Origin of the sequence: Pseudomonas sp. UBA6276 (assembly GCF_002438365.1) — a bacterium.
Classification (GTDB): Bacteria; Pseudomonadota; Gammaproteobacteria; order Pseudomonadales; family Pseudomonadaceae; genus Aquipseudomonas; species Aquipseudomonas coleopterorum.
The window spans coordinates 1-42,771 of sequence record NZ_DJUS01000022.1 but is presented as its reverse complement, the minus strand read 5'-3'; the positions used below and the strand labels follow the sequence as shown (position 1 = coordinate 42,771).

The 42,771-nt window shown below is 61.9% G+C and carries 39 protein-coding genes and 2 pseudogenes; 24 read left to right on the top strand and 17 right to left on the bottom strand.

The window, feature by feature from the left end:
• Window positions 1-54 precede the first annotated feature (54 nt).
• Entirely contained in the window at window positions 55-1,254 is a 1,200-nt protein-coding gene (tyrS, locus tag B2V21_RS03245) for a tyrosine--tRNA ligase (protein WP_286916014.1), read from the bottom strand.
• Between the two features lie 210 nt (window positions 1,255-1,464).
• Between tyrS and B2V21_RS03240 the strand changes: the two genes are divergently transcribed.
• Entirely contained in the window at window positions 1,465-2,928 is a 1,464-nt protein-coding gene (locus B2V21_RS03240; RefSeq protein ID WP_286916012.1) for a peptidoglycan DD-metalloendopeptidase family protein, read from the top strand.
• A gap of 3 nt (window positions 2,929-2,931) precedes the next feature.
• Window positions 2,932-4,023 (top strand): anhydro-N-acetylmuramic acid kinase, encoded by a 1,092-nt coding sequence (locus tag B2V21_RS03235; RefSeq protein ID WP_286916011.1) that lies wholly within the window; start codon window positions 2,932-2,934, stop codon window positions 4,021-4,023.
• 61 nt (window positions 4,024-4,084) lie between these two features.
• Here the strand turns inward: B2V21_RS03235 and erpA are convergent, their stop codons facing one another.
• Together erpA and argC are read right to left on the bottom strand one after the other, a co-directional pair.
• A complete protein-coding gene (gene erpA, locus B2V21_RS03230) occupies window positions 4,085-4,435 on the bottom strand; it encodes an iron-sulfur cluster insertion protein ErpA (RefSeq protein WP_043192502.1) in 351 nt (116 codons plus the stop codon).
• 141 nt (window positions 4,436-4,576) lie between these two features.
• Window positions 4,577-5,611, bottom strand: a complete 1,035-nt coding sequence (gene argC / locus B2V21_RS03225) for an N-acetyl-gamma-glutamyl-phosphate reductase (RefSeq protein ID WP_122743236.1) — start codon at window positions 5,609-5,611, stop codon at window positions 4,577-4,579.
• 134 nt (window positions 5,612-5,745) lie between these two features.
• Between argC and hemJ the strand changes: the two genes are divergently transcribed.
• The 4 genes from hemJ (at window position 5,746) to coq7 (ending at window position 8,136) form a co-directional block, all read left to right on the top strand.
• Window positions 5,746-6,171 carry a protoporphyrinogen oxidase HemJ gene (hemJ, locus tag B2V21_RS03220; protein ID WP_049862385.1) on the top strand — a complete coding sequence of 142 codons (426 nt, stop codon included), beginning with the start codon at window positions 5,746-5,748 and terminating at the stop codon, window positions 6,169-6,171.
• Window positions 6,172-6,267: 96 nt separating this feature from the next.
• Window positions 6,268-7,041 (top strand): SDR family NAD(P)-dependent oxidoreductase, encoded by a 774-nt coding sequence (locus B2V21_RS03215; RefSeq protein ID WP_282348118.1) that lies wholly within the window; start codon window positions 6,268-6,270, stop codon window positions 7,039-7,041.
• Between the two features lie 69 nt (window positions 7,042-7,110).
• The gene (locus B2V21_RS03210; protein ID WP_286916010.1) at window positions 7,111-7,449 is read left to right on the top strand and encodes a histidine triad nucleotide-binding protein; all 339 of its coding nucleotides are present in this window, start codon (window positions 7,111-7,113) and stop codon (window positions 7,447-7,449) included.
• A gap of 39 nt (window positions 7,450-7,488) precedes the next feature.
• Window positions 7,489-8,136 (top strand): 2-polyprenyl-3-methyl-6-methoxy-1,4-benzoquinone monooxygenase, encoded by a 648-nt coding sequence (coq7, locus tag B2V21_RS03205; RefSeq protein ID WP_056845328.1) that lies wholly within the window; start codon window positions 7,489-7,491, stop codon window positions 8,134-8,136.
• Between the two features lie 60 nt (window positions 8,137-8,196).
• On the opposite strand, the gene B2V21_RS03200 is transcribed toward coq7, so the two are convergent.
• A complete protein-coding gene (locus tag B2V21_RS03200; protein ID WP_090360707.1) occupies window positions 8,197-8,619 on the bottom strand; it encodes an OsmC family protein in 423 nt (140 codons plus the stop codon).
• 200 nt (window positions 8,620-8,819) lie between these two features.
• On the opposite strand from B2V21_RS03200, the gene crp reads away from it, so the two are divergent.
• The gene (gene crp, locus B2V21_RS03195; RefSeq protein WP_286916009.1) at window positions 8,820-9,458 is read left to right on the top strand and encodes a cAMP-activated global transcriptional regulator CRP; all 639 of its coding nucleotides are present in this window, start codon (window positions 8,820-8,822) and stop codon (window positions 9,456-9,458) included.
• A gap of 10 nt (window positions 9,459-9,468) precedes the next feature.
• Here the strand turns inward: crp and B2V21_RS03190 are convergent, their stop codons facing one another.
• The 7 genes from B2V21_RS03190 to rpe form a co-directional block, all read right to left on the bottom strand.
• Window positions 9,469-10,158, bottom strand: a complete 690-nt coding sequence (locus B2V21_RS03190; RefSeq protein WP_286916008.1) for a lipoate--protein ligase family protein — start codon at window positions 10,156-10,158, stop codon at window positions 9,469-9,471.
• Window positions 10,159-10,203: 45 nt separating this feature from the next.
• Entirely contained in the window at window positions 10,204-11,004 is an 801-nt protein-coding gene (gene trpC, locus B2V21_RS03185) for an indole-3-glycerol phosphate synthase TrpC (protein ID WP_286916007.1), read from the bottom strand.
• Entirely contained in the window at window positions 11,001-12,050 is a 1,050-nt protein-coding gene (gene trpD, locus B2V21_RS03180; protein ID WP_286916006.1) for an anthranilate phosphoribosyltransferase, read from the bottom strand. Before trpD ends, trpC begins: the two co-directional genes overlap by 4 nt.
• Before the next feature lie 9 nt (window positions 12,051-12,059).
• The gene (locus B2V21_RS03175) at window positions 12,060-12,659 is read right to left on the bottom strand and encodes an aminodeoxychorismate/anthranilate synthase component II (RefSeq protein ID WP_286916005.1); all 600 of its coding nucleotides are present in this window, start codon (window positions 12,657-12,659) and stop codon (window positions 12,060-12,062) included.
• A gap of 77 nt (window positions 12,660-12,736) precedes the next feature.
• Window positions 12,737-14,215: an anthranilate synthase component I gene (trpE, locus tag B2V21_RS03170; RefSeq protein ID WP_286916004.1), complete on the bottom strand. Its 1,479-nt coding sequence runs from the start codon at window positions 14,213-14,215 to the stop codon at window positions 12,737-12,739.
• 59 nt (window positions 14,216-14,274) lie between these two features.
• The gene (locus B2V21_RS03165) at window positions 14,275-15,093 is read right to left on the bottom strand and encodes a phosphoglycolate phosphatase (RefSeq protein ID WP_192066835.1); all 819 of its coding nucleotides are present in this window, start codon (window positions 15,091-15,093) and stop codon (window positions 14,275-14,277) included.
• Window positions 15,090-15,764, bottom strand: a complete 675-nt coding sequence (gene rpe, locus B2V21_RS03160; RefSeq protein WP_049862401.1) for a ribulose-phosphate 3-epimerase — start codon at window positions 15,762-15,764, stop codon at window positions 15,090-15,092. Before rpe ends, B2V21_RS03165 begins: the two co-directional genes overlap by 4 nt.
• A gap of 214 nt (window positions 15,765-15,978) precedes the next feature.
• Between rpe and B2V21_RS03155 the strand changes: the two genes are divergently transcribed.
• Complete coding sequence (locus tag B2V21_RS03155) at window positions 15,979-16,923, top strand: alpha/beta hydrolase family protein (RefSeq protein WP_286916003.1); 945 nt, start codon at window positions 15,979-15,981, stop codon at window positions 16,921-16,923.
• A gap of 31 nt (window positions 16,924-16,954) precedes the next feature.
• On the opposite strand, the gene B2V21_RS03150 is transcribed toward B2V21_RS03155, so the two are convergent.
• Genes B2V21_RS03150 through B2V21_RS03140 form a run of 3 tightly spaced genes read right to left on the bottom strand, consistent with a single transcriptional unit; the run spans window position 16,955 to window position 19,393 of the window.
• Window positions 16,955-17,722: a DnaJ domain-containing protein gene (locus tag B2V21_RS03150; RefSeq protein ID WP_286916002.1), complete on the bottom strand. Its 768-nt coding sequence runs from the start codon at window positions 17,720-17,722 to the stop codon at window positions 16,955-16,957.
• A 1-nt stretch (window position 17,723) separates the two neighbouring features.
• The gene (murU, locus tag B2V21_RS03145) at window positions 17,724-18,383 is read right to left on the bottom strand and encodes an N-acetylmuramate alpha-1-phosphate uridylyltransferase MurU (RefSeq protein ID WP_286916001.1); all 660 of its coding nucleotides are present in this window, start codon (window positions 18,381-18,383) and stop codon (window positions 17,724-17,726) included.
• Entirely contained in the window at window positions 18,380-19,393 is a 1,014-nt protein-coding gene (locus tag B2V21_RS03140) for an aminoglycoside phosphotransferase family protein (RefSeq protein ID WP_049862405.1), read from the bottom strand. Before B2V21_RS03140 ends, murU begins: the two co-directional genes overlap by 4 nt.
• A 130-nt stretch (window positions 19,394-19,523) precedes the next feature.
• Here B2V21_RS03140 and B2V21_RS03135 point away from each other — a divergent pair, with 130 nt between their 5' ends.
• The 11 genes and pseudogenes from B2V21_RS03135 (at window position 19,524) to B2V21_RS03085 (ending at window position 33,496) form a co-directional block, all read left to right on the top strand.
• Window positions 19,524-22,283: an LPS-assembly protein LptD gene (locus B2V21_RS03135; protein WP_286916000.1), complete on the top strand. Its 2,760-nt coding sequence runs from the start codon at window positions 19,524-19,526 to the stop codon at window positions 22,281-22,283.
• On the top strand, window positions 22,258-23,586 hold the full coding sequence (gene surA / locus B2V21_RS03130) for a peptidylprolyl isomerase SurA (protein WP_177327982.1): 1,329 nt from the start codon (window positions 22,258-22,260) through the stop codon (window positions 23,584-23,586). Before B2V21_RS03135 ends, surA begins: the two co-directional genes overlap by 26 nt.
• Window positions 23,583-24,569, top strand: coding sequence for a 4-hydroxythreonine-4-phosphate dehydrogenase PdxA (gene pdxA / locus B2V21_RS03125; RefSeq protein ID WP_282348103.1), 987 nt, complete (start codon window positions 23,583-23,585; stop codon window positions 24,567-24,569). Before surA ends, pdxA begins: the two co-directional genes overlap by 4 nt.
• Window positions 24,569-25,375, top strand: a complete 807-nt coding sequence (gene rsmA, locus B2V21_RS03120) for a 16S rRNA (adenine(1518)-N(6)/adenine(1519)-N(6))-dimethyltransferase RsmA (protein ID WP_056845315.1) — start codon at window positions 24,569-24,571, stop codon at window positions 25,373-25,375. The genes pdxA and rsmA overlap by 1 nt, the downstream gene beginning before the upstream one ends.
• 106 nt (window positions 25,376-25,481) lie before the next feature.
• A complete protein-coding gene (gene apaG / locus B2V21_RS03115) occupies window positions 25,482-25,862 on the top strand; it encodes a Co2+/Mg2+ efflux protein ApaG (RefSeq protein ID WP_049862410.1) in 381 nt (126 codons plus the stop codon).
• On the top strand, window positions 25,862-26,743 hold the full coding sequence (locus B2V21_RS03110; protein WP_286915999.1) for a symmetrical bis(5'-nucleosyl)-tetraphosphatase: 882 nt from the start codon (window positions 25,862-25,864) through the stop codon (window positions 26,741-26,743). The genes apaG and B2V21_RS03110 overlap by 1 nt, the downstream gene beginning before the upstream one ends.
• 28 nt (window positions 26,744-26,771) lie before the next feature.
• Window positions 26,772-27,092 carry a thiosulfate sulfurtransferase GlpE gene (glpE, locus tag B2V21_RS03105; RefSeq protein WP_286915998.1) on the top strand — a complete coding sequence of 107 codons (321 nt, stop codon included), beginning with the start codon at window positions 26,772-26,774 and terminating at the stop codon, window positions 27,090-27,092.
• 210 nt (window positions 27,093-27,302) lie between these two features.
• Window positions 27,303-29,268 (top strand): annotated as a pseudogene (locus B2V21_RS03100) (PrkA family serine protein kinase).
• A gap of 104 nt (window positions 29,269-29,372) precedes the next feature.
• Window positions 29,373-30,647, top strand: coding sequence for a YeaH/YhbH family protein (locus B2V21_RS03095; protein WP_043192463.1), 1,275 nt, complete (start codon window positions 29,373-29,375; stop codon window positions 30,645-30,647).
• A complete protein-coding gene (locus tag B2V21_RS03090; protein ID WP_056845313.1) occupies window positions 30,644-32,206 on the top strand; it encodes a SpoVR family protein in 1,563 nt (520 codons plus the stop codon). Before B2V21_RS03095 ends, B2V21_RS03090 begins: the two co-directional genes overlap by 4 nt.
• 66 nt (window positions 32,207-32,272) lie before the next feature.
• On the top strand, window positions 32,273-33,496 hold the full coding sequence (locus B2V21_RS03085; RefSeq protein ID WP_286915997.1) for a multifunctional CCA addition/repair protein: 1,224 nt from the start codon (window positions 32,273-32,275) through the stop codon (window positions 33,494-33,496).
• 179 nt (window positions 33,497-33,675) lie between these two features.
• Here B2V21_RS03085 and folK read toward each other — a convergent pair whose 3' ends face one another.
• On the bottom strand, window positions 33,676-34,191 hold the full coding sequence (folK, locus tag B2V21_RS03080) for a 2-amino-4-hydroxy-6-hydroxymethyldihydropteridine diphosphokinase (RefSeq protein WP_090360746.1): 516 nt from the start codon (window positions 34,189-34,191) through the stop codon (window positions 33,676-33,678).
• Complete coding sequence (gene folB / locus B2V21_RS03075; protein WP_134723522.1) at window positions 34,182-34,535, bottom strand: dihydroneopterin aldolase; 354 nt, start codon at window positions 34,533-34,535, stop codon at window positions 34,182-34,184. The genes folK and folB overlap by 10 nt, the downstream gene beginning before the upstream one ends.
• A gap of 74 nt (window positions 34,536-34,609) precedes the next feature.
• On the opposite strand from folB, the gene plsY reads away from it, so the two are divergent.
• Window positions 34,610-35,179, top strand: coding sequence for a glycerol-3-phosphate 1-O-acyltransferase PlsY (plsY, locus tag B2V21_RS03070; RefSeq protein ID WP_286915996.1), 570 nt, complete (start codon window positions 34,610-34,612; stop codon window positions 35,177-35,179).
• A gap of 18 nt (window positions 35,180-35,197) precedes the next feature.
• On the opposite strand, the gene tsaD is transcribed toward plsY, so the two are convergent.
• Window positions 35,198-36,223, bottom strand: a complete 1,026-nt coding sequence (tsaD, locus tag B2V21_RS03065) for a tRNA (adenosine(37)-N6)-threonylcarbamoyltransferase complex transferase subunit TsaD (protein ID WP_049862420.1) — start codon at window positions 36,221-36,223, stop codon at window positions 35,198-35,200.
• 195 nt (window positions 36,224-36,418) lie between these two features.
• Here tsaD and rpsU point away from each other — a divergent pair, with 195 nt between their 5' ends.
• From rpsU to B2V21_RS03045, 4 genes and pseudogenes are all read left to right on the top strand, one after another.
• Window positions 36,419-36,634 (top strand): 30S ribosomal protein S21, encoded by a 216-nt coding sequence (gene rpsU, locus B2V21_RS03060; RefSeq protein WP_002551877.1) that lies wholly within the window; start codon window positions 36,419-36,421, stop codon window positions 36,632-36,634.
• A gap of 307 nt (window positions 36,635-36,941) precedes the next feature.
• Window positions 36,942-38,900 carry a DNA primase gene (gene dnaG, locus B2V21_RS03055; RefSeq protein WP_286915995.1) on the top strand — a complete coding sequence of 653 codons (1,959 nt, stop codon included), beginning with the start codon at window positions 36,942-36,944 and terminating at the stop codon, window positions 38,898-38,900.
• A 67-nt stretch (window positions 38,901-38,967) separates the two neighbouring features.
• Window positions 38,968-40,812 carry an RNA polymerase sigma factor RpoD gene (gene rpoD, locus B2V21_RS03050; protein WP_049862422.1) on the top strand — a complete coding sequence of 615 codons (1,845 nt, stop codon included), beginning with the start codon at window positions 38,968-38,970 and terminating at the stop codon, window positions 40,810-40,812.
• Between the two features lie 367 nt (window positions 40,813-41,179).
• Window positions 41,180-42,771 (top strand): annotated as a pseudogene (locus B2V21_RS03045) (PAS domain S-box protein); the annotation flags it as partial.

Below are 42,771 nucleotides of genomic sequence, written 5' to 3'. Positions count from 1 at the left end.
GAAGTGGGGCGAATTATAGACACTTCGAATTCGCCGTCAAGCCCTTGTTTTGAATTATTCGATTTTTAGCGTAATGCGGGCGAAAGCCTTCTTGCCGGCCTGTACGACATGAGTTGCGCCCAGCGGGAAGATGAATGCGCGGTCTACCACAGCACCGTCGACGCGGACACTTCCGGCATTGAGAAGATCGCGGGCGCCTGCGGCATTCTTGACCAGCCCTGCTTTATTAAGGATAGCCGCTATAGGCATGTCTTCAGCGGCTGCGACATCCACTTCCGGCAAATCTTCTGGCAGCTCACCATCCTTCATGCGGTTGCCCGCTGCCTTATGGGCGCTCTGTGCCGCGTCCTCGCCATGGAAGCGCGCAACGATCTCTTCGGCCAGCTTGATCTTGATGTCACGCGGATTGGCACCGGCTTCCACATCCGCCTTGAGAGCGTCGATCTCATCCATGCTGCGGAAGCTGAGCAGCTCGAAGTAACGCCACATCAGTGCATCGGGAATGGACACCAGCTTGCTGTACATGATGCCGGGCGCTTCCTGAATGCCCACGTAGTTGCCCAGCGACTTGGACATCTTCTTGACACCGTCCAGACCTTCCAGCAACGGCAAGGTGACGATGCACTGGGCATCCTGACCATAAGAGCGCTGCAGCTCACGCCCCATCAACAGGTTGAATTTCTGGTCGGTACCGCCCAGCTCGACGTCTGCCCGCAGGGCAACGGAGTCATAACCCTGGACTAGAGGATAGAGGAACTCGTGAATCGCGATCGGCTGGTTGCTGGTGTAGCGCTTGTCGAAATCATCGCGCTCGAGCATACGGGCCACGGTGTACTGCGAAGCCAGGCGAATGAAGTCAGCTGGGCTGAGGACGTCCATCCAGGTGGAGTTGAACGCCACTTCTGTTTTGGCAGGATCCAGGATCTTGAACACCTGGGCCTTGTAGGTCTCGGCATTCTCCAGCACCTGCTCACGCGTCAGCGGTGGACGTGTGGCGCTCTTGCCACTGGGGTCACCGATGGAGCCGGTGAAGTCACCTATAAGGAAGATGACCTGGTGACCCAGCTCCTGGAACTGCCGCAGCTTGTTGATCAGCACGGTGTGGCCCAGGTGCAGATCCGGCGCGGTGGGATCGAAGCCTGCCTTGATACGCAGGGGCTGACCGCGCTTGAGCTTCTCGACCAGTTCGGATTCGACCAGCACCTCTTCAGTGCCGCGCTTGATCAGCGCCAGCTGCTCTTCAACAGACTTCATATAAGGTCCTACAACGCTCGGATTCAAAAGGCTCAACGATACAAGATCACGGGTCAAATACAAGGCGCGGGCACAGATGTGGCTCATTGGCGCCAAGCAAACGTCTGCGAGCTTGCTTTGGAGGGGTTTTGGTTATATTTTATACAGTTATTTCATCTTCATCATGTCATTCATCTCATCTTTCCATCTTTAAAAGTCAAAAAATCACCTATGACCAAGCAACCGCCTAAAGCGCCGCCGCTTTATCCGAAGAGCCACCTCGTGGCTGCCAGCGGCCTGGCCGCCCTCCTCAGCCTTGCCTTGCTGGTGTTTCCTTCCAGCGATGTAGAAGCAAAACGCACGAACATGAGCCTGGAAATGCCGGCTCCCGTCGAACAGCTCAAGGACGCCGAACAAGACACCCCGGTTGCCCCGATCGCCGAACAGGCAGCCCCTGCACCCTTCGCCCAGATTGAAACGCCTGCCTCGACCGACACCGAGCACGCTGCACAGCCATCCGAGCATCAAGCCCCCCACGTTGCTGCAACCAAGGAAGCACCCGCTGCCAAGGAAGTCGCTGCCGCGAAGAAAGAGCCGGGACATCGTCAGGTGGTGGTTGCCAAGGGCGACACGCTTTCCACGCTGTTCGAGAAGGTCGGTTTGCCGGCGTCGACCGTGGCCGACGTCATGGGCAGTGACAAGAAGGCCAAACAGTTCACTCAGCTCAAGCGTGGACAACTGCTGGAATTCGAACTGTCGCCGGAAGGCGAATTGCTCAGCCTGCACAGCAAGGTCAGCGACCTGGACACCATCCGGCTGACCAAGGCTGGCACGGGTTTCGCCTTCGAGCGTGAAACCAGCAAGCCGGTGACTCGTGAAGCGTATGCCCATGGCGTGATCAAGAACTCGCTGTCGCAGTCAGCGGCGCGTGCCGGGCTGTCTCATAGCCAGACCATGGATATGGCCAGCATCTTCGGATATGACGTGGACTTTGCTCAGGATATTCGCCAGGGCGATGAGTTCGACATCATCTACGAGCAGCGTGTACTCAACGGTAAGGTAATCGGTACCGGCGGCATTCTCGCTGCGCGCTTCACCAACCGCGGCAAAACCTATACCGCAGTGCGCTATACCAACAAGCAGGGCAACAGCAATTACTACACCGCCGATGGCAACAGCATGCGCAAGGCGTTCATCCGTACCCCGGTGGACTTTGCCCGCATCAGCTCGCGTTTCTCGATGGGCCGCAAGCATCCGATTCTGAACAAGATCCGTGCGCACAAGGGCGTTGACTATGCTGCGCCGCGCGGTACGCCGATCAAGGCGGCCGGTGACGGCAAGATCACCTTGGCCGGTCGTCGTGGCGGCTATGGCAACACCGTGATCATTCAGCACGGCAACAGCTACACCACGCTGTACGGACACATGCAGGGCTTCGCCAAAGGCATCAAGACCGGTGGCAGCGTCAAGCAAGGCCAGGTGATCGGTTACATCGGTACCACCGGTCTGTCGACAGGCCCGCATCTGCATTACGAGTTCCAGGTAAACGGCGTGCACGTCGATCCTCTGGGCCAGAAGCTGCCGATGGCTGACCCAATCGCCAAGTCCGAGAAACAGCGCTTCAACCAGCTGAGCCAGCCGCTGATGGCGAAGATGGACGTAGAGCGCAGCACCCTGCTGGCGAGCAAGCGCTGAGCCATGGCGTACTACCTTGGGGTCATGTCCGGCACCAGTCTCGATGGGCTGGACATCGCCCTGATCGAGCAGGATCAATCCACTCGGCTCGTGGCAACACACTACGTGCCCATGCCCGAGGCATTACGCAGCCAGCTACTGGAACTGTGCGCCAGCGGGCCGGATGAAATCGCTCGAGCTGCCGTCGCCGAAAACCAATGGGTAGCACTGGCAGCCGATGGCATCTCTGCCTTGCTGGCCTCACAGCATCTTGCACCTGCCGACATCCGAGCGATCGGTAGCCACGGACAGACCGTGAGGCACGAGCCAGCTCGGGGCTTCACCGTACAGATCGGCAATCCGGCGTTGTTGGCGGAGCTGACGCAGATCACCGTCGTGGGCGATTTTCGCCGACGCGATGTGGCCGCCGGCGGTCAGGGTGCACCCTTGGTTCCGGCCTTCCACGAAGCGCTGTTCGGTGCCGAAGGTGAGGCGCGTGCGGTGCTCAATGTGGGTGGCTTCAGCAATCTCAGTCTGATCGGCGGCAATCAGCCAGTAAGCGGTTTCGACTGCGGACCTGGCAACGTGCTGATGGATGCCTGGATTCAGCTCAAGCGTGGCCAGGACTATGATCGAGCAGGCGCTTGGGCAGCGACCGGTACGCTGCAACCGCATTTGCTGAGTGCTCTGCTAAGCGATCCATTCTTCGCTGGCAGCGGCCCGAAAAGCACGGGGCGCGAGGTGTTCAACCTGAGCTGGCTGCAACGGCACCTGGACAGCCTTCCTGCGTTCGATGACGCCGACGTTCAAGCAACGCTTCTCGAGCTGACCGCGCAAAGCATCGTGCAGTCGCTGCGTGTCGCCCAGCCGAGCACTCATGCACTGCTGGTGTGCGGTGGCGGCGCTCACAATCAGGCCCTGATGGCGCGACTGCAAGCCTTGCTGTCGGGGACTCGGGTCGAGAGCACGGCAGCGGCGGGTGTCGATCCGGATTGGGTCGAAGCCATGGCTTTTGCCTGGCTGGCTGATTGCTGCCTGCAAGGCATTGCGGCCAACCGGCCTAGTGTGACCGGCGCGCGAGGCCTGCGCGTGTTGGGCGCCATCTACCCGGCCTGAAGCTGGATACCTGAAACGCAAAACGCCGTGCAATTGCACGGCGTTTTTCATGGGCGCTGGATCAGATCGAGAAGGACTGACCGCAACCGCAGGTGGTGCTGGCGTTGGGGTTGTTGATCACGAATCGCGAACCTTCCAAGCCTTCCTGGTAATCGACCTGTGCGCCGGCCAGGTATTGAAAGCTCATGGGATCGACCACGAGACTGACGCCTTCGCGCTCGACGATGGTGTCGTCTTCGGCGACGTCTTCATCGAAGGTGAAGCCATACTGGAAGCCCGAGCAGCCGCCGCCGGTGACGAAGACGCGCAGCTTGAGGCGATCGTTACCCTCTTCATCGACCAGGGTCTTGACCTTGATGGCAGCCCCTTGGGTGAATTGCAAAGCCATGGGGGTAAAGGATTCGACGCTCATGTAGAAGTTCTCCCGGCGTACGCCGTCATAATGCTCAATGGCGGCATTATCCTCTTCTCCTACGAAAATGGTCAAGAATTAGCCAGTGGCTAAAGCAAAGAGGCCCGCAATGCGGGCCTCTGGGCGATGCTGCGGAAATGGTCAGGGCAGCATGCCGGCGTGGGACAGACCGAAGCGTTCGTCCAGACCGAACAGGATGTTCATGTTCTGCACGGCTTGGCCCGACGCGCCTTTGACCAGGTTGTCGATGACCGAAAGCACGACCACCAGGTCGCCACCCTGGGGGCGGTGCACGGCGATGCGGCAGACGTTGGCGCCGCGCACGCTGCGGGTTTCGGGGTGGCTGCCGGCCGGCATGACGTCGACGAAGGGTTCATCGGCGTAGCGCGCTTCATACAGGGCCTGCAGATCGACCGACTTGTCGACCACCGTGGCATACAGTGTGGAGTGGATGCCGCGGATCATGGGCGTGAGGTGGGGGACGAAGGTCAGACCCACCTCGCCACCGGCGGCGCGACGCAGGCCTTGGGTGATTTCGGGAAGGTGACGGTGGCCCTTGACCGCATAGGCCTTCATGCTTTCGCCAGCTTCGCAGAACAGTGAACCAACGCTGGCGCCGCGACCCGCGCCACTGACGCCCGACTTGCAGTCGGCGATCAGACGCGTGTTGTCGGCCAGTCCAGCCTCGAGCAGCGGCAGGAAGCCCAGCTGGGTGGCCGTCGGATAGCAGCCTGGCACGGCGATCAGGCGCGCCTGGCGGATCTGCTCGCGGTTGACCTCGGGCAAGCCATAGACGGCATCGGCCAGCAGCTCGGGCGCACCGTGCGGCTGACCGTACCACTTGGCCCATTCATCGGCATCCTGCAGGCGGAAGTCGGCGGACAGGTCGATGACCTTGGTACCCGCCGCCAGCAGCTCGCCGGCCAGGGCGTGGGCGACACCGTGGGGCGTGGCGAAGAACACTACGTCGCAGGCACCCAGGGTCTTGATGTCCGGGACGCTGAACGCCAGGCCGTCGTAGTGACCGCGCAGGTTGGGGTACAGGTCGGCAACCGGCAGGCCAGCCTCGGATCGGGAGGTGATGACCTCTACCTGCGCCTGCGGATGCTGCGCCAGCAGACGTAGCAGTTCGACTCCGGTGTAACCCGTGCCGCCGACGATACCGACCTTGACCATACACTGCCCTCTTCACGATGCGACTGGAAAGCCTTCGATGATAGGGGCCTGGGGCTTGAGTCACAACCGTTGAGATGACGCGAACGCCGACAGACTCTACTATCGACGCTACCGTGAACCTGAGAAGACCAAAAATGCTTTATCTATGGATCAAGGCTCTGCATATCGTCAGCGTTGTCTGCTGGTTTGCCGGGTTGTTCTACCTGCCTCGTCTGTTCGTCTACCACGCACAGAGCGAGGACACCGTCAGCCGCGAACGCTTTGCCGTCATGGAGCGCAAGCTTTACCGCGGCATCATGACCCCGGCGATGATCGCCACGTTCATCTTCGGTATCTGGCTGATTGCGCTCTCGCCGGGCTGGATGAGCCAGGGATGGATGCATGCGAAGCTGACCCTGGTCATATTGCTGACCGGCTATCATCACGTGTGCGGTGCGCAGATGAAGCGCTTCGCACGGGGCGAGAACAAACGCAGCCATGTGTACTACCGCTGGTTCAACGAAATTCCAGTGCTGATCCTGCTGGCCGTTGTGATCCTGGTGGTGGTCAAGCCGTTCTGAGGTCACGCACAAGCTGTGAGCCCAAACGGGAACGCGCGCGGTAGAATGTCCATATGAAACCGCGCCAGCTCGCCTGGCGGGGGTATGGAGAATTCGATGACCCGTTATGCCATGATCACAGGCGCGTCGGCAGGCTTGGGCCTGGCCATGGCCGAAGCCCTGGCCAGGCGTGGGCGCAGCCTGCTTCTGGTAGCGCGCCAGCGTGACCAGCTTGAAATCATTGCCGCTGAACTGACGCAGCGCTTTGGTGTGGAAGTATTGTTCCGTGCCTGCGACCTGGGCGAACCCCTGCGGCTGTCGGGGTTTCTGTTGGAGCTTGAAGAAAGCGAACGCCAGATCGACCTGTTGGTGAACTGCGCGGCCGTACGCTCCTATGGGCACTTTCTGGCTCAGGACTGGAGCCAGGAACAGGATCTGATCGAACTGAACGTTCTAGCCCTCACCCGCCTCTGTCACGCCTTGGGCAATGCCATGGCCGTGCAGGGTGGTGGGCAGATCCTGAATGTCGCCTCACTGGCCGCCTTTCAGCCCGGCCCATGGATGAGCAGCTATGCGGCGAGCAAGGCCTATGTGCTGCATTTTTCCGAAGGGCTGCGCGAGGAACTCAAGCAGACCGGGGTGAAGGTTTCGGTGCTGTGTCCTGGACCGGTACGCTCCAGCCAGCGGCGCATTCCGCGCCTGGCGAACAGCTCGCAGGTGCTGGACCCCGAGCAGGTAGCGCTGCAGACGGTGCGAGCGCTGGCCCGCAATCGCGCGGTGATCGTGCCCGGGCAGCGCAATGCCTGGCTGGCCAGGGCTCCGCGCCTGGGCTCACGGTGGCTGACGCGCATCGTGAGTGGATGGATCAACAAGGCTTTCGCCCCCCATTGAAGCCGGCAAGGCTGGGCGCTGGGCACAAGCCTCAGTACACTGAACCTTCGACTGCCATGGAGATGCATTGTGGATACTTTGTTTACCAAGATCATCAACCGGGAGATTCCGGCCAAGATCATCTACGAGGATGACCAGGTACTGGCCTTCCACGATATCGCGCCACAGGCCCCGGTGCATTTTCTGGTCATCCCGAAAAAACCCATCCGCACGCTCTACGACTTGACCGAAGACGACAAGGGCCTGGCTGGACATATCCTGTTCACCGCCCAGCGGCTGGCCAAGGAGCTGGGTTGCGAAGAGGGCTTTCGGGTGGTCATGAACTGCAACGAACTGGGCGGTCAGACCGTCTACCACATACACATGCATGTACTGGGACAGCGCCAGATGAACTGGCCACCCGGTTGAGCGGCATTCATGCAGGCCAGGTTTTCAACGGAGGTGCCCATGGCTACCCAGCGTCACTACTCGCCCATTGATCGTTTGCTGCTGCAGGCCGATACGGCCATGCGCACGCTGTTACCGTTCAGCGGACATCCATCGCGACCCTCGCCGGCGCTCGTCCAGCCCGAGGTGACGATGGACAAGCAGCAGAGTCGGCACGTGGCCGGCCTGATGCGCATCAATCATACCGGTGAGGTCTGCGCTCAGGCGCTGTATCAAGGCCAGGCCCTGACCGCGAAGCTGCCCCAGGTGCGCAAGGCCATGGAGCATGCGGCCGAAGAGGAAGTGGACCACCTGGCGTGGTGCGAGCAGCGCATTCGGCAACTGGGCAGCCACACCAGTGTGCTCAATCCGTTGTTCTACGGCATGTCGTTCGGTATCGGCGCGGTAGCAGGCGTCATCAGTGACCGGGTGAGCCTGGGTTTCGTGGCAGCGACCGAGCATCAGGTGGTCAAGCATCTGGATGAGCACTTGCTGCAACTGCCCGCCGAAGACGTCAAGTCGCGGGCGATCCTGGCGCAGATGCGCAGTGATGAGCAAGCCCATGCCGAATCGGCGCTCGACGCAGGCGGGGCCAGGTTTCCGGCGCCGTTGCGCTTTGGCATGAGCCTGTTGGCCAAGGTCATGACCAAGAGCACCTACCGGATTTGATTGTTTGCGGCAGATAGAACAGGGGCGCTCGATGAGCGCCCTTTTCATTTGTTCTTGAAGTCAGCCCAGTTCGACGATTTCGTAGTCATGGGTGATGTCCACGCCGGCGCGACCCAGCATGATGGATGCCGAGCAATACTTCTCTGCCGACAGCTCCACTGCACGCTTGACCTGAGCTTCTTTCAGGCCGCGGCCCTTGACCACGAAGTGCAGGTGGATCTTGGTGAAGACTTTCGGGTCTTCGCTAGCGCGTTCGGCTTCCAGAAAGGCTTCGCAGCTTTCGATGGGCTGGCGCGATTTCTTGAGGATGCTGACCACGTCATAGTTGCTGCAGCCGCCCAGGCCCAGCAGCAGCATTTCCATGGGGCGCACGCCGAGGTTGCGGCCGCCGCTCTCGGGAGGTCCGTCCATGACCACGACATGGCCGCTACCCGACTCGCCCAGAAACATGGCCTCGCCGGCCCACTGAATACGCGCCTTCATCTTTCCGGACTCCCGTGTTCATAAAGCGGGTGAGCTTAACACAGCGCACCTGTAACAATTCGCGAGGTCGAAACGGTCAAATCCCACGTTCTGCAGTCAAATGCCGTGTGACCACACTATGTGTCTGATAAGCTGACGCCAATGTACTGGCGTATTGCCGTGATTCATGCAAGATCGATTGCCCTTTCCGGAACCAAGCCATGACTGCTGCCGCGCACAAGATCAAGAACCTCGAAAAGCTGCTCGCGCAAGGTCAGCGCCATCGATTTGCCGCGAAGACCACGCTGATCACGGCCGGTGCACGGGATGACACCCTTTCGTTGATTCTCAAGGGCTCGGCAACGGTGATGATCGAGGCCGAGGAAGGCCGGGAGTTGGTGATTGCCTACCTCAATGCCGGAGACTTCTTCGGTGAGCTGGGTCTTTTTCAGTCACCCCATGGCGCACAGGCACACGATGCCTGGGTACGTGCCAGGACCGAATGCGAAGTGGTGCAGATCAGCTACACCGCGTTTCGCGAATTGGCTCAGCAGGAGCCGGACATGCTCTATGCAGTGGGTGGGCAAATGGCGCAACGTCTGCGCGACACCACGCGCAAGGTGGGCGACCTGGCGTTCTTTGATGTGACTGGGCGGGTAGCTCGTTGCTTGCTGGATCTGTGCAAGCAGCCCGACGCGATGACCCACCCCGACGGCATGCAGATCAAGATCACGCGTCAGGAAATCGGCCGCATCGTGGGCTGTTCACGGGAGATGGTCGGACGGGTTCTCAAGGACCTGGAAGAGCGCAGCGTGGTCCACGTGAAGGGCAAGACCATGGTGGTGTACGGCACCCGCTGACCCGTCAGGCTCAGGCCAGTGCTGTTAGCATTTGGGTATAGGCCACTTGCAGCTCGTCGATCAAATCCGGTGCAGGATGACGCTCGTGCAGTGCTATATGGCTGGAGGCCTTGACGCGCTGCTCCAGCCCACACTGCTGATTGAACAGATTGACGGCGGCCGCCATCGATTCGCGCTCGTCCTCCATCAACATCGCCCCGTGAACCAATACCACCGGACGCGTGCCGCTCAGGCCCTGGCGCCAGCGCTGTGCCGTGCCCACCCATTTGCGGCCGTCGAGATTGACGTTGAAGCGGCCATCGCAGAAGGCGCCTTCTATTTCGCCCAGTGACGCGCTGCCACCCAGGCGCTCGAGGGCATCGAGCAAGGGCTGGCACAGGCGGCGGTAGGCCGTTTCGATACGGTGTTGGTCGCCTTCCTGCTGCGGGGCCACATACACCAGCGCGACGTTGATCGTCGAGGGCGACTGTGGCACCGGTTCGCCGCCGGTCTCGCGCAGCAGCACGGGCCAGCCGCTGGCAGCCGATGCGAGGCTGGCCTGCTCGAAGCCATCGAGGCGGCTCATGCGTCGCGGCATCACCAAGGTGCGATCGGTCGGGCACCAGAACAGCAGGCCCCAAGCCTGCTCGCCCTTGCAGACGCTGCCGAGCAGATCCTGCTCGGCACGCAACCCCTGTTCCGTAGGCAAATGCTCAAGCATGAGGGGTGATACTCGTGTGAGGTGAAGGTCAGGAAGACCGTTGACTCAGGGGAAAAACAGTCGCTGCAGCTCAAGGCCTGGATCTTCGGCCCGCATGAACGCTTCGCCGACCAGGAACGAGTAGACCTCGTTGATTTCCATTAGCTGGACATCGGCGCGGTTGAAGATGCCGCTCTCGGTGATCACCAGGCGATCGCGCGGGATACGCGGCAGCAGATCGAGCGTGGTTTCCAGGCTGACGTCGAAGGTGTGCAGGTTGCGGTTGTTGACGCCGACCAGCGGGGTGTCCAGGGTTTTCAGTGCGCGCTCCAACTCATCGCCGTCGTGGACTTCGACCAGCACGTCGAGGCCAACGCCCTTTGCCACTGCGGCCAGCTCGGCCATTTGCGCATCCTGCAGCGCCGAGACGATCAACAGGATGCAGTCCGCCCCCAATGCGCGCGCTTCGACCACCTGATAGGGGTCGATCATGAAGTCCTTGCGGATCACCGGCAGCTGGCAGGCAGCGCGCGCCTGTTGCAGGTACAGGTCGGCCCCCTGGAAAAAGTCGATGTCGGTCAGTACCGACAGGCAGGTAGCGCCGCCTTTCTCGTAGCTGGCAGCGATGTCGGCGGGTACGAAGTGCTCGCGGATGACACCTTTGCTGGGCGAGGCTTTCTTGACCTCGGCAATGACCGCTGGCTTCTTCGAAGCGGCCTGGGCGATCAAGGCCTGGGCAAAACCACGCGGCGCATCGGCTGCGGCGGCAAGGCGCTCGAGTTCGGCCAGGCCGACTCGTTCGCGACGCTCGGCCACTTCCTGCGCCTTGCGCGCCAGTATGTTCTCTAACACCGTAGGCACGCTCATGCTTCGTTCTCCTGCTTGAATACAGCGGTAAAGGCACCCAGCTCCTCGAGCTTTTCGCGGGCCAGGCCGGTGTGCAAGGCATCGTGCGCCATGGCCACGCCCTCTTGCAGGCTGCTCGCCACATCGGCGGCGTACAACGCTGCGCCGGCATTGAGGACGATCATTTCGGCGGCTTTCTCGCCATGTTCGGTCTTGCGTCGACCCAGCGCATCGCGGATCAATTCGAGCGAAGCCGCCGGGCTGTCGACCACCAACCCGTGCAAGCTCTGGCTCTTGATGCCCAGGTCTTCGGGCTCGACCCAGTATTCGGTGACTTCGCCATCCTTGAGCTCGGCGACGAAGGTTGGCGCGGCCAGGCTGAACTCGTCCAGACCGTCGCGCGAATGCACCACCAGTACGTGTTTGCTGCTCAGGCGCGCCAGCACTTCGGCCAGCGGTCGGCACAGGGCCTGGGTGAACACACCGACCACCTGATGCTTGACGCCTGCCGGATTGGTCAAGGGCCCGAGCATGTTGAACAGGGTCCGCAGGCCCAGATCGCGGCGCGGGATGGCGGCGTGTTTCATGGCGCTGTGATGAGCCTGGGCGAACATGAAGCCGATGCCGACGCTGTCGATGCAGCGGGCGACCTGAGTGGCGTCCAGGTTGAGGTAGACGCCGGCAGCTTCGAGCAGGTCAGCGCTGCCGCTCTTGCCCGAGACCGCACGGTTGCCATGCTTGGCCACCGTGCAACCGGCCGCCGCGACGACCAGTGCCGAGGCAGTGGACACGTTGAAGATGTTGGCGCCATCGCCACCGGTGCCGACGATGTCGACCACCTTGTCCAAGGTCCGCAGTTCGACCTTGCTCGCCAGCTCGCGCATCGCCGACACGGCGCCGACGATCTCGTCGATGGTCTCGCTTTTCATGCGCATGCCCATCATGAAGGCGCCGATCTGCGCTTCGCTGCATTGGCCGGTCATGATGTCGAGCATCACCGTGCGCATTTCCTCGGTGCTGAGGTCCAGCTGGCTGACGATACGGGTCAGCGCGCTTTTGATATCCATGGGTATTCCTTAGCCCTGGCGGCTGCCGCCGGTCTGCTTGAGAAAGTTGGCGAACAGCTCGTGGCCTTGCTCGGTCAGGATCGATTCGGGGTGGAACTGCACACCCTCGACATTCAAGGTCTTGTGCCGCAGGCCCATGATCTCGTCCACCGTGCCGTCTTCGTGTGTGGTCCAGGCCGTCAGCTCCAGGCACTCGGGCAGGGTCTGCGCCTTGACTACCAGGGAGTGATAGCGGGTGACGGTCAATGGGTGGCTGAGACCTTCGAATACACCCAGGTCGGTGTGGGTGATCGGGCTGGTCTTGCCGTGCATGACCAGCCGAGCGCGCACCACGTCACCGCCGAAGGCCTGGCCGATCGACTGATGGCCTAGGCAGACACCCAGGATGGGCAGCTTGCCGGCGAAGTGGCGAATGACGTCAAGAGACACACCGGCTTCGTTGGGCGTGCAGGGTCCGGGCGAAACGACGATGCGCTCCGGGGCCAGGGCCTCGATTTCGGCGATGGTCAGTTCATCGTTGCGGATGACCTTGACGTCAGCGCCAAGCTCGCCCAGGTACTGGACGACGTTGTAGGTAAAGGAGTCGTAATTGTCGATCATGAGCAACATGGTGCTTAACCTCTCGAATCTGCTGACGGGTCACCGGTTGTCTGGAACCGGTGAACACTGGCTTGCCGGGTCCGGTATCAGTCTGGCGATTGCTCGGCCAGGGCCACGGCCTTGAACATGGCGCGACGCTTGTTCAGCGTTTCTTCCCATTCCAGGGCAGGCACCGAGTCGGCCACGATGCCGCCGCCAGCCTGTACGTGCAGTTCACCGTTCTTGATGACCGCGGTACGGATGGCGATCGCGGTATCCATGTTGCCGTTCCAGGCGAAGTAGCCGACCGCACCGCCGTAGACACCGCGCTTGACCGGTTCCAGCTCGTCGATGATTTCCATGGCGCGGATCTTCGGGGCACCGGACAGGGTGCCAGCCGGCAGGATGGCGCGCAGGGCATCCATGGCGGTCAGGCCCTGCTTGAGGTGGCCGGTCACGTTGGACACGATGTGCATCACGTTGGAGTAACGCTCGATGACCATCTTCTCGGTCAGCTTCACCGAGCCAACTTCCGATACCCGGCCCACGTCGTTGCGGCCCAGGTCGATCAGCATCAAGTGCTCGGCGATTTCCTTGTCATCCGACAGCAGGTCGACTTCCAGCGCATGATCGGCTTCTTCGGTCGCGCCGCGCGGGCGGGTTCCGGCAATCGGCCGTACCGTGATCAGGTCGTCCTCGACCCGCACCAGCACTTCGGGCGAGCTGCCGACTACGTGGAAATCGCCGAAATTGAAGAAGTACATGTACGGCGTTGGGTTGAAGCAGCGCAACGCGCGGTACAGATCGATCGGCGCGGCCTTGAAGTCGATGGACATGCGCTGCGAAGGGACCACCTGCATGACGTCGCCTGCCAGGATGTATTCCTTGATGATGTCGACGGCGCCTTCGTAGTCGGACTGGGTGAAACTGGAACGAAACACCGGGTCGGCAGCTTGCGGACGATTGAAGTCCAGCCCGCGGCGCGGCGCGATGGGCTGGCGCAGGCGGTCCATCAAGGCTTCGAGCTGGTCGCGGGCCTGCTCGTAGGCATCGGCCTGCGCAGGATCGGCCAGGACGATGGCGTGCATCTTGCCAGCCAGGTTGTCGAACACCACCACGGCATCGGAGACCATCAACAGGATATCCGGAACGCCCAGCGGATCCGGGTTCGGGCACTGGCCCAAACGCTTCTCGACGTAACGCACGCAGTCATAGCCGAAATAGCCCACCAGGCCACCGTTGAAGCGTGGCAGGCCAGCGATGGTCGGCACGTTGTAGCGGGCCTTGAAGGTCTCGACGAAGGCCAGCGGGTCTTCGACATCGCAGGCTTCGATCTCGACGCCGTCGCAGGTCACGCTGGCATGGTAGCCGTGAACACGCAGGACGGTGCGGCACGGCAGGCCGATGATCGAGTAGCGGCCCCATTTCTCGCCGCCCTGTACCGATTCCAGCAGATAGGAATTGGGCTGGTCGGCCAGTTTCAGGTAGATGGACAGGGGTGTATCGAAGTCGGCCAGAGTTTCGTGGGCCATCGGGATACGGTTGTAGCCTTCGGCGGCCAGGCGCAGGAATTCTTCGCGGGTCATGATTCAGCCTCGTGATGGAGGGGTCGAACGGTCTGTGGGCAAACGCTGGAACGGGAAAGTCAGGCGCGCCAACGCCAGCGGGCCAGGGCCTTGATGACTTTCATCCAGAGTTTGCGAGTGACCACCACGATGGAATCTCTATGAGCGGGGGAGTTGCCGTGGGCCAACGTTATCCCAGTGGCCGGATCGAAGCAACCAGGCATCAGTGCGCGCAGATCGTCGATCACCAGTGCCGGTGATTCCTCGGCGATCGGTCGGCCATGGTTGTAACCGTAGCTGAGCGCGATACAGTTCACGCCCGCAGCCTTGGCGGCTTGCACGTCACTGCGCGAATCGCCGATGAACAAGGCGTGCTGCGCCTTGACCTTGGCCATTTTCATGACGAACAACAGGGCTGCCGGATCGGGCTTCTGCTGGGGTAGCGTATCGCCGCCGATGATCCACTTGAAATAGCGTCCAAGGCCCATCTGGTCCAGCAGGGGCGCGACGAAGCGTTCCGGCTTGTTGGTGATCAGGGCCATCTTCACGCGTTTCTTGTGCAGCCACTTGAGGGTTTCGTGAACCCCTGGGTAGACCTGGGTCAAGGCATGGCTTGCGGCATAGGCCGCTGAAAACAGCTCGAGGGCGTGTTCGGTTTCCGCCTCGTCGATGTGCTGGTGATCGATGCCGCCTGCCAGCGCACGGCGAACCAGCACGCGGGCACCGTTGCCGATCCATTCGCGCACGGCTTCGATCCCGGCCGGCTCACGGCCCAGCTGGGCCAACATGGTATCGACGGCGGCGGCCAGATCAGGCACCGAGTCCACCAGGGTGCCGTCCAGGTCGAACATCACCAAGCGCGGCAGACTGCCGGGAAACAGCCGCTCTAGGGCGCTCATGAGCGGGCCAGCGTCAGTTCCGTGCGCATTTGCTCGATCACATGGCGGTAGTCGGGCGCGTTGAAGATGGCCGAGCCGGCGACGAAGGTGTCGGCACCGGCTGCGGCGATCTCGCGAATGTTGTTCACGTTGACGCCGCCGTCGATTTCCAGGCGGATTTCGCGCCCGCTGGCGTCGATCAGAGCGCGTGCTTCACGCAGCTTGTTCAGGGTGCCGGGAATGAACTTCTGGCCGCCGAAACCGGGGTTGACGCTCATCAACAGGATCATGTCGACCTTGTCCATGACGTATTCGAGCAGGTTCAGCGGGGTTGCCGGATTGAAGACCAGACCGGCCTTGCAACCACCTTCGCGGATCAACTGCAGCGAGCGGTCGATGTGCTGAGTCGCTTCGGGGTGGAAGGTGATGTAACTGGCACCCGCCTCGATGAAGTCACCGATGATACGGTCGACCGGGCTGACCATCAGATGGACATCGATGGGCGCACTGATGCCGTACTTGCGCAGCGCCGCACAGACCATCGGGCCGATGGTGAGGTTGGGGACGTAGTGGTTGTCCATCACGTCGAAGTGGACGATATCGGCGCCCGCGGCGAGTACGTTATCGACTTCCTCGCCCAGGCGGGCGAAATCCGCAGAGAGGATGGACGGGGCAATTGCGAAGGGCTGCATGGCGCACCTATTCAGGCTGGAATCACGGTGGCGCGCATTGTAGCTCAGGTGCGATGGGCGGGCGAATCGCGCTGGAACGCATTGCAGAACCGGGGGCGGAGCGAAGGGGGAACATTCGCTGTGAACGACCTTTGCGTGGATGGCACTAAGCTATAGGCTTGGAATTTCAACCGGTGTCGAACACAAGAATCATTGATCTGGACGGAAAGTACCGATGAAAGCTGTTCACATCAGAGCGGTCTGCCTGGCATTGCTCGTTCCGCTGCACGGCTTTGCGCTGGCCGAGGACGCCGCACCGGCGAAGGATGCGGCAGATGTTCGTCAACCTTTGCCTGAGCGCAGCGTCGAGGATGCCCAGGCACTGGAACGTCAACTGCCTGCCAGCGAGCAGCAACAGTTGCAGGCCGGCAGCGACGAGTTCCTGTCGCTGTGGCGTCCAGCCAATACTGCCGATGCGCAGGGTACGGTCATCATCGTGCCAGGTGCCGGGGAAACCGCGGACTGGCCGCAGGGCGTGGGGCCGTTGCGGCGCAAGTTGCCGGACGCGGCGTTCAACAGCCTGAGCCTCAGCCTGCCGGACCTGGTCAGCCAGATGCCTTCGGCTAGGCCAGCCGAGAAGCCGCCATTGCCGGTGACTACCGAAACCCAGGCGACGCCGCCGGACGCCGGCGCCGGGGTGGAAAAGGCCACAGCGCAGGATGCCGAAGCGGCCAGCCCCGAGGTGCAGTTGCAAGACCCGATGAAGGTGGACGCCGAGCGCATCTTTGCGCGCATCGAAGCAGGCATCGCTTTCGCCCAGCAACACAACTCGCGCAGCATCGTATTGGTAGGTCATGGCAGCGGTGCCTACTGGGCGACCCGCTACATGGCCGAACGGCAACCTGCACACGTACAGCGACTGGTGTTGGTGGACACGCGCACGCCGGACAATGCACCCCAGCAGATCGACGAGTTGGCCGCACTGCTCAAGGTGCCGACCACGGACATCTTCTACAGCGATCGTCAGGCGGCGGCTGCTGCTGCGCAACTGCGTCTGCAAGCCAGCAAGCGCAACAAGGGCGCGGTGTATTCCCAGGTTTCGCTCAAATCGCTGCCGGACAGGGATGCACAGGCCGAGCAGTTGTTCCGGCGGGTCAAGGGTGCCTTGAGCGCGCAGTAGACGATTGCGCGCTCGCCAGCGGACCGGCCCATCAACGCAGATCGCGGCGCTCGCGGATCAGGCTGTAGGCGTTGTGCAGCTCACGGGTGCGGTCGGTCGCCTCGCGAATCTGCGCCGGGGTTGCGCCACTGCCGACCAGCTTGTCGGGGTGATGTCGGCTCAAGAGGCGCCGGTAGGCGCGCTTGATCTGATCCGGCTCGGTGGTCGAGGACACTCCCAGCAAACGCATCGCTTCTTCGTAGGCACCGCCACGCTTGGTCACCGGTCTGTGGCGCGGCTCGTAGTCCTGCCCCAGCCCCTGCACGCGCGCCGACGACCAGCCCAGCCACTTGCCCCAGGTGACCACCAGCTCGCGTTCGGCGGTTCCGGCGCGACCATCGGCCCAGACCATCCGCCAGCAGGCACGCAGCATGCCTTCGGCGGAATTGGGTTGATGCTTGAGGCGCAGCAGGTGCCCGCGCAACTGATCACCCCCCGCCTTGCCCCGATTGAATGCACCGATCGCGCGGCGACGTGCCTGCTCGTTGAGGTTCAAAGAGCGCATTTCCAGGCGCGCCTGCTGGATATGCGCCGCGAGCACTTGGCCTTCAGCCTTGGCCACCCGGCCCAGCAGGACGAACAACAGCTCTTCGTCGCGCAGCACCGACTTGCCCTTGAGCCGATCCAGCAATTCCCCCCAGGTCTGTAACCTGAGATGGCGATCCAGCGCTTGACCAAGCACCAGGCCCAGCAGCGCGCCTGGAATGTCGGCAATGGCATAACCTGCCGCTGCGCCGGCTACCGTTGTGGGCCACAGCATATCAACCCCGCTCGGCCAAGAGCCGATCCAGGTCGCTCAGCCGCTGCGGCGTGCCGACGTCGATCCACTGACCCCGGTAGTGCTCGCCGGTCACCTGCCCCACGTCCATCGCACGGCGCAACAATGGCGCGAGCTTGAACGCGGTTTCGCCATGGCCGTCGAACAGCTCGGGGTCGAGCACGGCGATGCCGCTGTAGGTCAACCCGGGCTGGTCGCGCACCTGGCCTTCGAGCAGGGTGAAGTCACCCTGCGGATGCTGGGCCGGGTTGTCGACCAGTACCAGATGAGCCTGGCCCGCCAATGGGCCGCGCAATTGGCTGAAATCGTAGTCAGTCCAGATGTCGCCATTGACCACCAGAAACGGTGCATCACCCAGCAGCGGTAACGCCTGACGAATGCCGCCGCCGGTTTCCAGCGGTTCGGTCTCGCGCGAATACTCGATGGCCACACCATAACGAGCGCCGTCGCTCAGGTAGTCTTCGATCTGCTGGCCCAGCCAGGCGTGATTGATCACCACGTCGCTGAAGCCCGCCTTGGCCAACGCGAGCAGGTGGTATTCGATCAACCGTTTGCCACCAACGCTCAGCAACGGCTTGGGCGTGGTCAGGGTCAGCGGGCGCATGCGCTCGCCCTTGCCTGCCGCCAGGATCATGGCTTTCATGAGGACACTCCAAGGCTTTTGAACAGTTGACCCAGTTCAGCCAGCTCGGGACGCCGCGCCAGTACCGTTTCTATATAAGAGAAGAAACGCGGTACGTCGGCCAGGTAACGGGGTTTGCCGTCACGATGGCAGATACGGGCGAAAATGCCGATCACTTTAAGATGGCGCTGCACGCCCATCAGGTCGCTGGCACGGCAGAACTCGGCAAAGTCCAGCTGCACCGGTATGCCCTGCTCGCCTGCCTGCTCCCAGTAGCGCTGCAGCCATGCCTGCACACGCTCCTCTGGCCAACTGAGAAACGCATCTTTGAACAGGCAGGTGATGTCGTAGGTAACCGGACCATAGACCGCATCCTGAAAGTCCAGCACGCCTGGATTAGGCTCGCTGACCATGAGATTGCGCGGCATGAAGTCGCGATGCACCAGTACCTTGGGCTGCGCCAGGGCGCTGTCGATCAGGCGCGTGCTCACGCGTTGCCAGGCCGCCAGTTGCTCGGCGTCCAGCTGTTTGCCCAAGGCCTTGCCAACGTACCATTCCGGAAACAGTTCGAGCTCGCGTCGCAGCAGTGCCACGTCGTAGCTGGGCAGGTCGCCGCTGGCCGGTAGTTTCTGCAGCGCCAGCAAGGCATCGATGGCGTCGGCGAACAGCGCTTCGGCGTTGTCCGCATCGATCACGTCCAGGTAGGTCTGGTGGCCAAGATCGCTCAACAGCAGGAAGCCACGCTCTAGGTCCTGGGCATGAATCTGCGGCACATTGAGGCCGGCACTCGCCAGCAATTCGTCGATTTTCACGAACGGTGCGCAGTTTTCCTGGGGCGGTGGCGCGTCCATGACGATAAAACTGCGACCCTGGCCCTGCCAGCGGAAGTACCGACGAAAACTGGCATCGCTACTGGCCGCAGTCAACGTGGCCGGGGGTACGGCGCCCCATTCACGAGCCTGGAAGAGTTTCTCCAGTTGCTCGTCGAGCCATGTTTTGAGGTGTTGCAGGCGTACATCTTGATCAGGCATTGCAAGGGTCTCCGACGGCGCTAGCCGTCAAGCGGGTCATGCTTTATTATCCAGCATCTTTTTCAGACCATCGAGAGGCGTGCGGCCCCCCCGCGGGCAAGATGGCACGCAGGAAGCCCGGACTAATAAGATGGCATTGAAATCCCCCGCGTTTCGTAAAAAATTTCCGTTGCTGGTCACTGGCGGTTTGCTGGTGATGCAACCCATGGCCACCCAGTTCGTCTTTGCTGCAGAGCAATTCGACTGCCAAGTCTCCGCTGCCGGTGCCTGGGACTGCAACCCCAAGGCCTCGGCTGCGCAGTTGCCGCCACGCCCCGTGCACGACGGCGCGGCGGTGGCAGGCAGTGGCGGCGGCTCTTCGCGTGAAGAGAAGACCGTCGGCCCGGTGGCCGTCACCCAGAGCAAGGGCCGTGGCCTGACCTCGCGCAGCGCCGACTACAGCCACCTGGACTGGGTACCGCGCAGCAAGCTGACTGCCGCGCAACTGGCCGAAACCGGGCCGTACTGCTCCGGTGCGTACATCGAACCCGTGCGTCCCGGCATGAGCGACAACACGCCCAAGAGCGAGTCACCGACCTTCATCGGCGCCAAGGCTTCGCGCTACCAGACCGAAGAGCAGATCGCTTCGCTGGCCGGTGACGTGGTGATGCGCCAGGGCAGCATGCAGATCGAGGCCGACGAGGCCAGCCTGCATCAGGCCGAGAACCGTGGTGAGCTCAACGGCAACGTCAAGCTGCGCGACAACGGCGCGCTGGTCGTGGGCGACCACGCCCAGGTCCAGCTCGACACCGGCGAGGCCCAGGTCGACAACGCCGAATACGTGCTGCACAAGTCGCGCATCCGCGGCAGTGCGCTGTACGCCAAGCGTGCCGAAAACGCGATCATCCGCCTCAAGGACGGTACCTATACCACCTGTGAGCCGGACAGCAACGCCTGGCAGCTCAAGGGCAACAACATCACGCTGAACCCGGCCACCGGTTTCGGCACCGCGACCAACGTCACCCTTCGGGTAAAGGATATTCCGGTGCTGTACACGCCGTATATCTACTTCCCGATCGATGACCGTCGCCAGTCCGGCTTCCTCCCGCCGTCCTTCGCCACCGACAGCGACAGCGGCTTCACCCTCGTCACGCCGTACTACTTCAACCTGGCGCCCAACTACGACGCCACGTTGTATCCGCGCTACATGGCCAAGCGCGGCGTGATGATGGAAGGCGAGTTCCGCTACCTGACCAAGACCAGCGAAGGCCAGTTCGGCGGTGCGTACCTCAACGACGAGAACGACGATCGCCGCCTGCAGTCCGACTACGACAAGACCCGCTGGATGGTCAACTGGCAGCACAAAGGCGGCCTGGATTCGCGTCTGACCACCGAAGTCGACTACACCGACATCAGCGATCCCTACTACTTCCAGGACCTGCAGTCCGACCAGATCGGCGTCGAGCGCCACGACTGGATCAACCAGCAGGGTGCCCTGACCTATCGTGGCGATACCTACACCGCACGCTTGAACGTTCAGGCGTACAAGCTGGCGACCGTGGCGGACATCACTCCGTACAACCGCATGCCGCAGATCACCTTCAACGGTGCACTGCCTTACCATCCGGGTGGTCTGGACTTCACGTACAACAGCGAGATCGTTCGTTTCGAGCGTGATCTGCGCACCGGTACGTTCATCAACGAAGATGGTTTCAGTGATCGCCGTATCGACAACAACGTCTCCGGCCTGGCCCGCGCCAACGGCAACCGCCTGAACCTGGAACCTGGTGTGGCCCTCCCGCTGAACTGGAACTGGGGCTTCGTGCGTCCGTCGCTCAAGTACATGTACACCCAGTACGACCTGGATCTGGACAGCCGCGGCAAGAACACCCTGCTGGCCGACGAGCGTTTCAGCAGCTCGCAGAACCGTGGCGTACCGATCGCCAGCATCGACAGCGGCCTGTACTTCGATCGCGACACGCAGATGTTCGGTACCAACTTCCGCCAGACCCTGGAGCCGCGCCTGTTCTACCTCTATGTACCTGAGGAAGACCAGACCGACATTCCCGTGTTCGACACGTCGGAAACTACCTTCAGCTACGGTTCGTTGTTCCGTGAAAACCGCTTCACCGGTACCGACCGCGTGGGCGACGAGAACAAGCTCTCGCTGGGCGTGACCAGCCGCTGGATCGAAGACAACGGTTTCGAGCGTCAGCGTGTCAGCGTCGGTCAGGCCCTGTATTTCCGGGATCGCGAAGTGCAACTGCCGGGCGTCGACTTCAAGACCCGCGACGATGCACAGGCCAACGTTTCGCCGTACGCCCTGGAATACGAATACCGCTTCAACCGCGACTGGCGCTTCAGCTCGGATTTCAACTGGGATCCAGACAGCCGCAGCACTCGTTCGGGCAGCGCGATGTTCCACTACCAGCCTGAAGACAACCCCAACAAGGTGGTCAACCTGGGCTATCGCTACCGCGACGACACCGTGCACTACGATTCGGCGACCGGTCGCTGGACCTTCGGTGGCGACTACGGTCAGCCGGGCGATCCGAACTACGTGAAGGACTACTACAAGATCCAGCAGCATGACTTCTCGGTCATGTGGCCGATCGTGCCGCAGTGGAGCGTCATCAGCCGCTGGCAGTTCGACTACAACCGCAACCGCACGCTGGAAGCCTTCGGTGGTTTCGAATACGACAACTGCTGCTGGAAGATGCGTCTGATCAACCGTTACTGGGTTGACTACGACGAATACAGCCAGGCCGCCCCGCAGAACGAAAAAGGCGACCATGGCATCTTCCTGCAAATCGTGCTGAAGGGCCTCGGTGGCGTGGTAGGCAATAAGGTTGAGGGTTTCCTCGACAAGGGCATTCAAGGTTATCGTGAACGTGAAGACCAAGCTATGTGATCTGCTGCGCCCAGTCGTGCTGGGCGCCATGCTGCTGGGCACCACGGCGCACGCCGCGGTGCAACAGCTGGACCGTGTCGTGGCCATCGTCGACAACGACGTGGTCATGCAAAGTCAGCTCGACCAGCGCGTCAAGGAAGTGCAGCAAACCATCGCCAAGCGTGGCGGCAGTGGTGGCGTGCCTCCCGCCAGCGTCCTGCAACAGCAGGTGCTGGAACGCCTGATCGTCGAGAATCTGCAACTGCAGATCGGCGAGCGTTCCGGCATTCGCATCACCGACGAAGAACTCAACGGTGCCATCGCCACCATCGCCCAGCGCAACAACATGTCGACCGCGCAGTTCCGCGCCGCATTGGCGCATGACGGCCTGTCGTATGACGATGCGCGCGAGCAGGTGAAGCGCGAGATGATCATCAGCCGCGTGCGTCAGCGTCGCGTGGCCGAGCGCATCCAGGTGTCGGAGCAGGAAGTGAAGAACTTCCTCGCTTCGGACCTGGGCAAGATGCAGCTGTCCGAGGAACTGCACCTGGCCAACATCCAGATCCAGGTTCCGGAAAGCGCCAGTTCGGCGGCCATCCAGGCAGCGGCCAGCAAGGCCGAAGACATCTATCGCCAACTCAAGCAGGGTGCCGACTTCAACAAGCTGGCCATTGCCAGCTCGTCGAGCGAAAACGCCCTCGAAGGCGGCGACATGGGCTGGCGCAAGCCGGCGCAGTTGCCACCACCTTTCGATCGCATGCTGAGCACCATGCCGGTTGGTGATGTCACGCAACCAGTGCGCACGCCTGTGGGTTTCATCATCCTCAAGGTGCTGGACAAGCGCGGCGGCGGCGTCCAGACCGTCGACGAAGTGCACGTACGCCACATTCTGCTGAAGCCGAGCGAGATTCGCAGTCCGGCGCAAACCGAAGAGCTGGCGCGCAAACTGTACGAGCGCATCGAGAACGGCGAAGACTTCGCCACCCTGGCGAAGAATTTCTCGGAAGATCCAGGCTCGGCACTCAACGGTGGCGACCTGAATTGGGTCAACCCACAGTCGCTGGTACCCGAGTTCCGCGAAACCATGGCCTCGACGCCAGTGGAATCGGTCTCGCGTCCATTCCAGACGCAGTTCGGCTGGCACGTTCTGCAGGTACTCGGCCGCCGCGCGACCGACAACACCGAGCAGGCCCGCGATCAGCAGGCAATGAACGTGTTGCGTAACCGCAAATACGACGAAGAGCTGCAGACCTGGATGCGCCAGATCCGCGACGAAGCCTACGTTGAAATCAAGCTGCCTGGCGCCGACCAGGCTGCACAGTGACACCCAAGCGTTTCGCGTTGACGCCCGGCGAGCCGGCGGGCATAGGTCCTGACCTGTGCCTGCTGCTCGCCGCGCAATCCCAGCCTCATCCCCTGATAGCCATCACCAGTCGTGACCTGCTCGCCGAGCGGGCCGCGCAACTGGGGCTGGCCGTCAGTCTGCTGGCAGTCGATGCCGACGCCCTCCCCGACCATCCTGCGCCCGCTGGCAGCCTGTACGTATGGGATACACCGCTGGGCGCGCCTGTGCGTACAGGTGAGCTGGATACAGCCAATGCCGCGTTCGTGCTGCAGACCCTGACCCGTGCGGCCCAAGGCTGTCTCGACGGTCTGTTCGCAGGCATGATCACCGCGCCGGTGCACAAGGGTGTCATCAACGACGGTGGCATCGCGTTTTCCGGGCATACCGAATTCCTCGCTGACCTCACCGCGACCGAACAGGTAGTGATGATGCTGGCCACCGGCGATCTGCGCGTGGCGCTGGTGACCACTCACCTGCCGCTGCGCGACGTAGCCGACGCAATCACCGCCGAACGCCTGGAGCGGGTCACGCGCATTCTGCATGCCGACCTGCAGGGCAAATTCGGCCTGGCTCGCCCGCGCATCCTGGTCTGCGGCCTCAACCCGCACGCCGGCGAGGGCGGCCACCTGGGTCGCGAAGAAATAGACATCATCGAGCCCACCCTGGAGCGTCTACGCACCGAGGGCATGGATCTGCGCGGGCCGCTGCCTGCCGATACGCTCTTCACTCCCAAATACCTGCAGCATTGCGACGCGGTGCTGGCGATGTATCACGACCAAGGCCTGCCCGTACTCAAGTACAAGGGCTTTGGCGCGGCGGTCAACGTCACCCTGGGGCTGCCGATCATCCGCACCTCCGTGGACCATGGCACCGCCCTCGACCTGGCCGGGACCGGCAAGGTCGATACCGGCAGCCTGCGCGTCGCCCTCGACACCGCCTATCGAATGGCCGAGACATTTTAATGACCGAGCAATACCAACACCGGGCGCGCAAGCGCTTTGGTCAGAACTTTCTTCATGACGCCGGCGTTATCGACCGTATCCTTCGCTCGATCCATGCCAAGCCCGGTGAACACCTGCTGGAAATCGGACCGGGCCAGGGCGCGCTGACCGAAGGCCTGCTGGGCAGCGGCGCGCAACTGGACGTCGTGGAACTGGACAAGGACCTGGTGCCCATTCTCAATCAGCAGTTCGCAGGCCGTGACAACTTCCGTCTGCACCAGGGCGACGCGTTGAAGTTCGACTTCACCAGTCTGGGTGCCGAGCCCGCTACCCTGCGCGTAGTCGGCAACCTGCCGTACAACATTTCCACACCGCTGATCTTCCATCTGCTGCACAACGCCCATCTGATTCGCGACATGCATTTCATGCTGCAGAAGGAAGTGGTCGAGCGCATGGCTGCAGGGCCTGGCGGTGGCGACTGGGGTCGTCTGTCGATCATGGTTCAGTACCACTGCCGCGTCGAACACCTGTTCAACGTCGGACCCGGTGCGTTCAATCCACCGCCCAAGGTCGATTCGGCCATCGTGCGACTGGTGCCTCATACCACCCTGCCCCACCCGGCCAAGGATCACCGCCTGCTCGAGCGTGTCGTCCGCGAAGCGTTCAACCAGCGCCGCAAGACCTTGCGCAATACCCTCAAGGCGTTGCTGCCCAATGAGGCGATCGAAGCGGCAGGCGTCGACGGCAGCCTGCGGCCCGAGCAGCTCGACCTGGCGGCTTTCGTACGCCTGGCCGATCAATTGGCCGAACGAAGCGACGCGCTCTGACCTCTAACGTGGACCACTCGTTGGTCCACAGGCCCTCTATTTGACCTAGACTGACCTGAACCGGCCGACGCCGGCTACATTCGCTCTCGCTTTCAAGGCCTTTTGCATGTCCGATCCTCGCTATCAGATCGACGTCAGCGTCGTGACCCGTTTCCTGCCCGAACAGTCCCAACCCGAGCAGCATCGTTTTGCTTTCGCCTATACCGTGACTGTGCTCAACAACGGACAACTGCCCGCTCGCTTGCTATCACGACACTGGGTGATCACCGATGGCGATGGCAAGGTCGAAGAAGTCCGTGGTCCGGGCGTGATCGGCCAGCAACCACTTATTGCTGCAGGCGCGAGTCATACCTACTCAAGCGGTACGGTCATGGCCACCACCGTGGGCAACATGCAGGGCAGTTATCAGATGCAAGCTGAGGACGGCAAGCAGTTCGAAGCCGTAATCGCGCCGTTTCGCCTCGCCGTGCCGGGAGCTCTGCACTGATGGCGGTGTACGCAGTCGGTGACTTGCAAGGCTGTCTGGAACCCCTCAAGTGCTTGCTGCAACGGGTCGCCTTCGACCCGACGAAAGACACCTTGTGGCTAGTGGGTGACCTGGTCAATCGCGGACCGAGCTCGCTGGAAACCCTGCGCTATCTGTATGCCATACGCGAGTCGGTGGTCTGCGTGCTGGGCAACCATGACCTGCACCTGCTGGCGGTAGCTCACGACGCCGAACGACTCAAGCGCGGCGATACTCTGCGCGAGATCCTCGAAGCGCCAGACGGCCCGCAACTACTCGACTGGCTGCGCCACCAGAAGCTGCTGCACTACGATGAGCAACGCAATACCGTGCTGGTTCATGCTGGGATTCCGCCCCAGTGGTCGCTGCGCAAGGCCCTGCGTCTGGCCGCCGAAGTCGAAACGGCCCTGCGTGACGACAACCTGTTTCAGCCCTATCTGGATGGCATGTACGGTAACGAGCCGAACAAGTGGGACAAGGAACTGCAGGGCGCCGCTCGTCTGCGTGTGATCACCAATTACTTCACCCGCATGCGCTTCTGCACCGCTGACGGCAAGCTCGACCTCAAGGGCAAGGAAGGCGCCGACACCGCGTTGCCCGGTTACGCGCCCTGGTTCGCGCACAAGGAGCGCAAGACCCGCGACCTCAAGATCATCTTCGGCCATTGGGCGGCCCTGGAAGGTCGCTGTGACGCGCCGGGCGTGATCGCGCTCGACACCGGTTGCGTATGGGGCGGCGCGATGACCCTGCTCGACGTCGACAGTGGCGTGCGCCTGTCATGCCAATGCACCGACCAAGGCGGGGCAATTACACCCGAACCGATGCCTGCGGCCGATTTCCCTCCCCCCAGCGACAAACGCTAGAATGGATGCCCAGCCCAGGAGCCTGCCCATGACCGAATTCCAACGCATCCCTCCGCAACAAGCCCACAGCCTGCGCGAACAGGGCGCCGTGGTGGTCGACATCCGCGATCTCCAGACCTTCGCGGCCAGCCACATCACTGACTCCACGCACCTGGACAACCACTCGCTGCACGATTTCATCAAGGCGGCCGACCTGGACAAACCGCTGGTCGTGGTCTGCTACCACGGCAACTCCAGCCAGAGCGCCGCCGCCTATCTGGTCAGCCAAGGGTTCTCCGACGTCTACAGTCTGGATGGTGGCTTCGAGTTGTGGCGCACTACCTTTCCGGGCGAAACCAGCCAGGCCTGAATCCTCGGCGGCGGGCAAGGCGCGACGAATTTTTTTTCGTGCGCCGACGCCGCGCCCCACGGGCCTTCCCGGCATCGGCGCAAAGCCTTGCCGACACTTAATTGCGCATCCGCCCTTGAAGTCCCCGATTACCAACTATCCTTTAGCTCAGGCCATCCATAACAGGGGAGAGCCGGTACACCGGCGCGCGGGTCAATCGGTAAAGACTACATGGGTGTTCTGGGGGGTATACGGCCACCAAGGGGTTCAGGTGACCGCCAGCATCAACTGAGTGATCCGACGTCGGCTCCACGTATCGAGCGAGGTGACGTCATGAGTATTTTTAGCCACTTCCAACAACGCTTCGAATCCACACGCCAGGAAGAGCTCTCATTACAGGAGTACCTCGAGCTGTGCAAAAAGGACCGTAGCACCTACGCCTCCGCCGCCGAGCGGATACTGATGGCGATCGGGGAGCCCGAATTGCTCGATACGTCGACCAATTCCAGGCTGTCGCGCATCTTTTCCAACAAGGTGATCCGCCGCTACCCCGCCTTCGAAGACTTCCATGGCATGGAGGAATGCATCGACCAGATCGTGTCGTACTTCCGCCATGCCGCGCAGGGTCTGGAAGAAAAGAAACAGATCCTGTACCTGCTCGGACCGGTCGGTGGCGGCAAGTCGTCGCTGGCCGAGAAGCTCAAACAGTTGATCGAGAAGGTGCCGTTCTACGCCATCAAGGGCTCACCGGTGTTCGAGTCGCCCCTGGGGCTGTTCAATGCCACCGAGGACGGCGCGATCCTGGAGGAAGACTTCGGCATTCCGCAGCGCTACCTGAGCACCATCATGTCGCCTTGGGCGACCAAGCGCCTGGCTGAATTCGGCGGCGACATCAGCCAGTTCCGCGTGGTCAAGCTCTACCCTTCCATCCTCAACCAGATCGCCGTGGCCAAGACCGAGCCGGGGGACGAGAACAACCAGGACATTTCCGCGCTGGTGGGCAAGGTGGACATCCGCAAGCTGGAGGAATACCCGCAGAACGACGCCGACGCCTACAGCTACTCCGGTGCCCTGTGCCGCGCCAACCAGGGGCTGATGGAGTTCGTCGAGATGTTCAAGGCACCGATCAAGGTGCTCCATCCGTTGCTGACCGCCACTCAGGAAGGCAACTACAACAGCACCGAGGGCCTGGGCGCGATCCCCTACTCCGGCATCCTGCTGGCGCACTCCAACGAATCGGAATGGCACAGCTTCCGCAACAACAAGAACAACGAAGCGTTCATCGACCGGATCTACATCGTCAAGGTGCCGTACTGCCTGCGGGTGAGCGACGAGATCAAGATCTACGACAAGCTGCTGTTCAACAGTTCGCTGTCCAAGGCTCATTGCGCGCCCGACACCCTGAAGATGCTCGCCCAGTTCACCACCCTGTCGCGGCTCAAGGAGCCGGACAACTCCAACATCTACTCGAAGATGCGCGTATACGACGGCGAAAACCTCAAGGACACCGATCCCAAGGCCAAGTCGATCCAGGAGTACCGCGACACAGCAGGTGTGGACGAAGGGATGAATGGTCTGTCGACGCGCTTCGCGTTCAAGATCCTGTCCAAGGTGTTCAACTTCGATCCACACGAAATCGCCGCCAACCCGGTGCACCTGCTCTACGTGCTGGAGCAGCAGATCGAGCAGGAGCAGTTCCCTGCCGAGGTGCGCGAGCGCTACCTGCGCTTCCTCAAGGAATACCTGGCGCCACGCTACATCGAGTTCATCGGCAAGGAGATCCAGACCGCGTACCTGGAGTCCTACAGCGAGTACGGCCAGAACATCTTCGACCGCTACGTGCTGTACGCCGATTTCTGGATTCAGGATCAGGAATACCGCGATCCGGAAACCGGGGAAATCCTCAACCGTGTGGCTCTCAACGAAGAACTGGAGAAAATCGAGAAGCCGGCCGGCATCAGCAATCCGAAGGATTTCCGCAACGAGANNCTACGAGAAGCTGCGCGTGGTGATCGAGAAGAAGATGTTCTCTAACACCGAGGATCTGCTTCCGGTCATCAGCTTCAACGCCAAGGCCAGCAAGGAGGACCAGCAGAAGCACAACGACTTCGTCACTCGCATGGTCGAGCGCGGCTATACCGACAAGCAGGTACGCCTGCTGTCCGAGTGGTATCTGCGGGTCAGGAAGTCGCAGTGATCGCGCGGTAAGCTTCAGGCAGCGAAGGGCCCGGACGGACATGAGCGTCCGGGCGCCTCGCCGCTCTCGACTTGTGGCTTGCAGCCAGGCTGCCCGGAGGCCTAATGAGCTATGTGATCGACCGACGCCTCAATGGCAAGAACAAGAGCACGGTGAACCGCCAGCGATTTCTGCGGCGTTACCGTGACCACATCAAGAAGGCTGTGGAAGAAGCGGTCGGCCGCCGCTCCATCACCGACATGGAACACGGCGAGCAGATCAGCATTCCCGGTCGCGACATCGACGAGCCGGTGCTGCATCACGGCCGTGGTGGCAAGCAGACCGTTGTGCACCCCGGCAACAAGGAGTTCACGGCCGGTGAACACATCGCTCGCCCCCAAGGCGGTGGCGGTGGCGGCAAAGGGCCTGGAAAGGCGGGCAACTCCGGCGAGGGCATGGACGAGTTCGTGTTCCAGATCACCCAGGAAGAGTTCCTCGAATTCATGTTCGAAGACCTTGAACTGCCCAACCTGGTCAAGCGCAACCTCAGTGGTACCGACACCTACAAGACGGTGCGCGCCGGGATCAGCAACGAGGGCAACCCCTCACGCATCAACATCATCCGCACCCTGCGTTCCGCCCACGCGCGGCGCATCGCGCTCTCGGGCAGCAGCCGCGCCAAGCTCAAGGCGGCCAAGCTCGAACTCGAACGCCTGAAGATCGAAGAGCCAGACAACTTTGGTGACATCCAGGCCCTGATGGGGGAAATCGAAAAGCTCAGCGCCCGCATCCATCGAGTGCCCTTCCTCGACACCTTCGACGTGAAGTACAACCTGCTGGTCAAACACCCCAACCCAAGCTCCAAGGCGGTGATGTTCTGCCTGATGGACGTGTCCGGCTCAATGACTCAGGCGACCAAGGACATCGCCAAGCGGTTCTTCATCCTGCTGTACCTGTTCCTCAAACGTAACTACGACAAGATCGAGGTGGTGTTCATTCGTCATCACACCAGCGCCCGCGAAGTCGACGAAGAAGAATTCTTCTACTCTCGCGAGACTGGCGGCACCATCGTTTCCAGCGCGTTGAAACTGATGCAGGAAATCATGGCGGCGCGCTACCCGACCAACGAATGGAACATCTACGCCGCCCAGGCCTCGGACGGTGACAACTGGAACGACGACTCGCCCATCTGTCGGGAAATCCTCACCAAGCAGATCATGCCGTTCGTGCAGTACTACACCTATGTAGAGATCACGCCGCGCGAACATCAGGCGCTGTGGTACGAATACGAGCGCATCAGCGAGTCGTTCGCCGATACGTTCGCCCAGCAACAGCTGGTGTCGGCCGGGGATATCTATCCGGTCTTCCGTGAACTCTTCCAGCGCAGGTTAGCGACATGACCGCCAGAGAGCAGAAGCGTCAACCCATCTCCACGGGCTCGGAATGGACGTTCGAGCTCATCCAGACCTATGACCGGGAAATCAGCCGCATCGCCGAGCGCTATGCGCTGGACACCTACCCCAACCAGATCGAGGTGATCACGGCCGAGCAGATGATGGATGCGTATGCTTCGGTCGGCATGCCGCTGGGCTATCACCACTGGTCCTACGGCAAACACTTTCTCAGTACCGAGAAGTCCTACACGCGCGGTCAGATGGGGCTGGCCTACGAGATTGTCATCAACTCCGATCCGTGCATCGCCTACCTGATGGAAGAGAACACCATCTGCATGCAGGCGCTGGTGGTGGCGCATGCCTGCTATGGGCACAACAGTTTCTTCAAGGGTAACTACCTGTTCCGCACCTGGACCGACGCCAGTTCGATCATCGATTACCTGGTGTTTGCCAAGTCCTACATCATGAAGTGCGAGGAACGCCATGGGATCGATGCCGTGGAAGACCTGCTCGATTCCTGCCACGCCCTGATGAACTACGGCGTCGACCGTTACAAGCGTCCGTATCCGATTTCCGCCGAGGAGGAGCGCCGCCGCCAGGCCGATCGCGAGGAACACCTGCAACGCCAGATCAACGATCTATGGCGCACCATCCCTAAGGGCGCCGACAAGAACCGCGAGGAGGACAACGCCCGGTTCCCGGCCGAACCGCAGGAGAACATCCTGTACTTCATCGAGAAACACGCGCCGCTGCTCGAGCCGTGGCAACGCGAGATCGTCAGGATCGTGCGCAAGATCGCGCAGTACTTCTACCCCCAGCGCCAGACCCAAGTGATGAACGAAGGCTGGGCGACGTTCTGGCACTACACCCTGATGAACGACCTCTACGACGAGGGTCTGGTCACCGATGGTTTCATGATGGAGTTTCTGCAGTCGCACACCAGTGTAGTGTTCCAGCCGGGTTTCGACAGCCCCTACTACAACGGTATCAACCCCTATGCGCTGGGTTTTGCCATGTACCGGGACATACGGCGCATGTGCGAGCACCCGGACGACGAGGACCGCCGCTGGTTTCCCGAAATTGCTGGCAGTGACTGGCTGTCGACGATCAAGTTCGCCATGAGCAGCTTCAAGGACGAGAGTTTCATCCTGCAGTACCTGTCGCCCAAGGTCATTCGTGACCTGAAGCTGTTCAGCATCATGGACGACGACCAGCGCGACGAACTGCTGGTGCCCGCGATCCACGACGAGAACGGCTACCGCACGATCCGTGAGACCCTGGCGGCGCAATACAACCTGGGCAACCGCGAGCCCAACGTGCAGATCTGGAGCATCGATCGACGCGGTGACCGCTCATTGACCCTGCGTCATCAGCAACACGACCGCAAGCCTCTGGGCGAATCCACCGAGGAAGTGCTTAAGCACCTGCACCGTTTGTGGGGCTTCGACATCCATCTGGAGACGCTGCAGGGCGATCAACTGGTCAAGACGCACCACGTGCCGCCGCGCAACGAGCACACGGACGGCAGCCATGGGCGGGCGGACCTCAACGTCGTGCACCTCTGAGGCCGGTGCACTCGGCTAACCTTCGATGGCTTGGTGTTATCCTTCGCGGCCATCGGAGGTGTTGCAATGAAGATCTATGAAGTAGGCGGCGCGGTACGCGATCGCCTTCTGGGTATACCTGTCACCGACATCGATCGCGTGGTCGTGGGTGCCAGCGCCGAACGAATGCTCGCTGACGGGTACCGGCCGGTCGGCAGCGATTTCCCGGTGTTTCTGCATCCGCAGACCGGCGAAGAATATGCCCTGGCGCGTACCGAGCGCAAAAGCGGCCGCGGCTACGGTGGTTTCGTGTTCCATGCCAGCCCGGACGTCACCCTTGAAGAGGACCTGTCGCGGCGCGACCTGACCATCAATGCCATGGCCGAGGACGACGAAGGTCGGATCATCGACCCCTACGGTGGCCAGCAAGATCTGTATGACCGCCTGCTCAAGCACGTCTCCCCCGCCTTCATCGAAGATCCCCTGCGCGTATTGCGGGTTGCACGCTTCGCTGCCCGCTATGCCGGACTGGGTTTTCAAGTGGCCGAACCGACCTTGCAATTGATGCGTCAACTGAGTGAATCGGGCGAGTTGCAGGCCCTGACGGCCGAACGCAGTTGGAAGGAAATTTCCCGGGCGCTGTTGGAAGCGCATCCACAAGTGTTCATTCAGGTGCTGCGCGACTGCGGAGCGCTGGAACAATTGCTCCCCGAAGTGGACGCGTTGTTCGGCGTACCGCAGCCGCCTGCTCATCATCCGGAGATCGACACCGGGGTGCATACCTTGAGCGTGCTGGAACAGGCGGCGCGGCATGACCAGCCGCTGACCGTGCGCTGGGCGTGTCTGTTGCACGATCTGGGCAAGGGCACCACGCGACCCAGCGAGTGGCCGCGGCATATCGCTCACGAGCAGCGCGGCGTGAAGTTGATCAAGGCGGTCAACGAGCGCTTCAAGGTGCCCAAGGATTGCCAGGAGCTGGCGGTGCTGGTCGGTGAATACCATACCCATGGGCATCGAGCTCTGGAACTCAAACCGTCGACCTTGCTGGAGCTGTTGCAGAATTTCGACGTGTACCGCCGTCCCCAGCGCTTCGAGGAGTTTATCATGGCGTGCGAAATGGACGCGCGTGGACGGTTGGGGTTCGAGGGGCGAGAGTACCCTCAGGCAGATTATCTGCGCGGTGCGGCTGCGGCGGCGCGGGGGGTGGCGGTACAGCCGCTGGTTGCTCAAGGGTTCAAGGGGCAGGCGCTGGGTGAGGCGTTGAAACGGGCACGGTTGGAGGTGTTGAAGGGGTATAAGGCGGGCGTTTGAATGGGGATGGTTGAGGGTGGCTTTGCGGGCCTCTTCGCGGGCAGAGACCCGCTCCCACAGGGACGTGTGATCACCTGAAGCTCCCATGGGAAGTGTGACCACCTGGGGAGGCCGCTCCCATAGGGAAGTGAGATCACCTGTGAGAGCGGGTCTCTGCCCGCGAAGAAGGCGCGAGCGATCTAGAGCGTGGCGGGGGTCAACTGCTGTCCGCGCCATTCGAAGGGGACAGGCGCCAATACCTGGTCGATACTCGCCTCGCGCCACAACCGGCCAAGACTCACACCTGTACCCGGATGCACCAACTCTGGCGCAATCAGCGCCAATGGCCACAGGACGAACGCGTTTTTCAGAATTTCGGCACGCGGCAATATCAGCCCATCGAAGTTGCCGACCAAGTCGGCGTACAACAATACGTCGATATCCAGCGGCAGCCCCTTGCGGTCCGGGGCGTAGCGGCCATTGTCGGCCTCGATGAATTTCAGCCGGCGGTCCAGCTCCGCCAAAGGCAGATCGGTCAGCGCGGTGACCACCAGGTTGAAGAACGGGCCGCTCTTGATACCCACCGGCTGGCTTTCGAATACGGCCGAGCAGCGCAGGTCCACGAGGAAGGCGGCCAACGCGTCGAGCCCGGCGCACAGATGGCGCTGGCGATCAACGTTGCTGCCCAGGCCCAGATAGATTCGATTCAGCGACATCCGCGCTCGATCTCCACGCCCACACCCTGCGCCGCCGCGACGGCACCCGGCTTGGTGACTTTGAGCCGCAGCCAGGGAATGCCGAATTCGCTCATCAGCAATTGGGCAAGGCGCTCGGCGAAGGTCTCGACCAGCTCGAAGCGCGCCTGGGCGGCAAAGGCCTGGATGCGCTGCGAGACGGTCGCGTAGTCCAGCGCGAGCGTCAGGTCGTCGCCCGCGGCAGCCGGACGGTTGTCCCAGGCGAATACCAGGTCCAGACGCAGGCACTGACGAATGTCACGCTCCCAATCATAGGCGCCGATCACCGTGTCGACTTCCAGGCCTTCGATAAACACTCTGTCCAAGCACTTCACTCCGCAGCACGACAAGGGCGCCTGGCGCCGTTAGAATCAAGGGTTTCCCTACCCGGAAATAAAGCATGTTCTGGTTGCTGGCGCTTGGCGCCTACCTGCTCGGCTCGCTGTCCTTCGCTATCGTGCTCAGCCGCGCGACGGGCACTCCCGACCCGCGAATGAGCGGTTCGGGCAACGCCGGCGCGACCAACATGCTACGCCTGGCCGGTAAAAAGCTCGCCATCCTCACTCTGCTGGGCGACTTGTGCAAGGGTTTGCTGCCGGTACTGATTGCCGCGCAAGCCGGGATGACGCTCGCACAGCAAGCCTGGATCGGGCTCTGCGCGGTGATCGGCCACCTGTTTCCGCTGTATTTCCGCTTCAAGGGCGGCAAGGGCGTGGCCACCTCCGCCGGCCTGCTGCTGGGCCTGTACCCGCCTGCCGCGCTGCTGGCCATGGTTGCCTGGGCGCTGACCTTTCGGCTCACGCGCACCAGTTCACTCGCAGCCCTGATCGCCACGCCACTGACCTTGCCGCTGGTGGCCTGGCAATGGCCAGAGACACTGCTGCCCCTGAGCGTGCTGACGATCCTGATCATCTGGCGTCACCGCGGCAACCTGCGCGATCTGTTCGCCGGCCGCGAGCGGCACTTCTGAGCAGGCTGGCCGGCGCGTTCAGAGCGCTGGCAACTGCTCCATCGGCCAACGTGCCTGGACACTGATGGCCAGGGTTTCCTGCTGCCCGGCCAACAGACGCTGACACCCAGCATAGGCGATCATGGCACCGTTATCGGTGCAAAACTGCGGACGGGCGTAATAGACGTTGCCACCCAGCTCGCCCAGCATCTTTTCCAGGCCTTGGCGCAACGACTGGTTGGCACTCACCCCACCGGCGATCACCAAGCGCTTGAGGCCGGTCTGCTTCAAGGCCCGGCGGCATTTGTAGGTCAGCGTATCGACCACCGCCTGCTCAAACGCGAGGGAGATATCGCAGCGAGTCTGCTCGCCGTCGTCGCCAGCGCTGCGGCACTGCTGCCAGGTGTTGAGCGCGAAGGTCTTCAGACCGCTGAAACTGAAATCCAGACCAGGGCGGTCGCACATCGGCCGGGGAAAGGTAAAGCGCCCCGCTACGCCCTGTCTGGCCAGGCGGGCAATCTCCGGGCCACCCGGGTAGTTCAGGCCGATCAGCTTGGCAGTCTTGTCGAAGGCTTCCCCGGCCGCATCGTCCAGGGTCTCGCCGAGCAAGGCGTACTGGCCAATGCCGTCGACCTGGACCAATTGCGTATGGCCGCCGGATACCAGCAGGGCGACGAACGGAAACTGCGGCGGCTGCTCTTCCAGCATAGGTGCCAACAGATGGCCTTCCATGTGGTGAACGCCCAACGCCGGTATGTCCCAGGCGAATGCCAGCGCCTGGGCGCAGGAGGCGCCGACTAGCAGCGCGCCTACCAGGCCGGGGCCGGCGGTATAGGCGATGGCGTCGATCTCGGTCGCCGCGCAGTCGGCCTCGGCCAGAACCTGACGGATCAGCGGCAGCATGCGCTTGACGTGGTCGCGCGAGGCAAGCTCGGGCACCACCCCTCCATAGGCGCGGTGCAGGTCGATCTGGCTGAACAGCGCATCGGCCAGCAAGCCGCGTTCACTGTCGTATAATGCGACACCGGTTTCGTCGCAGGACGTTTCCAATCCCAGTACTAGCATGGCCAGGCCTTGTGGAGCTGTATTCGAAGGCGCGCATGATAGTCGTCGAACAGAGCACCGACCAGCGGTTTTCGATCAGAGGCTTTGCATTCCTGCTGGGTAAGGGTTAACATCCGCAACCCTTAAAAACCGACGTACTTATGCGCGCTTTTGCCATGAGATGTCGACCCCGGTAATGAATGAAGGTAGCTCTGGATGCCAGCCGTCAAAGTTAAAGAGAACGAACCCTTCGACGTAGCTCTGCGTCGTTTCAAGCGCTCCTGCGAAAAAGCCGGTGTACTGGCTGAAGTTCGTAGCCGCGAATTTTACGAGAAGCCGACTTCGGAGCGTAAGCGCAAGGCAGCAGCTGCTGTCAAACGTCACGCCAAGAAAGTCCAGCGCGAACAGCGCCGCGCCGTTCGTCTGTACTAATACACAGACGTTCGTCGCAAGCTTCTGCCTTGCCCGGCCCACAGCCGGGCTGCCGGCAGTTGCCGCAGTACCCCGCCTCAAACGTCAGAACTGGCTTCATTGCCAGATCGTGCACGTCATCCTGACGAGCCTTGCAAGGCTGCAGACGAGCACACTTATTCCGTTGGTAACGCCCTCCTTCGACTGCTGCCCAAGGCGCCGTTGAACGCAGAGACGTTTCCGACATAGAAATCAGCGCTGCAAAACCTGCCAGACCGATTTCCAATGGGTACACTTCCGCTCCTGGGCTGCTGATAAAGAGAACGCCATGGCCGGGCTGATTCCCCAAGGCTTCATCGACGACTTGCTCAACCGTACCGACATCGTCGATGTGGTGCAGTCACGTCTGCAAATGAAGAAAGCCGGCAAGAACTACACGGCCTGCTGCCCTTTCCACAAGGAAAAGACCCCCTCTTTCAGCGTCAGCCCCGACAAGCAGTTCTATTACTGTTTCGGCTGCGGCGCCGGTGGCAACGCCCTTGGCTTCATCATGGACCACGACAACCTGGACTTTCCCCAGGCCGTCGAGGAACTGGCCAAGGCCGCCGGCATGGAAGTGCCGCGCGAAGACAGCGGGCGCAACAGCAAGCCGCGCCAGCCCACCGACTCACCGCTGTACCCACTGCTCGAAGCCGCCGCAGAGTTCTATCGCCTGGCGCTCAGGGGGCACCCGCAACGCCGGGCGGCCGTCGACTACCTCAAGGGCCGCGGCCTATCCGGCGAGATCGCGCGCGATTTCGGCCTGGGTTTCGCACCGCCCGGCTGGGATAACCTGTTCAAGCACCTGAGCAGCGACAGCCTTCAGCAGAAAGCCATGATCGATGCGGGCCTGCTGGTGGAAAACGCCGACTCGGGCAAGCGCTACGACCGTTTCCGCGACCGCGTGATGTTTCCCATCCGCGATAGCCGCGGGCGGGTCATCGCCTTCGGTGGCCGGGTGCTGGGCGACGACAAGCCCAAGTACCTGAACTCCCCGGAAACTCCGGTGTTTCACAAGGGCCAGGAGCTGTACGGCCTGTACGAGGCGCGCAAGCACAACCGCAACCTTGACGAGATCATCGTCGTCGAGGGCTACATGGATGTCATTGCCCTGGCTCAGCAAGGCTTGCGCAACGCCGTCGCGACCTTGGGCACGGCCACCAGCGAGGAGCACCTCAAGCGTTTGTTTCGCGTGGTGCCCAGCGTGCTGTTCTGCTTCGACGGCGACCAGGCCGGCCGCAATGCCGCCTGGCGTGCACTGGAAGCTGCGCTGCCGAGCCTGCAGGATGGGCGCAAGGCGCGCTTTCTGTTTCTGCCCGAAGGCGAAGACCCGGACACCCTGGTGCGCGCCGAAGGCACCGACGCCTTCCGGGCTCGAATCAACCAACACGCGCAGCCGCTGGCGGACTATTTTTTCCAGCAGCTGACCGAAGAAGCCGATCCGCGCTCGCTGGAAGGCAAGGCGCACATGGCAACGCTGGCCGCGCCGCTGATCGACAAGGTACCGGGCGCCAACCTGCGCACCCTGATGCGCAATCGCCTGAGCCAGATCACCGGTTTGAGTGGCGAGGCCGTCAGCCAGCTGGTGCAAAGCGCACCCGCAGCGCCGACGCCCAGTCACGATCCGATGGCCGATTACGATTCGATGCCGGGTTATTCGCCGGACTTCAGTGACTTTCATGCGCCGCCGGCCTTCGAACCACAGCAACAATGGACATCGACCAAGACGTCCGGCAAGAAATGGGAAGGCAAGCCGTGGAAAGGCAAGGGCAAGCGTGATTTCGAACCGCGCCCGCAGCCACGCACGCCGGTGACGGTGGAGCCGCCCACGCTCAGTGCACTGCGCACTCTGCTGCACTATCCGCAACTGGCGGAGAAGGTGGAGGATGTCAGTCATTTTGCCGACGAGGAACAACTGCACGCACAACTACTGGTGGCACTGCTCGAAGCCCTGCAGAAGAATCCCAAGCTACGCTCTCTGCAGTTGATCGCGCGATGGCACGGCACCGAACAAGGCAAGTTACTGCGCGCATTGGCCGAGAAAGAATGGCTGATCGATGCCGATAACCTTGAACAACAGTTTTTCGACACTATAACTAGCTTGTCTGCTCGCCAACGCGAGCGTTGTCTCGAGCATTTGCTCAGGAAATCAAGACAGAGTGAACTGAGCGCAGAGGAAAAGAATCAACTGCGCGAGCTCCTCAGCCGCAATGTTCACGCACAAACCCCGACCTCAACTGGCGCGTGAGGTCCTAGCTCGGGTATAATCCTCGGCTTGTTTTTTGCCCGCCAAGACCTTCAGTGGATAGGGTGTTATGTCCGGAAAAGCGCAACAGCAATCTCGCATCAAAGAGTTGATCACCCGTGGTCGTGAGCAGGGCTACCTGACTTACGCGGAGGTCAACGATCACCTGCCCGAGGATATTTCAGATCCGGAGCAGGTGGAAGACATCATCCGCATGATCAACGACATGGGGATCAACGTATTCGAGAGTGCTCCGGATGCGGATGCCCTTTTGTTGGCCGAAGCCGATACCGACGAAGCGGCGGCCGAAGAAGCCGCTGCGGCGTTGGCAGCGGTCGAGACCGACATCGGTCGCACGACCGACCCGGTGCGCATGTACATGCGCGAAATGGGTACGGTCGAGCTGCTCACGCGTGAAGGCGAAATCGAAATCGCCAAACGTATCGAAGAGGGCATCCGTGAGGTGATGGGCGCGATCGCGCACTTCCCCGGCACGGTCGAGCATATCCTCAGCGAATACGACCGCGTGACCACCGAGGGTGGTCGCCTGTCCGACGTGCTCAGCGGCTACATCGATCCGGACGACGGCATCGCGCCGCCGGCCGAGGTGCCGCCGCCGGTCGAGAAACCGGCCGACAAGGCCGACGCCAAGGATGACGACGAAGAAGAAAGCGACAGCGACGACGAGGAAGAGACCGAGAGCGGTCCCGATCCGGTCGTGGCCCAGCAGCGCTTCGGCGCCGTGTCCGATCAACTCGCCGTTACCCTGAAAGCGCTGAAGAAGCATGGCCGTCACAGCAAGCAAGGCATCGCCGAGATGCTCGCGCTGGCCGAGCTGTTCATGCCGATCAAGCTGGTGCCCAAGCAGTTCGAAGGCCTGGTGGAGCGTGTTCGTGGTGCCCTGGATCGCCTGCGTCAGCAGGAACGCGCCATTATGCAGTTGTGCGTTCGTGATGCTCGCATGCCGCGCGCCGACTTCCTGCGCCAGTTCCCAGGCAACGAAGTCGACCAGACCTGGAGCGATGCTCTGGCCAACGGCAAGGCGAAGTACGCCGAAGCCATCGGTCGCTTGCAGGCCGACATTCAGCGCTGCCAGCAGAAGCTGAGCGCGCTGGAAGCGGAAACCGGTCTGACCATCGCCGAGATCAAGGACATCAACCGTCGCATGTCGATCGGTGAAGCCAAGGCTCGCCGGGCGAAGAAGGAGATGGTCGAAGCCAACCTGCGTCTGGTGATCTCGATCGCCAAGAAGTACACCAACCGTGGCCTGCAATTCCTCGATCTGATCCAGGAAGGCAACATCGGCTTGATGAAGGCGGTGGACAAGTTTGAATACCGTCGCGGGTACAAGTTCTCGACGTACGCCACCTGGTGGATTCGTCAGGCCATCACCCGCTCGATCGCCGACCAGGCGCGCACCATCCGTATTCCGGTGCATATGATCGAGACCATCAACAAGCTGAACCGCATTTCGCGGCAGATGCTGCAGGAGATGGGTCGCGAGCCTACGCCGGAAGAGCTGGGCGAGCGCATGGAGATGCCCGAGGACAAGATCCGCAAGGTCTTGAAGATCGCCAAGGAGCCTATCTCCATGGAGACGCCGATCGGTGACGACGAAGACTCCCATCTGGGTGACTTCATCGAAGACTCGACCATGCAGTCGCCGATCGACGTGGCCACCGTGGAAAGCCTCAAGGAAGCCACGCGCGAAGTGCTGGGTGGCCTGACGGCACGGGAAGCCAAGGTGCTGCGCATGCGCTTCGGCATCGACATGAATACCGACCACACCCTCGAGGAAGTCGGCAAGCAGTTCGATGTCACCCGTGAGCGTATTCGTCAGATCGAAGCCAAGGCGCTGCGCAAGCTGCGTCATCCGACGAGAAGCGAGCACCTGCGCTCCTTCCTCGACGAATAAGCCTCAGCGACGAGCACCACCAGAACCCCCGGCCTTGCCGGGGGTTTTGCGTGATGGACCCATGACCCCAAAGTTTGTTCGCCCCCCTCTTCCCGCTGGCTGCCGCGCCCGACTACACTGGCCCTTCCTGCGATGGTCCAACGAGGCTGCCATGCATCGACTGCCGGCACTTGTGCTGCTGACTTCGCTCGCCGGGGCAGCCATCGCCGACACTGTTTCTCCCGCTGGTTACCCGCTTGGGCTAGTTGAACATCCGCCTCTGCTCGCGAGTGTGGCCGAGGCGCGCCCCCTGCTTGCCGCGGCGCCAGACGCCAGTGTGCCAACGACGCAGCTAGCCTCGTCGGCCAATGCTGCGCCCGCCCGTGACTGGTACTCCGCCCTGATCTACGGCCTGCCCGGCCTGGTCATGCTGGTCATTGCCCTGGGCGTGGTGATCCGCATCAACCGGCGTCTGACGTCGGAAATCAGCCAACGCATCGCTCTGGAACGTGAGCTGCGCAGCAGCGAATACCATTACCGCGGTCTGATCGAGAGCCTTTCGGCCATCGCCTGGGAAGCCGACACGACCGACTACACCTACAGCTACGTCTCACCCCATGCCGAGGCGTTGCTGGGTTACCCGTTGCAGAGCTGGCTGGAGCCCGGCTTCTGGCTGCGCATCCTGCACCCGGAGGACGCGAGCTGGGCGCGCGAATACTGCGCCGAGCAAACCGCTGCAGGTGTGGGGCACTCCCTCGAATACCGTGTGATTACTGCGGACGGTCGCAGCCTGTGGGTGCGCGATATCGTCAGCCTGATCAAACATGACCAGCGACCGGTGATGCGCGGCCTGATGATCGACATCAGTGAAACCAAGAAGATCGAAGAAGCCCAGCGCCTGTCCGAGCAGAAGTTCGCCTCGGTGTTTCGACAGTGTCCCGACATTCTGGTCATCGCGCGGCTCAGCGACGGCTGCCTGCTTGAGGTCAACGAAGCCTTCGAGGAACAGATCGGCCTCAAGGCGGCACAGGTGGTCGGACGGCGCGCAGCGGAGCTCGACATCTGGGGCGTGGACGGCGTCGCGCCGCGACTGCTCAAGCGCCTTCAGGGCGGCAGCATCCGCAACCTGGAGATGACCTTTCGCCGCGACAACGGCCAGCGCTTCACCGGCCTGCTCTCGGCCGAACCGCTCCAGCTGGAAACCACGGCGGCAATGGTCGTGGTGGTGCGCGACATCAGCGAACTCAAGCAGACCCAGCAGCGCCTGCAGATTTCCGAAGAGAAATTCGCCAAGGCGTTCCACGCCTCGCCCGATGGCATGCTGCTGACCCGTCAGAGCGATGGGCTGCTGATCGAGGTCAACGAAGGCTTCAGCATCATGACCGGGCACAAGAGCAAGACGTCCCTGGATCGCTCGACCCTCGAACTGGGCATCTGGGCCGATCCCAACGAGCGCAAGCGGCTGCTGGACAAGCTGCAGCGGCAAGGCTTCGTTCGTGACTTCGTCTGCCGCATCCGGCGTATCGATGGCCAGGTGCGCCTGTGTGAGGTGTCGGTGCGGCCGCTGCCGATCGGTGGGGACGCCTGCATGCTGACCATTGCCCGGGACATCACCGAGCGCCAGCAGATGCAGCACAAGCTGACCCTGGCCGCGACGGTGTTCGAGAGCACGGCCGAGGGCGTGCTGATCACCGACACCCAGCAACGCATCAGCATGGTCAACCGTGCCTTCACCGAGATCACCGGTTTTTCCGAACAGGAAGTGCTGGGCGAAACCCCTCGCCTGCTCGCCTCGGGCCAGCACGACAGTGCGTTCTACATTGCCATGTGGCATCGCCTGGCCGCCGAGGGGCATTGGCAGGGCGAGATCTGCAACCGGCGCAAGAACGGCGAGCTGTACCCCAGTTGGCTGACCATCAGTTCGGTACGCAACAGCGAAGAGGCCATCACCCATTTCGTCGCCGTGTTCGCCGACATCTC

Coding starts and splice junctions, on each gene's coding strand:
- tyrS (WP_286916014.1), bottom strand. CDS start 1,254: ATGAAGTCTGTTGAAGAGCAGCTGGCGCTGATCAAGCGCGGCACTGAA.
- B2V21_RS03240 (WP_286916012.1), top strand. CDS start 1,465: ATGACCAAGCAACCGCCTAAAGCGCCGCCGCTTTATCCGAAGAGCCAC.
- B2V21_RS03235 (WP_286916011.1), top strand. CDS start 2,932: ATGGCGTACTACCTTGGGGTCATGTCCGGCACCAGTCTCGATGGGCTG.
- erpA (WP_043192502.1), bottom strand. CDS start 4,435: ATGAGCGTCGAATCCTTTACCCCCATGGCTTTGCAATTCACCCAAGGG.
- argC (WP_122743236.1), bottom strand. CDS start 5,611: ATGGTCAAGGTCGGTATCGTCGGCGGCACGGGTTACACCGGAGTCGAA.
- hemJ (WP_049862385.1), top strand. CDS start 5,746: ATGCTTTATCTATGGATCAAGGCTCTGCATATCGTCAGCGTTGTCTGC.
- B2V21_RS03215 (WP_282348118.1), top strand. CDS start 6,268: ATGACCCGTTATGCCATGATCACAGGCGCGTCGGCAGGCTTGGGCCTG.
- coq7 (WP_056845328.1), top strand. CDS start 7,489: ATGGCTACCCAGCGTCACTACTCGCCCATTGATCGTTTGCTGCTGCAG.
- B2V21_RS03200 (WP_090360707.1), bottom strand. CDS start 8,619: ATGAAGGCGCGTATTCAGTGGGCCGGCGAGGCCATGTTTCTGGGCGAG.
- crp (WP_286916009.1), top strand. CDS start 8,820: ATGACTGCTGCCGCGCACAAGATCAAGAACCTCGAAAAGCTGCTCGCG.
- B2V21_RS03190 (WP_286916008.1), bottom strand. CDS start 10,158: ATGCTTGAGCATTTGCCTACGGAACAGGGGTTGCGTGCCGAGCAGGAT.
- trpC (WP_286916007.1), bottom strand. CDS start 11,004: ATGAGCGTGCCTACGGTGTTAGAGAACATACTGGCGCGCAAGGCGCAG.
- trpD (WP_286916006.1), bottom strand. CDS start 12,050: ATGGATATCAAAAGCGCGCTGACCCGTATCGTCAGCCAGCTGGACCTC.
- B2V21_RS03175 (WP_286916005.1), bottom strand. CDS start 12,659: ATGTTGCTCATGATCGACAATTACGACTCCTTTACCTACAACGTCGTC.
- trpE (WP_286916004.1), bottom strand. CDS start 14,215: ATGACCCGCGAAGAATTCCTGCGCCTGGCCGCCGAAGGCTACAACCGT.
- B2V21_RS03165 (WP_192066835.1), bottom strand. CDS start 15,093: ATGAGCGCCCTAGAGCGGCTGTTTCCCGGCAGTCTGCCGCGCTTGGTG.
- rpe (WP_049862401.1), bottom strand. CDS start 15,764: ATGCAGCCCTTCGCAATTGCCCCGTCCATCCTCTCTGCGGATTTCGCC.
- B2V21_RS03155 (WP_286916003.1), top strand. CDS start 15,979: ATGAAAGCTGTTCACATCAGAGCGGTCTGCCTGGCATTGCTCGTTCCG.
- B2V21_RS03150 (WP_286916002.1), bottom strand. CDS start 17,722: ATGCTGTGGCCCACAACGGTAGCCGGCGCAGCGGCAGGTTATGCCATT.
- murU (WP_286916001.1), bottom strand. CDS start 18,383: ATGAAAGCCATGATCCTGGCGGCAGGCAAGGGCGAGCGCATGCGCCCG.
- B2V21_RS03140 (WP_049862405.1), bottom strand. CDS start 19,393: ATGCCTGATCAAGATGTACGCCTGCAACACCTCAAAACATGGCTCGAC.
- B2V21_RS03135 (WP_286916000.1), top strand. CDS start 19,524: ATGGCATTGAAATCCCCCGCGTTTCGTAAAAAATTTCCGTTGCTGGTC.
- rsmA (WP_056845315.1), top strand. CDS start 24,569: ATGACCGAGCAATACCAACACCGGGCGCGCAAGCGCTTTGGTCAGAAC.
- apaG (WP_049862410.1), top strand. CDS start 25,482: ATGTCCGATCCTCGCTATCAGATCGACGTCAGCGTCGTGACCCGTTTC.
- B2V21_RS03110 (WP_286915999.1), top strand. CDS start 25,862: ATGGCGGTGTACGCAGTCGGTGACTTGCAAGGCTGTCTGGAACCCCTC.
- glpE (WP_286915998.1), top strand. CDS start 26,772: ATGACCGAATTCCAACGCATCCCTCCGCAACAAGCCCACAGCCTGCGC.
- B2V21_RS03095 (WP_043192463.1), top strand. CDS start 29,373: ATGAGCTATGTGATCGACCGACGCCTCAATGGCAAGAACAAGAGCACG.
- B2V21_RS03090 (WP_056845313.1), top strand. CDS start 30,644: ATGACCGCCAGAGAGCAGAAGCGTCAACCCATCTCCACGGGCTCGGAA.
- B2V21_RS03085 (WP_286915997.1), top strand. CDS start 32,273: ATGAAGATCTATGAAGTAGGCGGCGCGGTACGCGATCGCCTTCTGGGT.
- folK (WP_090360746.1), bottom strand. CDS start 34,191: ATGTCGCTGAATCGAATCTATCTGGGCCTGGGCAGCAACGTTGATCGC.
- plsY (WP_286915996.1), top strand. CDS start 34,610: ATGTTCTGGTTGCTGGCGCTTGGCGCCTACCTGCTCGGCTCGCTGTCC.
- tsaD (WP_049862420.1), bottom strand. CDS start 36,223: ATGCTAGTACTGGGATTGGAAACGTCCTGCGACGAAACCGGTGTCGCA.
- rpsU (WP_002551877.1), top strand. CDS start 36,419: ATGCCAGCCGTCAAAGTTAAAGAGAACGAACCCTTCGACGTAGCTCTG.
- dnaG (WP_286915995.1), top strand. CDS start 36,942: ATGGCCGGGCTGATTCCCCAAGGCTTCATCGACGACTTGCTCAACCGT.
- rpoD (WP_049862422.1), top strand. CDS start 38,968: ATGTCCGGAAAAGCGCAACAGCAATCTCGCATCAAAGAGTTGATCACC.